At 65.9% G+C, this 52,167-nt stretch carries 63 protein-coding genes and 1 pseudogene (1 of these 64 only partly in view); 35 read left to right on the top strand and 29 right to left on the bottom strand.

Annotated features, from left to right (window positions below; genetic code table 11):
- Positions 1-572 carry the 3' portion of a metalloregulator ArsR/SmtB family transcription factor gene (locus K0S66_RS06205; RefSeq protein ID WP_301074395.1) on the top strand. 412 nt of this gene lie to the left of the window's left edge, so only the last 572 of its 984 coding nucleotides appear in the window; its start codon lies beyond the left edge, outside the window; its stop codon occupies positions 570-572.
- The gene (metF, locus tag K0S66_RS06200) at positions 569-1,510 is read left to right on the top strand and encodes a methylenetetrahydrofolate reductase [NAD(P)H] (RefSeq protein WP_301074394.1); all 942 of its coding nucleotides are present in this window, start codon (positions 569-571) and stop codon (positions 1,508-1,510) included. The genes K0S66_RS06205 and metF overlap by 4 nt, the downstream gene beginning before the upstream one ends.
- Before the next feature lie 53 nt (positions 1,511-1,563).
- On the opposite strand, the gene K0S66_RS06195 is transcribed toward metF, so the two are convergent.
- Entirely contained in the window at positions 1,564-2,559 is a 996-nt protein-coding gene (locus K0S66_RS06195) for an LLM class flavin-dependent oxidoreductase (protein ID WP_301074393.1), read from the bottom strand.
- Between the two features lie 117 nt (positions 2,560-2,676).
- On the opposite strand from K0S66_RS06195, the gene K0S66_RS06190 reads away from it, so the two are divergent.
- The 6 genes from K0S66_RS06190 (at position 2,677) to K0S66_RS06165 (ending at position 6,454) form a co-directional block, all read left to right on the top strand.
- Entirely contained in the window at positions 2,677-3,342 is a 666-nt protein-coding gene (locus K0S66_RS06190; RefSeq protein ID WP_301074392.1) for a pyrimidine 5'-nucleotidase, read from the top strand.
- Positions 3,339-4,157, top strand: a complete 819-nt coding sequence (gene dapD, locus K0S66_RS06185) for a 2,3,4,5-tetrahydropyridine-2,6-dicarboxylate N-succinyltransferase (RefSeq protein WP_301074390.1) — start codon at positions 3,339-3,341, stop codon at positions 4,155-4,157. Before K0S66_RS06190 ends, dapD begins: the two co-directional genes overlap by 4 nt.
- A 188-nt stretch (positions 4,158-4,345) precedes the next feature.
- On the top strand, positions 4,346-4,654 hold the full coding sequence (locus K0S66_RS06180; protein WP_301074388.1) for a glycine zipper 2TM domain-containing protein: 309 nt from the start codon (positions 4,346-4,348) through the stop codon (positions 4,652-4,654).
- A gap of 78 nt (positions 4,655-4,732) precedes the next feature.
- Positions 4,733-5,161 (top strand): OsmC family protein, encoded by a 429-nt coding sequence (locus K0S66_RS06175; protein ID WP_301074387.1) that lies wholly within the window; start codon positions 4,733-4,735, stop codon positions 5,159-5,161.
- A 92-nt stretch (positions 5,162-5,253) separates the two neighbouring features.
- Positions 5,254-5,820, top strand: coding sequence for a glycine zipper 2TM domain-containing protein (locus K0S66_RS06170; RefSeq protein WP_301074385.1), 567 nt, complete (start codon positions 5,254-5,256; stop codon positions 5,818-5,820).
- Positions 5,821-5,917: 97 nt separating this feature from the next.
- Positions 5,918-6,454, top strand: a complete 537-nt coding sequence (locus K0S66_RS06165; RefSeq protein WP_301074384.1) for a molybdenum cofactor guanylyltransferase — start codon at positions 5,918-5,920, stop codon at positions 6,452-6,454.
- 34 nt (positions 6,455-6,488) lie between these two features.
- On the opposite strand, the gene K0S66_RS06160 is transcribed toward K0S66_RS06165, so the two are convergent.
- Positions 6,489-7,169: an NnrU family protein gene (locus K0S66_RS06160; RefSeq protein ID WP_301074378.1), complete on the bottom strand. Its 681-nt coding sequence runs from the start codon at positions 7,167-7,169 to the stop codon at positions 6,489-6,491.
- Between the two features lie 73 nt (positions 7,170-7,242).
- On the bottom strand, positions 7,243-8,757 hold the full coding sequence (locus K0S66_RS06155) for a peptide MFS transporter (RefSeq protein WP_301074660.1): 1,515 nt from the start codon (positions 8,755-8,757) through the stop codon (positions 7,243-7,245).
- 238 nt (positions 8,758-8,995) lie between these two features.
- On the opposite strand from K0S66_RS06155, the gene K0S66_RS06150 reads away from it, so the two are divergent.
- Positions 8,996-9,574 carry a nitroreductase gene (locus K0S66_RS06150; RefSeq protein WP_301074375.1) on the top strand — a complete coding sequence of 193 codons (579 nt, stop codon included), beginning with the start codon at positions 8,996-8,998 and terminating at the stop codon, positions 9,572-9,574.
- Positions 9,575-9,578: 4 nt separating this feature from the next.
- Here the strand turns inward: K0S66_RS06150 and K0S66_RS06145 are convergent, their stop codons facing one another.
- The 4 genes from K0S66_RS06145 to K0S66_RS06130 form a co-directional block, all read right to left on the bottom strand.
- A complete protein-coding gene (locus K0S66_RS06145) occupies positions 9,579-9,917 on the bottom strand; it encodes a DMT family protein (RefSeq protein ID WP_301074374.1) in 339 nt (112 codons plus the stop codon).
- Between the two features lie 42 nt (positions 9,918-9,959).
- Positions 9,960-10,901, bottom strand: coding sequence for an MliC family protein (locus K0S66_RS06140; protein WP_301074373.1), 942 nt, complete (start codon positions 10,899-10,901; stop codon positions 9,960-9,962).
- Positions 10,882-11,229: a DNA primase gene (locus K0S66_RS06135; protein ID WP_301074371.1), complete on the bottom strand. Its 348-nt coding sequence runs from the start codon at positions 11,227-11,229 to the stop codon at positions 10,882-10,884. The genes K0S66_RS06140 and K0S66_RS06135 overlap by 20 nt, the downstream gene beginning before the upstream one ends.
- 68 nt (positions 11,230-11,297) lie before the next feature.
- Positions 11,298-12,530, bottom strand: coding sequence for a multidrug effflux MFS transporter (locus K0S66_RS06130; protein ID WP_301074370.1), 1,233 nt, complete (start codon positions 12,528-12,530; stop codon positions 11,298-11,300).
- Between the two features lie 121 nt (positions 12,531-12,651).
- Here K0S66_RS06130 and K0S66_RS06125 point away from each other — a divergent pair, with 121 nt between their 5' ends.
- Positions 12,652-13,137, top strand: coding sequence for a hypothetical protein (locus tag K0S66_RS06125; protein WP_301074369.1), 486 nt, complete (start codon positions 12,652-12,654; stop codon positions 13,135-13,137).
- Between the two features lie 130 nt (positions 13,138-13,267).
- A complete protein-coding gene (locus K0S66_RS06120; RefSeq protein ID WP_301074368.1) occupies positions 13,268-14,224 on the top strand; it encodes a 2-oxoglutarate and iron-dependent oxygenase domain-containing protein in 957 nt (318 codons plus the stop codon).
- 62 nt (positions 14,225-14,286) lie between these two features.
- Here K0S66_RS06120 and K0S66_RS06115 read toward each other — a convergent pair whose 3' ends face one another.
- Entirely contained in the window at positions 14,287-14,937 is a 651-nt protein-coding gene (locus K0S66_RS06115) for a L,D-transpeptidase family protein (RefSeq protein ID WP_301074366.1), read from the bottom strand.
- Between the two features lie 202 nt (positions 14,938-15,139).
- Between K0S66_RS06115 and K0S66_RS06110 the strand changes: the two genes are divergently transcribed.
- Positions 15,140-15,844 carry a murein L,D-transpeptidase catalytic domain family protein gene (locus K0S66_RS06110; protein WP_301074364.1) on the top strand — a complete coding sequence of 235 codons (705 nt, stop codon included), beginning with the start codon at positions 15,140-15,142 and terminating at the stop codon, positions 15,842-15,844.
- Here K0S66_RS06110 and K0S66_RS06105 read toward each other — a convergent pair.
- From K0S66_RS06105 to K0S66_RS06095, 3 genes are read right to left on the bottom strand one after another with little or no spacing between them, the layout of a single operon-like run.
- Positions 15,826-16,890, bottom strand: coding sequence for a glycosyltransferase family 2 protein (locus K0S66_RS06105; RefSeq protein ID WP_301074362.1), 1,065 nt, complete (start codon positions 16,888-16,890; stop codon positions 15,826-15,828). The genes K0S66_RS06110 and K0S66_RS06105 overlap by 19 nt on opposite strands.
- Positions 16,887-19,358, bottom strand: a complete 2,472-nt coding sequence (locus K0S66_RS06100) for a DegT/DnrJ/EryC1/StrS family aminotransferase (protein ID WP_301074361.1) — start codon at positions 19,356-19,358, stop codon at positions 16,887-16,889. Before K0S66_RS06100 ends, K0S66_RS06105 begins: the two co-directional genes overlap by 4 nt.
- Before the next feature lie 42 nt (positions 19,359-19,400).
- Positions 19,401-19,712 carry a chorismate mutase gene (locus tag K0S66_RS06095; protein ID WP_301074359.1) on the bottom strand — a complete coding sequence of 104 codons (312 nt, stop codon included), beginning with the start codon at positions 19,710-19,712 and terminating at the stop codon, positions 19,401-19,403.
- A 176-nt stretch (positions 19,713-19,888) separates the two neighbouring features.
- Here K0S66_RS06095 and rpsD point away from each other — a divergent pair, with 176 nt between their 5' ends.
- Complete coding sequence (gene rpsD, locus K0S66_RS06090) at positions 19,889-20,503, top strand: 30S ribosomal protein S4 (protein WP_294442210.1); 615 nt, start codon at positions 19,889-19,891, stop codon at positions 20,501-20,503.
- A 95-nt stretch (positions 20,504-20,598) separates the two neighbouring features.
- On the opposite strand, the gene K0S66_RS06085 is transcribed toward rpsD, so the two are convergent.
- Positions 20,599-22,590: a S9 family peptidase gene (locus tag K0S66_RS06085; RefSeq protein WP_301074355.1), complete on the bottom strand. Its 1,992-nt coding sequence runs from the start codon at positions 22,588-22,590 to the stop codon at positions 20,599-20,601.
- Between the two features lie 130 nt (positions 22,591-22,720).
- On the opposite strand from K0S66_RS06085, the gene K0S66_RS06080 reads away from it, so the two are divergent.
- Both K0S66_RS06080 and K0S66_RS06075 read left to right on the top strand, forming a co-directional pair.
- Complete coding sequence (locus K0S66_RS06080; RefSeq protein WP_301074354.1) at positions 22,721-24,385, top strand: M28 family metallopeptidase; 1,665 nt, start codon at positions 22,721-22,723, stop codon at positions 24,383-24,385.
- Positions 24,382-25,347 (top strand): agmatine deiminase family protein, encoded by a 966-nt coding sequence (locus tag K0S66_RS06075; RefSeq protein ID WP_301074352.1) that lies wholly within the window; start codon positions 24,382-24,384, stop codon positions 25,345-25,347. The genes K0S66_RS06080 and K0S66_RS06075 overlap by 4 nt, the downstream gene beginning before the upstream one ends.
- Before the next feature lie 45 nt (positions 25,348-25,392).
- On the opposite strand, the gene purB is transcribed toward K0S66_RS06075, so the two are convergent.
- Positions 25,393-26,706, bottom strand: a complete 1,314-nt coding sequence (gene purB, locus K0S66_RS06070) for an adenylosuccinate lyase (protein ID WP_301074659.1) — start codon at positions 26,704-26,706, stop codon at positions 25,393-25,395.
- Positions 26,707-26,923: 217 nt separating this feature from the next.
- Between purB and K0S66_RS06065 the strand changes: the two genes are divergently transcribed.
- The 5 genes from K0S66_RS06065 (at position 26,924) to K0S66_RS06045 (ending at position 30,361) form a co-directional block, all read left to right on the top strand.
- Positions 26,924-27,412, top strand: a complete 489-nt coding sequence (locus K0S66_RS06065; protein ID WP_301074351.1) for an EF-hand domain-containing protein — start codon at positions 26,924-26,926, stop codon at positions 27,410-27,412.
- 148 nt (positions 27,413-27,560) lie between these two features.
- Positions 27,561-28,511, top strand: coding sequence for a polysaccharide deacetylase (locus tag K0S66_RS06060; RefSeq protein ID WP_301074348.1), 951 nt, complete (start codon positions 27,561-27,563; stop codon positions 28,509-28,511).
- The gene (locus K0S66_RS06055) at positions 28,508-29,413 is read left to right on the top strand and encodes a GNAT family N-acetyltransferase (RefSeq protein ID WP_301074347.1); all 906 of its coding nucleotides are present in this window, start codon (positions 28,508-28,510) and stop codon (positions 29,411-29,413) included. Before K0S66_RS06060 ends, K0S66_RS06055 begins: the two co-directional genes overlap by 4 nt.
- A 45-nt stretch (positions 29,414-29,458) precedes the next feature.
- Complete coding sequence (locus K0S66_RS06050; protein WP_301074345.1) at positions 29,459-29,845, top strand: putative quinol monooxygenase; 387 nt, start codon at positions 29,459-29,461, stop codon at positions 29,843-29,845.
- A 123-nt stretch (positions 29,846-29,968) separates the two neighbouring features.
- The gene (locus tag K0S66_RS06045) at positions 29,969-30,361 is read left to right on the top strand and encodes an NADH:ubiquinone oxidoreductase subunit NDUFA12 (protein ID WP_301074658.1); all 393 of its coding nucleotides are present in this window, start codon (positions 29,969-29,971) and stop codon (positions 30,359-30,361) included.
- Here K0S66_RS06045 and K0S66_RS06040 read toward each other — a convergent pair.
- On the bottom strand, positions 30,334-30,708 hold the full coding sequence (locus K0S66_RS06040) for a hypothetical protein (RefSeq protein ID WP_301074657.1): 375 nt from the start codon (positions 30,706-30,708) through the stop codon (positions 30,334-30,336). The genes K0S66_RS06045 and K0S66_RS06040 overlap by 28 nt on opposite strands.
- Here K0S66_RS06040 and K0S66_RS06035 point away from each other — a divergent pair.
- Positions 30,628-30,795: pseudogene (locus K0S66_RS06035) on the top strand (DUF2155 domain-containing protein); the annotation flags it as partial. The gene K0S66_RS06040 and the pseudogene K0S66_RS06035 sit on opposite strands and share 81 nt — an antisense overlap.
- A 35-nt stretch (positions 30,796-30,830) precedes the next feature.
- Here the strand turns inward: K0S66_RS06035 and aat are convergent.
- From aat to K0S66_RS06020, 3 genes are all read right to left on the bottom strand, one after another.
- Entirely contained in the window at positions 30,831-31,610 is a 780-nt protein-coding gene (aat, locus tag K0S66_RS06030; RefSeq protein ID WP_301074343.1) for a leucyl/phenylalanyl-tRNA--protein transferase, read from the bottom strand.
- Between the two features lie 66 nt (positions 31,611-31,676).
- Complete coding sequence (locus tag K0S66_RS06025; RefSeq protein ID WP_301074342.1) at positions 31,677-32,060, bottom strand: hypothetical protein; 384 nt, start codon at positions 32,058-32,060, stop codon at positions 31,677-31,679.
- A 116-nt stretch (positions 32,061-32,176) separates the two neighbouring features.
- Complete coding sequence (locus K0S66_RS06020) at positions 32,177-33,514, bottom strand: type VI secretion protein ImpB (protein ID WP_301074341.1); 1,338 nt, start codon at positions 33,512-33,514, stop codon at positions 32,177-32,179.
- Between the two features lie 89 nt (positions 33,515-33,603).
- Here K0S66_RS06020 and radA point away from each other — a divergent pair, with 89 nt between their 5' ends.
- From radA to K0S66_RS05995, 5 genes are all read left to right on the top strand, one after another.
- On the top strand, positions 33,604-34,977 hold the full coding sequence (gene radA, locus K0S66_RS06015; RefSeq protein ID WP_301074339.1) for a DNA repair protein RadA: 1,374 nt from the start codon (positions 33,604-33,606) through the stop codon (positions 34,975-34,977).
- A gap of 66 nt (positions 34,978-35,043) precedes the next feature.
- A complete protein-coding gene (locus tag K0S66_RS06010; protein WP_301074338.1) occupies positions 35,044-35,619 on the top strand; it encodes a CvpA family protein in 576 nt (191 codons plus the stop codon).
- A complete protein-coding gene (locus K0S66_RS06005) occupies positions 35,616-36,071 on the top strand; it encodes an iron-sulfur cluster assembly scaffold protein (protein WP_301074337.1) in 456 nt (151 codons plus the stop codon). The genes K0S66_RS06010 and K0S66_RS06005 overlap by 4 nt, the downstream gene beginning before the upstream one ends.
- Positions 36,071-37,834: a cation:proton antiporter gene (locus K0S66_RS06000; protein ID WP_301074335.1), complete on the top strand. Its 1,764-nt coding sequence runs from the start codon at positions 36,071-36,073 to the stop codon at positions 37,832-37,834. The genes K0S66_RS06005 and K0S66_RS06000 overlap by 1 nt, the downstream gene beginning before the upstream one ends.
- Positions 37,831-38,163 carry a DUF423 domain-containing protein gene (locus tag K0S66_RS05995; RefSeq protein WP_136450682.1) on the top strand — a complete coding sequence of 111 codons (333 nt, stop codon included), beginning with the start codon at positions 37,831-37,833 and terminating at the stop codon, positions 38,161-38,163. The genes K0S66_RS06000 and K0S66_RS05995 overlap by 4 nt, the downstream gene beginning before the upstream one ends.
- A 54-nt stretch (positions 38,164-38,217) precedes the next feature.
- Here K0S66_RS05995 and K0S66_RS05990 read toward each other — a convergent pair whose 3' ends face one another.
- The 3 genes from K0S66_RS05990 to K0S66_RS05980 are packed head-to-tail and all read right to left on the bottom strand — an operon-like array spanning position 38,218 to position 40,018.
- Positions 38,218-38,358, bottom strand: coding sequence for a DUF2256 domain-containing protein (locus K0S66_RS05990; RefSeq protein WP_301074331.1), 141 nt, complete (start codon positions 38,356-38,358; stop codon positions 38,218-38,220).
- Positions 38,358-39,458, bottom strand: a complete 1,101-nt coding sequence (gene aroB / locus K0S66_RS05985) for a 3-dehydroquinate synthase (RefSeq protein WP_301074329.1) — start codon at positions 39,456-39,458, stop codon at positions 38,358-38,360. Before aroB ends, K0S66_RS05990 begins: the two co-directional genes overlap by 1 nt.
- Positions 39,455-40,018 carry a shikimate kinase gene (locus K0S66_RS05980; protein ID WP_301074327.1) on the bottom strand — a complete coding sequence of 188 codons (564 nt, stop codon included), beginning with the start codon at positions 40,016-40,018 and terminating at the stop codon, positions 39,455-39,457. The genes aroB and K0S66_RS05980 overlap by 4 nt, the downstream gene beginning before the upstream one ends.
- A 103-nt stretch (positions 40,019-40,121) precedes the next feature.
- Here K0S66_RS05980 and K0S66_RS05975 point away from each other — a divergent pair, with 103 nt between their 5' ends.
- The 4 genes from K0S66_RS05975 to K0S66_RS05960 are packed head-to-tail and all read left to right on the top strand — an operon-like array spanning position 40,122 to position 43,867.
- A complete protein-coding gene (locus K0S66_RS05975; RefSeq protein WP_301074326.1) occupies positions 40,122-40,259 on the top strand; it encodes a hypothetical protein in 138 nt (45 codons plus the stop codon).
- Entirely contained in the window at positions 40,240-42,003 is a 1,764-nt protein-coding gene (locus K0S66_RS05970; protein WP_301074325.1) for a hypothetical protein, read from the top strand. The genes K0S66_RS05975 and K0S66_RS05970 overlap by 20 nt, the downstream gene beginning before the upstream one ends.
- A gap of 4 nt (positions 42,004-42,007) precedes the next feature.
- Positions 42,008-42,904, top strand: a complete 897-nt coding sequence (locus tag K0S66_RS05965; protein WP_301074324.1) for a tyrosine-type recombinase/integrase — start codon at positions 42,008-42,010, stop codon at positions 42,902-42,904.
- 9 nt (positions 42,905-42,913) lie between these two features.
- On the top strand, positions 42,914-43,867 hold the full coding sequence (locus K0S66_RS05960) for an acetyl-CoA carboxylase carboxyltransferase subunit alpha (RefSeq protein WP_301074322.1): 954 nt from the start codon (positions 42,914-42,916) through the stop codon (positions 43,865-43,867).
- A 66-nt stretch (positions 43,868-43,933) separates the two neighbouring features.
- Here the strand turns inward: K0S66_RS05960 and K0S66_RS05955 are convergent, their stop codons facing one another.
- Complete coding sequence (locus tag K0S66_RS05955; protein ID WP_301074321.1) at positions 43,934-44,119, bottom strand: Flp family type IVb pilin; 186 nt, start codon at positions 44,117-44,119, stop codon at positions 43,934-43,936.
- A 133-nt stretch (positions 44,120-44,252) separates the two neighbouring features.
- Positions 44,253-44,456 (bottom strand): Flp family type IVb pilin, encoded by a 204-nt coding sequence (locus K0S66_RS05950; RefSeq protein WP_301074320.1) that lies wholly within the window; start codon positions 44,454-44,456, stop codon positions 44,253-44,255.
- Between the two features lie 40 nt (positions 44,457-44,496).
- Here K0S66_RS05950 and K0S66_RS05945 point away from each other — a divergent pair, with 40 nt between their 5' ends.
- From K0S66_RS05945 to K0S66_RS05930, 4 genes are all read left to right on the top strand, one after another.
- A complete protein-coding gene (locus tag K0S66_RS05945) occupies positions 44,497-44,946 on the top strand; it encodes a (deoxy)nucleoside triphosphate pyrophosphohydrolase (protein WP_301074318.1) in 450 nt (149 codons plus the stop codon).
- A 617-nt stretch (positions 44,947-45,563) separates the two neighbouring features.
- Entirely contained in the window at positions 45,564-46,763 is a 1,200-nt protein-coding gene (locus tag K0S66_RS05940) for a hypothetical protein (RefSeq protein ID WP_301074317.1), read from the top strand.
- A 240-nt stretch (positions 46,764-47,003) separates the two neighbouring features.
- Complete coding sequence (locus K0S66_RS05935; protein WP_301074315.1) at positions 47,004-47,771, top strand: HipA family kinase; 768 nt, start codon at positions 47,004-47,006, stop codon at positions 47,769-47,771.
- 10 nt (positions 47,772-47,781) lie between these two features.
- Positions 47,782-48,591 carry a DUF3037 domain-containing protein gene (locus K0S66_RS05930; RefSeq protein WP_301074314.1) on the top strand — a complete coding sequence of 270 codons (810 nt, stop codon included), beginning with the start codon at positions 47,782-47,784 and terminating at the stop codon, positions 48,589-48,591.
- Positions 48,592-48,608: 17 nt separating this feature from the next.
- Here K0S66_RS05930 and K0S66_RS05925 read toward each other — a convergent pair whose 3' ends face one another.
- The 7 genes from K0S66_RS05925 to K0S66_RS05895 form a co-directional block, all read right to left on the bottom strand.
- Positions 48,609-49,103, bottom strand: coding sequence for a hypothetical protein (locus tag K0S66_RS05925; RefSeq protein ID WP_301074312.1), 495 nt, complete (start codon positions 49,101-49,103; stop codon positions 48,609-48,611).
- Positions 49,104-49,188: 85 nt separating this feature from the next.
- Complete coding sequence (locus K0S66_RS05920; protein ID WP_301074311.1) at positions 49,189-49,431, bottom strand: hypothetical protein; 243 nt, start codon at positions 49,429-49,431, stop codon at positions 49,189-49,191.
- Positions 49,432-49,538: 107 nt separating this feature from the next.
- Positions 49,539-49,721, bottom strand: a complete 183-nt coding sequence (locus K0S66_RS05915) for a hypothetical protein (protein ID WP_301074310.1) — start codon at positions 49,719-49,721, stop codon at positions 49,539-49,541.
- Positions 49,722-49,779: 58 nt separating this feature from the next.
- Positions 49,780-50,223 (bottom strand): hypothetical protein, encoded by a 444-nt coding sequence (locus K0S66_RS05910; RefSeq protein ID WP_301074308.1) that lies wholly within the window; start codon positions 50,221-50,223, stop codon positions 49,780-49,782.
- A gap of 1 nt (position 50,224) precedes the next feature.
- A complete protein-coding gene (locus tag K0S66_RS05905) occupies positions 50,225-50,662 on the bottom strand; it encodes a hypothetical protein (protein WP_301074306.1) in 438 nt (145 codons plus the stop codon).
- Between the two features lie 2 nt (positions 50,663-50,664).
- Positions 50,665-51,048, bottom strand: a complete 384-nt coding sequence (locus tag K0S66_RS05900) for a hypothetical protein (RefSeq protein ID WP_301074305.1) — start codon at positions 51,046-51,048, stop codon at positions 50,665-50,667.
- Entirely contained in the window at positions 51,045-51,419 is a 375-nt protein-coding gene (locus tag K0S66_RS05895) for a hypothetical protein (protein WP_301074303.1), read from the bottom strand. Before K0S66_RS05895 ends, K0S66_RS05900 begins: the two co-directional genes overlap by 4 nt.
- A 148-nt stretch (positions 51,420-51,567) precedes the next feature.
- On the opposite strand from K0S66_RS05895, the gene K0S66_RS05890 reads away from it, so the two are divergent.
- Positions 51,568-51,843 carry a helix-turn-helix transcriptional regulator gene (locus tag K0S66_RS05890; protein ID WP_366520785.1) on the top strand — a complete coding sequence of 92 codons (276 nt, stop codon included), beginning with the start codon at positions 51,568-51,570 and terminating at the stop codon, positions 51,841-51,843.
- The last annotated feature ends 324 nt before the right edge of the window (positions 51,844-52,167 follow it).

Here is a 52,167-nt window from a genome sequence, read left to right as displayed (position 1 = left end):
AAAAGGCGATGCAGCGAATGCTGGGCGATGCGCCGATCGGCAGGCTGATCGATATTGGCACGGGCACGGGGCGGATGATCGAGCTGTTTGCACCGCGCGCGGACACCGCGCTGGGGATCGATCGCAGCTCCGAGATGCTGCGCATCGCACGGGCGAAAATCGGCGAGCGCGGGCTGGCCAATACCGAATTGCGCCAGGCGGACCTTTATTCGCTGCCGCTCGGCGATGCCGCGGCAGATGTGGCGATCGTCCATCACGTGCTTCATTATGCGCAACAGCCTGGCGCGGCGATCGTCGAGGCGGCGCGCGTGCTGGCGCCCGGCGGGCGGCTGCTGATCGCCGATTTCGCGCCGCACGATCGCGAGGAGTTGCGGACGCGCGACGCGCATACCCGGCTCGGCTTTTCCGATGCGCAGATCAGCGGCTGGTTCGACGCCGCGGGCCTCGCCTCGGAGCGGATCGAGACGCTGGAAGGCGGCGAACTGACGGTGAAGATCTGGCTAGGGCGAAAGCCCGCCGCGGCCCCCGGCAACAAGGCGGGCACGACATTCCACGAGGTGAAGGCGGCATGACCCTATCGATCAATCAGCTGGAGGAGGCCCGCCGCGCGCTGGAGGCGCCGTTGTTCGCCAATGTCGCGGGCGATGCGGATGTCAGCTTCGAATTCTTCCCGCCCAAGACGCCGACGATGGAAGCGACCTTGTGGAAGTCGATGGCGACGCTGGCGCCGCTCGCGCCGCGCTTCGTGTCGGTTACCTATGGCGCGGGCGGATCGACCCGGGAGCGCACGCACAACACGGTGGCACGGATCGCGCGGGAGACGAACATTCCCGCCGCCGCGCATCTCACCTGTGTCGAGGCGACGCGCGAGGAGATCGATGCGGTCGCAGAGCAATATTGGGCCGCCGGCGTCCGTCATATCGTCGCGTTGCGCGGCGATCCGCCGCGGGCGGGGGAGCGCTATGCCGCGCATCCCGGCGGCTATGAAAATGCTGCTGCCCTGGTCGCTGGGCTGCGCCGCCTGCGCCCATTCGAGGTTTCGGTCGCCTGCTATCCCGAATGCCATCCGGATTCGGGCGATGCTGCGATCGACCTCGACAACCTTAAGCGCAAGATGGACGCCGGGGCGACCCGCGCGATCAGCCAGTTCTTCTTCTCGCCCGACGTCTTCTTCCGTTATCGCGACGCCGTGGCGGCAGCGGGAATCGACGCGGAGATCGTGCCCGGCATCATGCCGGTGAGCAACTTTGCCGCGGTTCAGCGCATGTCGAAGATGTGCGGTACCGACGTGCCGGCATGGATGGAGCATCTGTTCGCCGGGCTGGATGACCTTCCCGATGCACGGCAGCTGGTGTCCGCGACGCTGGCGGCCGAGCTGTGCCGCAAGCTATATGCCGGCGGCGTGAAGCAATTCCACTTCTACACGCTGAACCGCGCCGAGCTGAGCTTCGCGATCTGCCACCTGCTGGGCCTTCGCGCCCGGCCCGAAGCGGCACGCGCCGCCGCCTGACCGAGCGACCCCGGCCTCCCGGCCGGGGCTTCGCTCGTAATCAGGGCTGGCAATCAGGCGAGTTCGGGCACCCGCATCGCCTCGGCGGCAATCGCGATGCTGCGCTTGCGCGCCTCATGGTCGTAGATGCTGCTGGTCAGCATGACCTCGTCGATCCCCGTGCGCTTGACGAAGGCGGCGATCCCCGCCGCCACATCGTCGCGGTCGCCAACGGCACTGCACGACAGCACCGAATCGAGAATACGCGCATGCGTCGGCGGCAGGCTTTCGCGATAGCCCCGCACCGGCGGCTTCATCTTGCCGGGGTTGCCGGTGCGCAGCGCGACGAACTGCTGCTGCTGCGACGTCGCCAGGAATTCCGCCTCATCGTGCGTATCCGCTGCAAAGACGTTGAACCCGGCCATCGCATAGGGCCGGTCCAGCTGCGCCGACGCGCGAAAGTCGCGGCGATAGATTTCCATCGCCTGGTCGAGCGCATCGGGCGCAAAATGCGAGGCGAAGGCATAGGGCAGACCCAGCATCGCGGCGAGCTGCGCCCCGAACAGCGAGGACCCCAGGATCCACAGCTGCGGCTTCGCGCCCGCGCCCGGCGTCGCGGTGATGCCGGTGCGGCCGTCGTCGGCGAGATAGCTTTGCAGCTCGACGACATCGTTGGGGAAGGCATTGGGATCGCTGTCCAGCGTGCGGCGGATCGCCCGCGCAACCCGCTGGTCGCTGCCCGGCGCGCGGCCCAGCCCAAGATCGATCCTCCCGGGGAACAGCGCGTCGAGCGTACCGAACTGCTCGGCGATCTGCAGCGGCGCATGGTTGGGCAGCATGATCCCGCCCGCGCCGACCCGGATCGTGCTGGTCGCCGCGCCGACATGGGCGATCACCACCGCAGTCGCGGCGGAGGCGATGCCCTCCATCCCGTGATGCTCCGCCACCCAATAGCGGTTGAAGCCGTGCGCCTCGGCATGGCGCGCGAGGTCGGCGGCGTTGGCAAGCGCGTCGGCGACAGTACCGCCTTCGACGACCGGGACGAGATCGAGCAGCGAATATTTGGTCATACAACCGATGTGGGCGGAAGGGTTACCGATCGCAACCATCCGCAGCTTCGCCATGCCCAAGCAAGGCTATGCCCGGATTGGCTTGCCCGCCGCGGCAGGCACCCGTAACGCATCGGCATGCCACCGGGCCTAGACCATATCCGCGCCTGGATCTTCGATCTGGACAACACCCTCTATCCGTCGAGCGCCGATCTCTTCGCGCAGATCGACGCCAAGATGACCGAGTATATCGCCCGGCTTCTCGGCACTGATCGTGGGGAGGCGCGGCGCATCCAGAAGGCCTATTTTCTGGGGCATGGCACCACGCTCGCCGGCCTGATGGCGGAGCATCACGTCGATCCGCACGACTTCCTCGATTTCGTCCACGATGTCGAAATGGACGTGCTGGAGGAAAACGTGCCACTCGCCGCCGCGGTGGCGAAGCTGCCGGGGCGCAAGGTGGTCTTCACCAATGGCGACGCGCCTTATGCCGCGCGCGTGCTCGACCGGCTGGGTCTCGGCGAAAGCTTCGAGGCGGTGCACGACATCCACGCCATGGATCTGGCGCCAAAGCCGGCGCCGTCGGCCTATGCCGGTCTGTGCGAACGTCTGTCGATCGATCCGACGACGGCGCTGTTCGCCGACGACATGGCGCGCAACCTTGCACCGGCCAAGGCGATCGGCATGACCACCGTCTGGGTCGATAACGGGTCCGAGCAGGCGCATGACAGCGACCGCAGCTTTATTGATTTTACCACGCCGGATCTGACCGCGTGGCTGACCAGCATATTGGAAGGCAAATGAACGACATCGAAGCCACGATCGACGCCGCGTGGGAAAACCGGGCGGACATCGGAGTGTCCACCGCGGGCGAGGTGCGCGTCGCCGTCGACCGCGCGCTCGCGCTGCTCGATTCGGGCAAGGCGCGCGTCGCCGAGCCGGACGGCAATGGCGGCTGGCGCGTCAACCAATGGCTGAAGAAGGCAGTGCTGCTATCCTTCCGCCTGAACGACAATGCGCTGATCGATAACGGCCCGGGCGCTGGCCACTGGTTCGACAAGGTGCCGTCGAAATTCTCCGGCTGGAGCGAGGCGGAGTTCCGTGAGGCAGGCTTCCGCGCGGTGCCGGGCAGCGTGGTCCGCCGCGGCGCCTTTGTCGGCAAGGGCGCGATCCTGATGCCCAGCTTCGTCAACATCGGCGCCTATGTCGGTGAGGGGACGATGGTCGATACCTGGGCGACCGTCGGATCGTGCGCGCAGATCGGCAAGAACGTTCACCTTTCGGGCGGTGCCGGGATCGGCGGCGTGCTGGAGCCGCTGCAGGCCGATCCGGTCATCATCGGTGACGGCGCCTTCATCGGCGCGCGCTCAGAGGTGGCCGAGGGCGTTCGCGTGGGCGAGGGCGCGGTGCTGTCGATGGGCGTCTATCTCGGCGCGTCGACCAAGATCATCGACCGGGCGACCGGTGAAACCTTCATCGGCGAAGTGCCGCCTTATGCTGTGGTCGTTCCCGGCTCCACCGGCGGCGGCAACCTTGGCCTGTATTGCGCGGTGATCGTGAAGCGCGTGGACGAGCGCACCCGGTCGAAGACCAGCATCAACGAATTGCTGCGCGACTGAGCCTTTCTCCGCTGCGGGATCGCTGATCCCGCAGCGCTGGAAAACCGCCGATGCTCGGGCACGGACGCTCCCTGTCTCGCGACATGAACGCGCGGTTGTTTCAGGTTCATGCAACCCGCGCCAGAAGCACACGTTACGATGGCATATCAATCATACCATCGTGCCGAACTTCGAGGGAGATAGTAATTATGCGTAAGATGATGCTGGCGCTCGGCGCCACCGCGTTGGTTGTGCCCAGCGTGATGGTCACCACCACCGATGCGGACGCCCAGCGCCGCGCCAAGTATCGCGAGTGGAAGGGCAATGACGGCCGCTGGCGCTGCCGCAAGCCTGATGGCACCACCGGCCTCGTCGTCGGCGGCGTTGCTGGCGCCCTGCTTGGCCGCACCATCGACACGCGCGGCGATCGTACGCTGGGCACGCTGGGCGGTGCCGCCGTCGGCGCGCTGGCCGGCCGCGAGATCGAGCGCAGCACGAGCAACCGTCGCTGCCGCTGATCCGTTAGTCGGATTGTCGAACACGAAAGGGGCGTGGTCCGGCGGACCGCGCCCCGTTTTGCTTGAGGAGATGCTGACATGCCGACACGCAATGGTTCTGCCCGCTACGAGGGCCTGGGCAAGGATGGCCAGGGTTCCGTCTCCACCCAATCGGGTGTCCTGAAGGATCAGCGTTATGGCTTCGGCACGCGCTTCGGCGATGAACCGGGGACCAATCCGGAAGAGTTGATCGCCGCAGCGCATGCCAGCTGCTTCACCATGGCGCTCAGCTTTGCACTTGCCGGCGCCGGCTATTCGGACGGCGTGCTGGAAACAACGGCAAAGGTAACCGTGGACAAGGACGGCGATGGGTTCACCATCACCAAGTCTGCGCTTGACCTGAAGGCGAAGGTATCGGGTATCGATGCTGAAGAGTTTGAGCGTATTGCCTTGGATGCGAAGGCAAACTGCCCGGTTTCCAAAGTGTTGAATGCAGAGATAACGCTGACTCACGCACTCGAAAGCTAAATGGCGGTAAGATGAACGGAACGTAGTTTCCCGTTCACGCAACTTAGCTGAAGCGCGGTAGTTCTTCCCCTATCATCAGTGAGGAACTACCGATGCGTTTCATCATCGCCGCCATGCTGGCCACAGCAACAACGGTCACCGCCATGCCCGCACAGGCGCAGTCGGGGCGCGAGTATCGCCAGGAAGTCCAGGAGGCGCGCCGCGACTATCAACGTGACCTGCGCCGCGCAGACTCGCGGGGCGACGTACGCCAGGCGCAGCGCGAATATCGCCGCGACGTACGCGATGCCCGTCAGGATTATCGCCGCGACGCTCGCAACGACTGGCGCAATGATCGCAACCAATGGGGTCGCTACGACTATAATCGCGCGCCGCCGGGCCAGCGCGGTTACTATGCTGACAACTTCTACCGCGACGGCCGTTACTATCAGACCCGTCGTCTCAGCCGGAACGACCGCGTCTATCGCGGCAGCAACGGGCGCTATTACTGCCGCCGCAATGACGGCACGACCGGCCTGATCATCGGCGGCTTGGGTGGCGGTGTGCTCGGCAGCCTGCTGGCCAACGGCAGCTCCAACACGCTGGGCGCCTTGATCGGTGCCGGTGCGGGTGCACTGCTCGGGTCGCAGGTCGATCGTGGCAATGTGAACTGCCGCTAACACCTTTCGCTGGAAGTATCGGCGCGTAACGGAGGGCCCGGCGATCAGATCGCCGGGCCTCTTTGTGTGTAATCGGGGCAGGGGGTAGAGTCATCGCATGACCCACCACCATCGCATCGTCGGCGCGATTCTGGCCGGTGGCGAGGCGCGTCGCTTCGGCTCCGACAAGGCGGTGGCGCTGTTCGAGGGGCGAAGGCTGATCGACCATGTCGCGCAAAACCTTGCGGGCCAGGTTGAGGAGTTGATCGTGGTCGGCCGCGCCCACGCCGGGCTGACCAGTGTCGCCGACCGCCCCGCGCCCGGCCTGGGGCCGCTTGGTGCACTCGCCGGGGCGCTGGGCTGGGCTCATTCCAATGGCTTCAAAGCAGTGCTGAGCGCACCATGTGACGTGCCGCTGCTGCCGCACGATCTGGTCCAGCGGCTCGCGGGGGAGGGGCCGGCCTTTGTCGATGGGTTGCCCGTGGTCGGCTGGTGGCCCAGCACCCTTGCTGATCATCTCAACCAATGGCTGGCGGCAGATCAGCCGCGCGCGGTATGGCGCTGGGCGGCGGCGGTCGACGCGCGGGCCGTACCGCTCGATCAGCTACCCGCCAATGTGAATACCCGCGCCGATCTCGACGCGCTTCGCCGCTGATCGCCCTGGCGAAACTTCCTCGCCGCCGGATACGTCAGCCGATCCAGCGCCAAATGCCCGCCGGCCAGCCAGACAGCGGAATATGCGCCCAGGTTGCGGCCAGCCACACGACTGTCCCGCCGCCCAGCGCGTGACCGCCGATCTTGCCGATCTTCGCCCGGCCGGAGGCGACCGCGGCGAACGGCCAGAAGCTCGTCCGCCGTTCCCATTCGCGCCAGAAATCTGGCTGAAGCGCTTCTTTCTTTCGGTCCTGCAGCCGCGCGCCCAGGAGCGCGAGGATGATGATCGACAGCGCGAGAACGATATTGGCCGGGTCGGGGAAGACCAGGATGTGCACCATTCCCCAGATCGCGAAGCTCCACATCATCGGGTGCCGCGTGATCGCGAACACGCCCCGTGCCTCGGGCACGGTATCGGTCTTCGCTTCCGGCAACGCCGGATTGCGCACCAGCGAGCCCATGAACAGGATCGCCGCCAGCAGCATCAGGATGGTGCCGATCGCCCACAGGATGTCGCCGACCGGCCAGAGCGGTGTACTTTCGGGGGCGGCGCGATACGCCAGCGCCAGCCAGATGAGCGTGATCAGCGCGACCAGGCTGTAAAGACCCAGGAACCCCTTGTCGCCAATCCGCCGCGCCAGTGGTGCGCGAAGGGGATGGGAGAGGAGAAAGTGCGTTCCCACGAACGCGATGGCGGCCGCAACGACATTGCCCATCATGATTCTCCCCCGTGTCGGTGTGGACCGCCTGTCGCCGCGCTGGTGGGCGCGATGACAGGCGGCCGTCGTCTCAGCGGCGCGTTTCCCCCGCCGTGTTCAACCCTGCTGCCTCGGGCTGCGCCAGTTCGGGCTCACCCGCCATGGCGTGGTCCGGGCTGTCGTGCAGCGTGTCGAGGTGCATCATTCGCTTGACCAGCGGGCTCAGCACCAGGACGACCATCGCGATGCCGATCGTCCACCAGCCGATGGTGGAATAGACCGACAGCGTCGCTTCCTTGGTCATCTCGCCGCCTTCGCCACCGGTCGCTTCACCGATCTTGCCGGCGACGAAATTGCCGACCGCGGTCATGTAGAACCATGCGCCCATGATCAGGCTGGCAAGATGCTTCGGGGCGAGCCGGTTCATCGCGCTGAGGCCCACTGGCGACAGGCAGAGTTCGCCGGTCGTCTGCAGGAAGTAGATGGCGAACACGAAGAACACCGGCGTCGCGACTTCGACGCCGACAGTGTTCGCCCCCCAGACGAAGACGAGGAACGACAGGCCGACCTGCGCCAGCGCGAGGCCGAACTTCGCCGGCGCCGACGGCTCCAGCCCGCGCTTGCCCAGGAAGACCCACAGGCCAGCGAAGATCGGGCCGAGCAGCACGATGTAGATCGGGTTGATCGACTGGAACAGCGATGCCGGTACCCCGCCACGATCGACGAAGCGATCGGTGTAGAGGTTAAGGCTGCCGCCCGCCTGTTCGAACAGGCCCCAGAACACCGGGTTCAGCGCGATCAGGAACAGCACCACGAACATCCGGTCGCGCGCATGCTTCTCCAGCTTCAGGCTTTCGAACAGCACATAGCCGAGCATGCCGATGCCCGAGATGATCAGCAGCGTCTGGATGACGTCTTGATACTGGACCAGCGCCCAGATCACGACGACCGAGGCGAGGCCGATCCCGTACAGCGACCATTCGGTCCGCGCCTTCAACGGACGCGGCGCTTCACCCTTGCCGAGCAGCAGCGGCTTGCCGAGGATGAAGACGATCAGGCCCAGCAGCATGCCGACCCCCGCCGCGCCGAAGCCATAGGCCCAGCCATAGGTCTCGCCCAGCCAGCCGGCCATGATCGTGCCGATCGCGGCGCCGGTGTTAATGCCGATGTAGAAGATGGTGTACGCGCCATCGCGGCGGGTGTCGGTCAGCGGATAGAGCTGCCCCACGATGACCGAGATATTGGCCTTCAGGAAGCCGGTGCCCACGATGATGAAGGCGAGGGCCAGCCAGAACACGTTGATCGCGGCCGATCCCTGGCCGCCGTCGCCTTCCACCGCCATCAGGAGGTGGCCCAGCGTCAGCATGACCGCGCCGAACGTCACCGCCTTGCGCTGGCCGAGATAGCGGTCAGCCAGGTAGCCGCCCAGCACCGGGGTGATGTACACTAGGCTGGTATAGGCGCCGTAGATCAGGTTCGATTTGCTGTCGTCGAACAGCCAGTGCTTGGTGAGATAGAAGATCAGCAGTGCGCGCATGCCATAGTAGGAGAACCGCTCCCACATCTCGGCGAAGAACAGCACGTACAGGCCTTTGGGATGCCCCATGAACTCGGGGCCCTTCTTGGCCGCGCCAGCGGCGCCGCCGGCGAGCAGGATCGCGAGGAATCCCAGCGCGATCGAGGGGATGATGGGCAAGTTACGCTCCCTGGAAGTCAGGCCGGGATCATCGAAATCCCGAATTGACCGAGCCTAGCGCGCAATTTCGCGATGCCCAAGCATTGTTGCGAACGAAACGTTTCGCCCCTGGCGCTCGACTTGCGAACGCTTCGCGATAAACAGGGTCATGTTCAACGACCTTTCCTCGCCGCTGTCGCTCCTTCGTACCCGCCGTTCGGGCAAGCCGCGCGATCTGGCTGAGCCGGGACCGAGCGACGCGCAGCTCGAGGAAATGTGTGCGATCGCCTGCCGCACCCCCGATCATGGCAAGCTCGCGCCATGGCGCTTCGTCATCGTCAGCGCCGATCAGCGCGCCGCCTTCGCCGAGCTGTTGCTGGACGCCTACCGCGCGCAGCGGCCGGACGCGAAGCGGCTCGAACTCGAATCGATCGAACAATTCGCGCATCAGGCCCCGGCACTGGTCGTCGCGCTGTCATCGCCGCGGCCGGCTAGCCAGATCCCCCTATGGGAGCAGGAGCTGTCGGCGGGAGCCGCGTGCATGAACCTGCTTCATGCGGCGCATGCGATGGGCTTTGCCGGCGGATGGCTGACGACGTGGGCGGCATTCGACGATCGCGTGCGCGACGCCTTTGGTACGGCGCCGGAGCGGATCGCCGGCTTCATCTTCATCGGCACGCCGTCGCGCCCGCTGGAGGAGCGCCCGCGGCCTGACCTCGCCACCACGGTCACGCACTGGCGCGCCTGACGCGTCAGCTTTTCCCGGCGAACATGAACGCGGCGGCGCCGACCAGGCAGGCGAAGGCGCCGGCGTGCCGCCAGCTCAGCTGTTCGCCCAGCACCACGACGGCAAAGACGCCGAACACCAGCAGCGTGATCACTTCCTGCGCGATCTTCAGCTGCCCGCCGCTCCAGCCGCTGGCGAAGCCGAGCCGATTGGCCGGCACGGCGAAGCAATATTCGACCAGCGCGATGCCCCAGCTCAGCAGGATGACGGTGGGAAGCGGCTTCGCCATCCCGCCCTTCAGATGCCAGTACCAGGCAATCGTCATGAAGACGTTGGAGATGAGCAGTAGCGCGATCGTCGGCATCTTGCCTACCTAGCACCGTCCCGCATCGGTGAAAGCGCGCGGTTATCCGTCGGCACGGCAGGTGCGTCGAGGGCCGGATGGCTGCGCAAGAGTCGCGTCGCGCCCCTTGCCGCGCAGCTCATAACCCTGGCCCGCGTACCAGATGCCAGAGGCCGGCCGTTGCGAGGGCAGGCGCACCTTCCCGCTCGGCAAAGTGAGCGTCGCCACATCAGCCGCATTGTCGAACAGCGCAGTGAAGGTGAAGCCGTCGGCGCAGCGGAAGCGCGCCGTCACCTGATTGCCAGCGGCGGATCCCGCTTGGCCCGGCTGCGGCTTCAGGCCCGAGGCGGAGATATGCCAGCGGCGCTGTTCCGCCGTGGCGCCGTCGATATTGCCCGACCGGTGAAGCGTGATCGGGCCAGCAAGGACGAACGGCGCCCCTGTGCGCAGCGTTCCCGTGACCCGCACCGGCACGGTAACATAGCGCTGCCCGGCACCCGCCTCGATCGGGCCGGGCTCGCCCACCTCAGCCTTGAAGGTCCGGTATTTGGTGAAACTGGCCCCGAATTCTTCGGCGCTCATGCCCGACGCCGCGCCGCCTTGATCCCATAATGATCTGGCGGCTGCGAAGTCGTGCGCGGCGATCAGCGCCAGATATCGCTCCACCACGGCAGCCGCGCGATCGGCACCCGGCTCGACAGCCTCGTCGGCCGCGGATGGCGCATTCGTCTCTGCCTCCGCGTCCGGCGTCGCTGCCGCGGTCGGGGAGGGCGTGATCGCCGCGGAGGTGGTCGGGTTAGTGGCAGGGCGCGCAGTGATGGCGGCGCCGCTGCCTTTCAGTGACTGGGACGCATAGGCCCCAACCGACTCATGAGCAGCCCGCGCTGCATTACCGATATCGACCTGCTCGCCGGGCTGCTTGGACGAGCAGGCGGTGACCAGCAGCAGGGCCGCCGTACCGAGGCACGCCGTCCTGCCGCACCGGTCAGGGATTGAGGGCGACATCGTCTGGGTCGTCGAGATCTTCGTCTTCGCTGATCGACCCATCGTCGAATTCGTCCTGGACGACATCTTCCTCGATATCTTCCTCGTCCTGATCGGCCTCGTCGTCCTGCTCGGCGACCTGATCGTCGCGCATCAGCAGTTCGTCTTCCTCAGGGCCGTCATCCTCGTCATCCACGTCGATGTCGGGGTCCAGATCGGTGATGATCGTGCCGTCACCCGGCCCGTCCCGCGTCGCTTCCAGGATTTCGGCGCGCTGGCTTTCGTCATAGCCGTCTTCGTCGAAACCGTCGTCGCCCGTGCCTTGGCTCGTCACCTGATGGCCGCCCATGATAATCCTCCTGATGAGGCTGGTGGAACGGCCGCGACGCGCGCCCGGTTCCGGTCGGGCGCTCGCTTTCAGGCGGGATGAAACAATCGGCCGCGCTCGGTGACACCCGCCGCCAGCAGCGCAGCGAGTCCGGCGAGCAGGAAGGCGATGGTGAGTGGCGCGGTGGTCCCGTCGAATGACTGACCCACCACCATGCCCAGCGCCGATCCGATCGTGATCGACAGGAATCCCTGGACGCTGGAGGCTGTGCCGGCGATGTGCCCCATCCGCTCCATTGCCAGCGACGAGAAGTTCGATGTCGACAGTGCGAAACATGCGAGCGTCAGCGCCTGCGCCACGCCGAACGTCCACACATTCTCCCAGCCCGCGAGCACCAGCCCGAGGTGCGCGAGGCTGATCAGCGACAGTGCGACCACCGCGCCATGCCCCAGCCGGCGCATGCCAAGGCGCATCACCAGCCGCGAATTGGCGAGGTTGGCCAGCGCCATCGTGGCCGCGGTCGTAGCGAACACCACGATCAGCAGCTGCGGGCTGCCGAACGTCTCCGCCATGATCGGCTCGATCGTGCCGAGATAGCCGTAGAGCGCACCCGTCAGCGCCGCGGCAGCAAGCGAATAGCCCAGCGACAGCCGGTCGGTCAGCGCGATCCGCCATCCCGCCATGATCGGGCCGGGCTGGATCGGGCGGCGGTCCTCGGGGTGCTGCGTTTCGGGCAGGCGGATGGCGATCCATCCGGCGAGCAGAAGCGCCGCGCCGGCGATGATCCAGAAGATCGTTCGCCAGTCGCCGAACAGCAAAATGCCCGCGCCCAGCGCCGGGGCGGCGACAGGCACCGCCATGAACACCATGAAGGCGAGCGACATGATCCGCGCCATCGACCGGCCCGAGAAGCAGTCGCGCACCATCGCTACCGTCGCGACGCGGCATCCCGCGACGCACGATCCGCCGAGGAAGCGCGCGACCAGCAGCAAGGGGAAGCTTTGCGCCAGCGCCGCCAGAATGTTGGTCGCCGCATAGAGCGCCAGCACGACCAGCAGCAGCCGGCGCCGCCCGAACCGGTCGGTCAGCGGGCCATGGAGCAATTGCGCCACGCCGAAGCCGACGCCGAAGATCGTGATGACATATTGGCGGTCGTTGATGTCGGTGACGCCCAGCGCGCTGCCGATGTCGGGCAGCGCGGGCAGCATCGTGTCGATGCCGAGCGCCGCCATCGCCATCAACGACGCGGTGATCGCGATAAACTCGCCGATATGGATCGGGGCGCCGCGATCGACGTTGGCGACGGGAAGGGGCGCTGACATGGCGCGGCCCTAGGCGCGAACAGATGCTCTGTCAGCCGGCAAGCTGGGCAGCGCTGCCCAGCTTGCCGGCCCTGCTCGGGCGGGTTAGTGTGTTATGTTCGCAGTACACGAAAGGTTTGTTATGCGCTCGCTCGTTGTCCCGGTCGCCCTGCTGGCTCTTTCCCTGACTGCCTGCGATCGCGGCAATGACCAGGGCACGACGGTGTCGATCGACGCTGGCAATGGCGCCGCATCGGTCAATGGCGCGACCGGCGAGGTGAAGCTGGATACGCCGCTGCTCAAGGGATCGATCAAGCTGCCGCGTATGCAGTTCACGGGCGACAATTTCGATATCAATGGTGTCCATCTGTACCCGGGCACCAAGATCGGATCGATGAACGTCAACGCCGGCGGCCAGGAAGGCGACGGCGTTGTCCGGATGAGCTTCGAAAGCCCCGCCGCCGTCGCCACGGTGCGCGACTGGTTGCGCGATGAATTTGCCAAGGCCGGCACGACCGTGAAGGTGTCCGGCAACACGCTCAGCGGCGACACGGACGGCGAGCCTTTCCGCATCGATCTCCAGCCCGCGGGCAACCGCGCGCAGGGCACCGTCACCATCGGCGGCTAGGGCGAACGCCGGGCGCGATCGCACGCGCCGGCTGGTCCGGCGGCGCCTGCCGGGTGGCCTCAAGACTGGCGGCGGAACCGGCAGATGACTATGTGGCGCCTTTCATCTCTTAGTGATTGAGGCGTGTGTGATGCTTGATACTCCGCTGGCGAAGGTGCCGACCTTGAGCCTTGCCGATCAGGCGCGCGACCCCGATCGATTCGCGGCCGATCTTGGCGGGTCGTTCCGTCGTTTCGGCTTTGCGATCGTGGCCGACCATGGCGTCCCGCAGGAGCTGATCGACCGTGCGTGGCAGGAGACTCAGGAGCTGTTCGCGCTGCCCGAGGCCGAAAAGCGCGGCTATTTCGTCGAAGGCGCCGGCGGTGCGCGCGGCTACACGCCGTTCAAGACCGAGATCGCGAAGGACGCCAAGCACGTCGACCTGAAGGAATTCTGGCACGTCGGGCGCGAGCTGCCTGCCGGTCACCACTATGCCGACGAAATGCCCGCCAATGTGTGGCCGGCCCGTCCCGAGGGGTTCCGCGACACGTTCATCGAGCTGTTCCGGGCGTTCGACACCGCTGGCGACAAGCTGCTTTCCGCGATCGCCCGCGACCTTGGCTTGGCGCCTGACTGGTTCGATCCGGCGGTGAAGGACGGCAATTCAGTGCTCCGCCTGCTCCACTATCCGCCGATCCCGGCGGACGCTGAGGGCGTCCGCGCCGGCGCACATGAGGATATCAACCTCATCACGCTTCTGCTCGGTGCCGAAGAAGCCGGGCTCGAACTGCTCGACCGCGACTCGGGCCGCTGGCTGGCGATCAAGCCGCCGCAGGGCGCTATGGTCGTCAACGTCGGCGACATGCTGCAGCGGCTGACCAACCACGTCCTGCCGTCGACCACGCACCGCGTTGTCAATCCGCCGCCCGAGCGTCGCGGCCATTCGCGTTATTCGATGCCGTTCTTTCTGCACCCCGCGCCCGACTTCATGATCGAGACGCTGCCGCAGACGATCACGCCCGAAAACCCGAACCGCTATCCGACGCCGATCACCGCCAACGGCTATCTGCGCCAACGGCTGGTCGAAATCGGCCTCATCAAGAAGTAAGCGGAAGCGCCGGCCCGCGGGTGCCGCCAGCGCGGCGGCACCTGCGGACGGGCCGATCGGACTTAGCGGCTGGCGATTTCCTTCGCGCCGCCGCCGATGGCGGCTTCATTGGCAGCGATCGTCATCTGCGCATCGCTACGCGGCGCCGGCATGTCACCCGAATAGGAAATGTCGGTCACCTCGACAGTGGCACCCATCTCGGTCGCGGCGAACAGCTTCTTGGCAAAGCTCGCCGGCACCCGGATGCAGCCATGCGACGCCGGGAAGCCCGGGTTCTTGCCGGCATGGATCGCGATCCCGTCCCACGTCAGCCGCTGCATGAACGGCATCGGCGCATTGTCGTAGAGGTTGGAGCGGTGCATCTCCTTCTTCTGAAGGATCGTGAACACCCCGACCGGGGTTTCCTTGCCTTCCTTGCCGGTCGACACGGTCGACACCGCGACCAGCGCATCGCCGCGATAGACATAGGCCTTCTGGTCGGGGATGCTGATCAGGATGCTCACCGGACCGGCATCGACATCATTTTCCCACAGATATTTGCCCGGCGCGAGCGTCGCCGCGGCTTCCACCAGCGCAACGGCGGAGGAGGTGACATTGGCGCCGCCGATCGTCGCGGACGACGCCGTTGACGTTGACGTATCCGCCATGGCGGGCATAGACGTGATGGCTGCCAGTCCGAAGGCAGCCGGCAGCAAGGCGCGAATCATGCGCATGGAGCGACCCCATTTTATTGTGGTGGCCCGATCATCGGGCCGTCGGATCATTAACGCGCGCTATTGACATTTGTGCCATACGATGAGCCGCGCGATTTGCGGGACGGATGCACGCGATTGCGGCCTATTGGTTCCCGTGCGGGCAGATTTTTCACCTTTTCCCTGCTATACAGTTGCTTAGCGGGAAGGGACTGCAAGATTGATGGCGAAGATGAGTGAAACGGCGTCCACGCGCCGCGGATTGTTGAAGACGGCGGGTGCGCTGGCGGGGGCGATGGTTATTCCGGACGCGGTGTCTGCCGCGATGCGGGCGGCCGAGCCGCGGCAGGTGCCGCTCACGTCGTCCGGCCTTGCGCCCGTCCGTCCCGCACCGCGCGCGGTGCCAAGCTCGCCGCGCGTTGTGCGTCCGGAATTGATGCGGGAGGCGCTGGCTGCGCTGGAGCGTCACGGCAACACGATCAAGCTGCGCGACCGGATCGTCATCGCTGACTTCTCGGCGCCCTCATCGCAGCCGCGCTTCCACTTCATCGATCTGGTCAGCGGCAAGAGCGTGTCGAAGCTGGTTGCCCATGGCAGCGGCTCGGATCCGGGGCACACCGGTTTCCTGCAGCGCTTCTCGAACAGGAACGGCTCGAACGCCTCGTGCGAGGGCGCCTTCCTGGCCGACAATTATTATGTCGGGAAGCATGGCCGGTCGCAGCGGCTGATCGGGCTCGATCCGACCAACAACAATGCGCTGGAACGGGCGATCGTGGTGCATGGCGCCTGGTATTCGAACCCGGACATGATCCGGACGCACGGCCGCCTCGGCCGCAGCCAGGGTTGCTTCGCCGTCGGTGAGCGCGAACTGGCGGAAACGTTCGATCGTCTCGGCCAGGGCCGGATGATCTACGCCGCGAAGGTCTGACGTCGCGTTGCGCTTCGGGCTCGGCCGATCAGCCGGGCCCATAGCAGTTCCTCCAGTCCCGCATGGCCCAGCCCCAGATGGGGCGGCCGCACGCTGAGCGCCCCGCTAAGGCTCAGCGTGCCCGACCGAAGCGAGGCGCGCGCCACATCGGCCCAGCGCCGCGCCGTTGCCCAGCGTATCAGCCGGATATCCGACGCCTCGCACGGTTGCTCGCTGAAGAACGCCTGCTGCAATCGCACCAATATATCGCCCAGCCGGGTCAGCGTTGCGCGGTCGGGTACCGGCTGGCGATGCATCAGATGCTCCACCACCAATGCTGCTGCGTCCTCGGCCTGGGCGCCCAGCACCGGCGAATAGGCCATCTCCAGCACCCGCCGGGCGCTCGCCAGCATAATATCCTCATACCGCTGCGACGCGCCGCCGGCATGGCGCCGATAGGCGAGCAGCGGCGTGTCGATCCGCGCGATCGGCCCCAGCGCGGAGAGGCGATGGTAAAGGTCGAAATCCTCTGCATACAGAATGTCGGGCCGGGTGAACGGCTCCAGCCGCCGCGCGGCATCGGCCCGCACCATCACCGACGACCAGACAAACGGATTCTCGATCCGGATCAGCCAGCGCAGCAGCGCCGGCGTGCTGTGCGCGACATGCGGCGAGGGCAGAAGGCGCGCGCCGTCCAGCACCTCGGTCGCACTGGCCACCATCACTGTGTCCGGATGCGCGTCGAGATAGGCGACTTGCTCTTCAAAGCGCGCCGGCAGGCACAGGTCATCCTGATCCAGCCCGGCGATGTAGCGGCCGCGCGCCTCGGCCACCGCGCGGTTGCGCGCCCGCACCGGTCCGCCGTTCTTCGGCAAGGCGATCATCCGCACGCGCGGGTCGGGCCAGTGACGCAGCAATTCGCGCGTCGTGTCGGTCGAGCAATCGTCGACCACGATCACCTCGAAATCGCCCATGGTCTGCTTTTGCAGCGTGGCGAGCGTCGCGGGCAGCAGCGCCGCGCCATTATACGCCGCCATGATGACGCTGACGACGGGCGCGCCGGTCACGCCGCGGCTCGCGTCCGTCCGGCCAGGAGCTGATCGACGATCATCATGCCGACGTCGTTCTGCCACAGCCATAGTCCGTTCGCCTGACCGACGAAGCTCGCCTCGCCGCCCAGCCGGCCATGCGGGACGAAGCCGGCGGCAAGGCCGATGCCATAAAGGCCGGGGATCGGCGCGCCCGTCGCATTACGGATGCGGCAGGCGTCGTCGACCATCGGCGCGCCGGTATGCGCCGCCAGCGGCACGGCCCGGCCGTCGCTCTCCTCCAGCGGCAGCGCGCGCGGGCGGTATCCAAGCGCGGCAATCACCAGATCGGCCTCCGCCAGAATGTCGCGCGCCACCTGATCCTCGTCACCCGCGACGCGGTGAAGCGCGACGCGCGGCTCGGGCGAGCGACCATCGATGCCCAGCATCCTCAGCACCAGCTCGCGCGCCTCCAGTCGGAAGCCCGCCAGGCGGTAGACGAAGCCCGATACCGGACAGATGTCGCCGGGGCCGAAATCGGTAAAACCGTCGGCATGGGCCGCCTCGACCGAATGGTAGAATGGGCGCAGCGGCCGGCGGTGGAGCAGCGTGATGCCACCCGCGCCAAACGGCAGCGCCGGCCGTTCGCGCAAGAGCAGGGCGACGGTGGTCAGCGCGCTGGTCGAGCCGCCGATCACCGCCACGCGCGGGCTGCGCTTTTGCGACAGAAGGTCGGCGACCATCTCGAACCCGCCGCGCGCCAGCACGGAATCGGACTGAAGCAGCCGGTTGCCCGCGATTTCCATCAATGGCACCCCCGCCACGGTCTGCGTCACGAGCCGATCGAGCGGCTGATGGCCACCCGTCGCGATCACCAGATTGCGCGCCACGCGTTCGCTGTCGTTGTGGGTGGCGCCATCGCGCAGGCGGACGTGCCACAGCCCGTCCTTGCGCCGCGCGGACAGCGCCTCGGTGTTGGTCAGCACGGTCCCGCCCTGCGCGGTGACGCTGGCGTGCAGCCGATCGCCGATCGCACGGAGCAGCGGGCCGACTTCGGCCAGCGGCACGCCCAGCGAGGCGCGGTGCCGCGCGACGGCCAGCGCCGCCGGATGGTCGGTCAGCGTGGCGATCGCGCGGTCGGGGTTGTTCTCGATCGCCGACAGGAACGTCTGCGCGGTCGAATCCGACGTGATGGCGTAGCGGCCAAGTTGCCCGCCGCCGATCGCCGAATCTCGCTCCACGATCACCAGCCCGCGTGACAGCTCGGGCAGCAGGCCGTGGCGGCTGGCGGCGGTCAGCATCGCCGTGCCGGCCGGGCCGCCGCCGATGATCATTGTTTCCGCCACCGGCGGCGTCGAAACCGCCATCGGCCGGCTGCGCCGCGCCACCACCCGGTCGAGCGTGGCGACGACATGCGCGACATCGTCGGTGGTCATCGCATCCGACAGCGGCAGCGACAGCAGACGCCCGCCGACCATGTCGGCGACCGGCGTCTGTTCGACATGCGCGATGCTGCGGATCCACGGCTGCTCGCCCAGGTGCGGGCTGAAATATTTGCCTGCGCCAATCCCTTCCTCGGCCAGCCGCGCGATGATCGCGTCGCGCTCGTGCGTGCGCTCGGACGGCAGCAGGAGCGGGAAGAAGCCCAGCGCCTGTTGTCCGGGCCGCCGCGCCTGCGTGACGTACCGGCCAGCAACCCTGGTACGGTACGCGCTGGCCAGTGTCTCGCGGTGGCGCGACACCGCCGCAAAATCCTGCAGCCGCGCCTGCGCGACCAACGCCATCGCCTCGGGCAGCTTGGCGTTCAGGCCGGGCAGGGTGGCGGTGCGCGGAGCGGTGAAGCCGAAATTGGCCATCGCGCGCAGCCGCTCGATCCGGTCGGAATCGGCGCAATGGATCAGGCCGCCCTCCTGCGTCGCGAACGGCTTGGTCGCGTGCATCGAGAATACGACCGGGAAGGGCGCCCCTGCGCCAAAGCCGGTGCCCGCGGCATCGGTGGTGCCCAGCGATGCCGCCGCGTCGACAACCACCGCGACGCCAAAGCGGTTGGACAACCAGCGATAGCGGTCCAGGTCGATGCCATAGCCAAAGGTCGCGTAGGGAACGATGGCCGCGATCTGCGCGCCATATCGTTCCAGCAGTTCCTCTTCCTCCTCGGCCGCGGCTGCCCAATTATCGGCGTCGATATCGCACACCAGCGGGGTCAGCCCGGCCCACCACGCCGCCTGCGCGGTCGCGGCAAAGGTCAGCGCCGGCATCAGCGCAAATCGTCCCGCCGGCCCGTCGCTCACCGCGTCGCGCAGCGAGATCATCAGGCCCAGCGTCGCATTCGCCACCGCCAGGCACGCGCCCTGGCCGCCGAACAGCCGCTCGGTCGCCTCCGCCTCGAACGCGCGGAGCACCGGGCCGTTGTTGCTGTAGATCCCCGATTCCTCGATCCGCGCGAGGCCCTCGGCAAGGGCGCTCAGCCGCGGCGGGTGCGGCGTAATCAACGGCAAGCGTTTCATTGGACGGTTTTTCCTCCCGTCCGCCGTCTTGCCTGATGCGGCCTAAGACTTGGTTACCCGGCGGTCATATTCGGCAAGTTCATACGCGATCGATGCCTCGACCAGCGCATCCCACAATTGCGCAATTGCTTGTTCCGGCAGGCCAAGTTCCGCCGCATGAGCGCTGGCATTGGCAATGACTTCGGCCTTGCGCCGCTCGTCGCGCACGTGCGAGCGTTCGGGCTTGATGCGGGCGGCGGCATCCATGTAGTCGAACCGGCGGCGCAGCATCGCGATAAGCTCGCGGTCCAGCTGGTCCACGCCGGCGCGTACCTCGGCCATGGTCGTGCATTCTTGTCCGGGAAGGGTCGTCATGGCGGCGCCTTGGCCGCGCGACGCGGGCCTGTCCAGCTTGACTTGCAGGGGCCCTGCGGCTAGGCGCGCCGCTTCGCGACCGCCCCTGCATCCCGGTGAAGCAGGTGGCCTGCCCGTTTTCGTGACGGTCGGTGCGATACCGGGGCCAACGTTGTTAGCAAATCGAAGGAAAGACGATGTCGAAGCGCCATAGCGCCAAGCACAAGCTCGATCGCCGTTTGGGCGAAAACATCTGGGGTCGTCCCAAGAGCCCGGTCAACAAGCGTGAATATGGCCCCGGCCAGCACGGTCAGCGCCGCAAGGGCAAGGTGTCGGACTACGGCATCCAGCTGCGCGCGAAGCAGAAGCTGAAGGGCTATTACGGCGATGTGACCGAGAAGCAGTTCCGTCACTGCTACGACGAGGCTGCCCGGATGAAGGGCGATACCTCGCAGAACCTGATCGGCCTGCTTGAGCGCCGCCTCGACATGATCGTGTACCGTGCGAAGTTCGCGCCGACGATCTTCGCTGCGCGCCAGCTCGTCAGCCACGGCCACGTCTATGTGAACGGCGTGAAGTGCAACATCGCGTCGCGTCGTTGCGCGGTGAACGACGAGATCACCATCGGCAAGAAGGCGCAGGAAATGGCGCTGGTGCTCGAGGCACAGAGCCTCGCCGAGCGCGATGTGCCTGACTATGTCGTTCAGGACGGCACCACCAAGGTCACCTTCATCCGCGTACCGACGCTGGACGAAGTGCCGTACCCGGTGAAGATGGAACCGAACCTCGTGGTCGAGTTCTACAGCCGCTGATCTGTCGCTCCGGCACTTGCCGGAGCCACGATGGCCAAGAAAAAGGGCGGTCCCGGTCGGGGCCGCCCTTTTTCGTTCTGCTCACATCTTCATGCTCACATCTTCATGGACGTGCGCAGGAAGGCATCGGCCTTCTCCAGCATGTCGGCGCGGACCGATCCGTCACTAAGCGAACGGGCGACCCCCGGATATTCGATCAACTGCACCGGCTTGCCCGCGTTGCGCAGCCGCGACTGCATCAGGCGCGATGCCTCGATCCCGACGTTGAGGTCGAGGTCGCCGTGGAACAGCAGCACTGGCGCCTTGATCGCGGCGGCATTCTGCGCCGGCGATCCCTCGCGCAGGTGCGGGCCCGATCCGATCATCGCCGCGATTTGCGGATAATATCGATTGTCGAGCCATTGGTCCTTCAATGACACCATATCGGTGACCGGCGCGATCGCCACCACCGCGCGGTACAGGTCCGGATCGAGCACTTGCGATTGCAGCGCCGCATAGCCGCCGTAGGACCAGCCGACGATTCCCAGGCGTGATGCGTCGGCAATGCCCTGCTTCACCAACCACCGCCCGGCGTCGTTGACGTCCCCGATCGCGGTGCGCCACGATTGGAAGCCATTGTTTCGGAACCACTCGCTGCCATAGCCGGCCGATCCGCGGAAATTGGGCTGGAGTACCGCATAGCCCCGAGCCGCGAAGAACTGGACGAACCAGTCGAACCCCCATTCGTCGCGCGCGCTCGGCCCGCCATGCGGCATCACGATCGCGGGCAGGTTCTTGCCATCACGGCCGACCGGCAGCGTGAGATAGCCCGGGATCATCGTGCCGTCGGCCGCCGGGAAGGACACCGCCTTCATCGGCGCCAGCTTCATCGTCGCCAGTTCGGGCCGTGCGGGCGCGATCTCGGTCAGTCGTTTGCTTGCCTTCTGGAACACATAGTATCGACCCGGATCGATATCGCTGTGGGTATAGAGCAGCAGCGTGTTCTCGTCCGTGCTCGCGTCGATGAACGATACCGCCGGCTGGTTCGGCAGCGCCTTGCTCAGCGCCTCGGACAGCGCGTGCAGCTCCTTGTCGAAGAAGACGGCGGTGCGCTTGTCGGTGGCGAAGCTGCCGCCGACGACGCGCTGCTGCCGACCGATGCGCATCAGGCCGTCGACATCGACCTGGGGGTGCGACAGCACCAGTTCGCGCTTCATCGACCCGTCCAGCGCGATCCGCCACAGGCCCCTCCGGCCCCCGGCATCCTCAAATCCGTAGGCGACGTTCAGCTTGGGATCGACCGCATAGGGATTGAACCCCTTCCACGTCGCGCCCACCAACTCCCGCTTGCTGAGCGGTTCCCATTCGGTCGCCTCCGCCCGCCGGTAGAAATAGTTGATGACGTTGCTGGAGTAACCCGTGCCGGCGATCGGGCGCACCCCCATGATGCGGATCGTGCCGACGCCGTCGGTGATATATTCCACCGCATCGCGGCGTGGCCGCACGGTCGGTCGCCGCTCCAGCGTTGACAGGTTCACGCGTTCGACGCCCAGGCCGTACGCATCCTTCTGCACCAGCCGCCCGATTGACGTTTCCGGCACATAGGTACGCAGCAGCAGGATGTTGCCCTTGCTGTCGCCCGTCAGATCGACGACGTCGCCGCCGTAGCGGCTGCCGAACAGCGACCGGTCGTTTGCGCGCGCGGTCACGATCTTGAAGTTCTTGCCGTCGACGTCGACGGAAACCAGCCGCGAAAAGGCCTCGACCGCGCCGGCGTGGCGCAACTCGACCTCTACCCGGCAGATCAGCCGCGTGTCCGTCGCCCAGTTGCACGTTCTCAAGTGGTCGCCTTCGCCGCTCGATCGCATGATCGACGCCGGGTCGCCGCCCTTCAGCGGCTCGGCGATCAGCAACGCCGTTTCGCGGTTCTTGCCCGGCACCACCATGGCGACCCTGGTGCCATCGGGCGACAGGCTGATATCCTCCATCGAGTATCGCGCGCCAAAGGCGCGGGCCATCGCGGCGGCATCCTGTGCCTGCGCCGACAATGGCAGCATCGTCGTCAGCAGCGCCGTCGCGAACACGCGGCGCGTCCATCCTCTCGTCATGTTTTTGTTTCCCCCTTTCAGCTTCCTGCCGCCCGATCGTTACGCTGGCAAGCCACCACGGCGGCGCGTTGCGGGGCGGCGGTGAAGTTGTAAGGGAGGAGGGATAAATGTTGCTGATGAGGTCGCCTTGATGCGTTCGTTGCTTGTCTCCTTCCTGGCGCTGACCGTTGCCACCCCCGCGCTGGCGCAGACTGCGCCGGCCGCCGCGCCGCCGGCCCCGGCCTTCTCGCTCGATACGCTGAAGACGGTCACTCAGGTCCTGTCGTCGGACGAGTTCGAGGGTCGCGCGCCGACCACCGCGGGCGAGGAGAAGACGATCGACTATCTGGTGAAGCGGTTCTCGGCCGCCGGGCTGAAGCCGGGCAACAAGGGCCAGTGGACGCAGGACGTGCCGATGGTGGAGCTCACCGCTCAGGACGTGACGCCCTTCACCGCGACCGGCGGCAAGGCGCCCGTCACCTTCAACTACCGCACCGACATGGTCGTCGGCACCTACCGCGTCGTGCCGCAGGTCAGCCTGAAGGACAGCGAACTGGTCTTTGTCGGCTATGGCATCAACGCCCCCGAAAAGGGCTGGAACGATTATGCCGGGCTCGACGTGAAGGGGAAGACGGTCGTCATCCTCGTCAACGATCCCGATTGGCAGGTGAAGGAAGCAGGCGCCAATGCCGGGCCGTTCGAAGGCCGCGCGATGACCTATTACGGCCGCTGGACGTACAAGTTCGAGGAGGCGGCGCGGCAGGGCGCGGCCGGCGCGATCATCGTCCATGACACCGCCCCTGCTGCTTATGGCTGGTCGGTCGTCCAATCGTCCTGGACCGGCCCGCAATACGGGCTGGACGAACCCGGCAACCACATGGACCAGAGCCAGGTGATCGGCTGGATCCAGCTGCCCAAGGCGAAGGAGCTGTTCGCCGCCGCGGGCAAGGATTTCGACCAGTTGTCCGCCGCCGCCAAGCAGAAGGGCTTTCGCGCGGTGCCGCTCGGGCTGAAGCTGTCGGGCAGCTTCTCCAACCAGATCAAGCGCAGCATGTCGAAGAACGTCGTCGCCGTGCTGCCCGGCACCCAGGCCCCGGACGAGGTCGTGCTTTATTCGGCGCATTGGGATCATTTGGGCCGCTGTGATGCGGTCGATGGCGACGATATCTGCAACGGCGCGGCCGACAACGCGACCGGCACCGCCGGCCTCGTCGCCATGGCGGAGGCGTTCGCCAAGGCGGGCCCGGCGCGCCGCTCGGTCGCCTTCGTGGCGGTCACGGCGGAGGAAAGCGGGCTGCTGGGCTCCAAATATTATGCCGAAAACCCGATCTTCCCGCTCGGCAAGACGGTCGGCGGCGTCAACATGGACGTGCTGAACGTGCTCGGCGCCACCAAGGATTTCGAGATCACCGGCGCCGGCAAGTCGGAGCTGGAGGATATGGTGAAGCCGCTGCTCGCCGCGCAGGGTCGCCGCGTCTCGCCCGAATCCGCCCCCCAGGCGGGTGGCTATTACCGCTCGGACCATTTCAGCTTCGCCAAGCTCGGCGTGCCGATGCTGTCGGCCGGCAGCGGCGAGGATCTGGTGAGCGGCGGCGTGCTGGCCGGCAAGGCCGCGGCCAAGGACTATAATGTGAAACGCTATCACGGTCCGAAGGACGAATATGATCCCAACTGGAACTGGGACGGCGCGCTTCAGGACATGACCATTTATTATCAGCTCGGCCGGCAGCTCGCCGATGGCACGGCATGGCCGAACTGGTATCCCACCGCCGAGTTCAAGGCGATCCGCGATGCGTCGCGGCAGGAGGCGAAATGACCCGCGCACCCCGTCCCGAATGGGCACCTCACAAGGCGGTATGGATCGGTTTTCCGAGCCATCCCGAATTGTGGCAGGAGGATCTCGATCAGGCGCGCGACGAAGTGGTCGCCTTTGCCGCGGCGGTCCACGCCGATGGCAAGGGTGAGCAGGTGCTGCTTGTCGCCGCTGATGAGGAATCGGCCGAGGCGGCGCGTGCAATGGCGCCCTTCGCCACGGTGATCGTCGAGCTGTTCGGCGATATCTGGCTGCGCGACACGGGGCCGATTCTGGGCACCGACGGCGTCGCGCACAGCTTCCGCTTCAACGGCTGGGGCGGCAAGTACGACCTGCCGGGCGACGACAACGTGGGCCTTCGCCTCGCCGCCGAGCGCGGCCAGACGGCGGCGCGGCATGACTGGGTGCTTGAGGGCGGGGCGATCGACGGCGATGGCACCGGTCTCGTCGTCAGCACCGAACAATGCCTGCTGAACCCCAACCGCAACCCCGACCTCAGCCGCGCGCAGATCGAACAGCGGCTCCGCGACGACCTTGGCTATGATCGTGTGCTGTGGCTCGGCGACGGGCTGCTCAACGACCATACCGACGGCCATGTCGACAATCTTGCGCGCTTCGTAGGCGAGGGGCGGCTCGCACTGCCGGTTGCGGTCGAGAACGATCCCAATTGGCAGGTGTACCAGCAGGCCGCCGATCGCGCCCGCGCCTTCGGTGTGGAGGTCGTTCCCATCCCGTCGCCCGGCCGCGTGCTGCGCGATGATGAGGTCGTGCCGGCGAGCTACATGAACTTCTACATCGGCAACGCCGCCGTCGTGGTCCCGCTCTATGGTGCTGCCAATGACGATGCGGCGGTGGCTGCGATCCAGGCGATCTTCCCCGATCGCCGTGTCGTCGGCCTGCGCGCCGACGCGATCCTTACCGGGGGCGGCAGCTTCCACTGCATCTCGCAGCAGATCCCGGCCTGAACCTCTGGCGGCCCCCTCCCCGCCAGTCGGGGAGGGGGCCGTCGATCAGTTGCCGAACACGCGCGAGAAGATCGTGTCGACGTGCTTGTGGTGGTATCCCAAGTCGAATTCGGCATCGATCGCCTCGGGTGACAGCACCGCGGTCACTTCCGGATCGGCCTTCAGCAGCTCGTTCAGCGACAGCGCGCCGTCCGATTCCCACACCTTCATCGCGTTGCGCTGGACCAGCCGGTACGCATCCTCGCGGCTGACCCCCGCCTGCGTCAGCGCCAGCAGCACGCGCTGCGAATGGATCAGACCGCCCATCCGGTCCATGTTGCGCTGCATCCGCTCGGGATAGACCAGCAGCTTGTCGATCACGCCGGTCAGGCGGGCGAGCGCGAAGTCGAGCGTGATCGTCGCATCGGGGCCGATGTAGCGCTCCACCGACGAATGGCTGATGTCGCGCTCATGCCACAGCGCGACATTCTCCAGCGCCGGGGTGACATAGCCGCGCACCATCCGGGCAAGGCCGGTCAGGTTTTCGGTCAGCACAGGGTTGCGCTTGTGCGGCATCGCCGACGAGCCCTTCTGCCCGGGCGAGAAATATTCCTCCGCTTCCAACACTTCGGTGCGCTGCAAATGGCGAACCTCGGTCGCCAGCCGCTCGATTGAGCTCGCGACGACCCCCAGCGTGGCGAAGAACATCGCGTGGCGATCACGCGGGATGACCTGCGTCGACACCGGCTCCACCGTCAGCCCCAGCTTGGCGGCGACATGTTCCTCGACGCGCGGGTCGATGTTGGCAAAGGTGCCGACCGCGCCGGAAATGGCGCAGGTTGCGATCTCGGCCTTGGCGGCGACCAGCCGCGCGCGGCAGCGATCGAATTCGGCATAGGCCTGCGCCAGCTTCAGGCCGAACGTCACCGGCTCGGCATGGATGCCGTGGCTGCGCCCGATCGTCGGCGTGAACTTGTGCTCCTCGGCGCGGCGCCGGATCACCGCCAGCAGCGCGTCGAGATCGGCGATCAGGATGTCGCTCGCCCGCGCCAGCTGTACCGCAAGGCAGGTGTCGAGCACGTCGGAGCTGGTCATCCCCTGGTGCATGAAGCGCGCCTGATCGCCGACCTGCTCCGCCACCCAGGTGAGGAACGCGATGACGTCGTGCTTGGTCACCGCTTCGATCGCATCGATCGCCTCGACGTCGATCGCCGGGTTGGTCTGCCACCACGCCCACAGCGCGTCTGCCGCTTCGCGGGGCACGACGCCCAGATCGGCAAGCGCCTCGGTCGCATGCGCTTCGATCTCGAACCAGATGCGAAAACGGGCTTCGGGCGTCCAGATCGCCGTCATCTCAGGCCGGGAGTAGCGCGGAACCATGTGAATTTCCTCGGTCGTGCTGGGGCAACGGCTCATGGTTGAGTCGTTGCAAAAACAGGGCTGCGTGCCGGTAGCAGGCTCGCGCAGCCGCTTCAAATGGAGGATGGGGAACCGTATGTCCAAGTTATCGATTAATTGCGCCAAGTTGTCGTTCCGCAGTCAAGGTTGAAAGACAGGGCGTGCGTCACGACATTGAATATTACAAAGGAGAGAGATGATGCTTAAGAGCTTCATTCTGGCAAGTTCAATGCTCGTTGCTGCCCCCGTGCTTGCGCAGGGCGCGGCCGGGACTAAAGCTACGGCCTCAACCGCTTCGCCGGGCCCGGCCACAACGCCGCAGGCAGGCGCCCCCGCCCAGACGAGCGCCGCCGCACAGCCGAGCGCCGCTGCACAACCGAGCGCGCCCGCCCAGGCCGGTGGCGCCACCACGCAGGGCGCTGCGGCAGGCGGTGATCAGGTCGCCTCGATCGTGAATGCCGAGTTCGCCAGCTATGACAAAGATAGCAACGGCACGCTCGACAAGACCGAGTTTGCGGCCTGGATGGACGCGCTGAAGGCCAAGGCGCCGAACGCCAGCGCGAAACCGGCCGATCCGAAGTGGAATGACGCCGCCTTCGCCCAGGCCGACAAGGACAAGTCTGCCTCGGTCACCAAGGATGAACTGAGCGGCTTCCTCGGTAGCCCCGCCACCGCCGGCAGCCAGTAAGCCGGCGCACACGTCCGGGCGCCATCACCGCCCGGACGTCATCACGAAATCCCGCATACGGGCGGCCGCCAGACGATCGGTGGTCGTCCGTTTGCCGTTCGGCGGGAACATTGGCGGAATCTTTACGGCGTGATGGTACAGCCGCCGCATGACCCCGGTTTTCCTGACCATCGATACCGAGATCGCGTGGCGCCACCATGCTGCGGGGCTAGCGCCTGATGTTGTCGAAGCGCTCTCGATCGAGCCGGGCGGCGTGGGGCTCGGCTGGCAGCTGGCCATTCTGAAGCGCCACGGCCTGAAAGCGACCTTCTTCGTCGATCCGATGCCGGCGCTGGTATACGGGATCGAACCCTTCCGGCGCATCGTCGGCGCGGTGCGTGACGCAGGGCAGGAGGTTCAGCTTCACCTCCATCCCAATTGGATCGGCGCCAGTCTGGCTGACCGCGGCGCGCACGGCCCGTTCGAACTGATCGATTGTACGGCCGCCGATCAGCAGCGGCTGCTGGCCGACGCCGCGGCGCTGCTGGTCGAGGCCGGGGCACCGCCGCCGGTGGCGTTTCGCAGCGGCAGCTATTCGGCCAATGACGATACGCTTGCCGCGCTGGCGGCGATCGGCATCCTCTACGACAGCAGCCACAATGGCGCGCACCATCCCTGGCCCAGCGCGATCGGCCTGCCGCGCGCGCACATCGCGCCGGTCAGCCGGCAGGGTGTGGTCGAGGTACCCGTAACGGTGATCGAGGATCGCCCCGGCATCTTCCGCAACGTCCAGATCTGCGCGCTGTCGGCGGCCGAGACCCGCGCCGCACTCGATCACGCCATCGCTGCCGATCATGCCGCGATGACCATTGTCGGGCATAGCTTCGAACTCGCCAATCGCGCGGGCTTGTCGCCCAATCGTGTTCACGTTCGCCGGTTCGAGGCATTGTGCCGGCTGCTCGCCGCGCGGCGCGGCAAGGCGCCGACGGCGCATTTCGCCGATCACCCACGGCTGCGGCTTGACCGTGACGATCGCCCGTTGCCCGCCAACCGCTGGCGGCGCGGCCGCCGCCAGGTCGAGCAATTGTGGTCCAACATGGTTGCCGAGCGCGCGGCGTGACCAGCGCCGCGCTGCGCCTTCAGATCGGCGCCCGCACCATCGCCACCATTCCCCGCCGGCTGACCCGCGTCGCCCTTTCGCTCGATCAGGCGCTGGCCGGCGTCATGCCGCCCTTGCCGCCGCTCGATCCGGCGCAGGACGGCTATCTCGTCACCTCGCTGCCCGCCGGGATCGATCCTGACTGGCGCGGCGTGCTGTTCGAACGCCAGCGCTATACCCGTTATTATGTCGATCTGGCCGCGGGGGAGGCGGCATGGCGCGAAGCGCTGTCGCGGCAGACCCGATCCACGCTGAAGCGCAAGGCGAAGAAACTGGCCGCGGAATCGGGCGGCACGCTCGACGTGCGCTGCTTTCGCAGCGCCGATGATCTCGCCGTTTTTCACCCGATCGCTCGCCGCCTGGCGGAAAAGACCTATCAGGAACGGCTGATGGGTGCCGGCATTCCGAACGATCCCGCCTGGGTCGCTCACATGCTGGCATCGGCCGGTGAGGATCAGGTGCGCGCCTGGCTCCTCTATCTCGGCGATTGCCCCGCGGCGTACCTTTGGTGCGGGGCGGACGGAACCAAGGACGGGGCGACGCTGCGCTATGATTATGTCGGCCACGATCCGGCCTGGGCGTCGCTGTCGCCCGGCAGCGTCCTGATGGAGGCGGCGCTCGTCGACTTGTTTGCCGATCGATTCCAGCGCTTCGACTTCACCGAGGGGGAGGGGCAGCACAAACGCAGCATGGCAACCGGCGGGATCGAATGCCGCGACATGTTCATGCTCCGCCCGTCGCTGGCCAATCGCGGCGCGGTCGCGCTGGTCGGCGGGTTCGATGCGACGATGCGCGTGGCAAAGCGGCTGTCCGCCAGTCCTGCGCTTCGTGGGCTCGCCCACCGTATTCGCCGCGCCGGCTGATCCGTAGCGCGCGCGGGCGCCGTTGCGCCATGCTATGGTGCCGCAATGACGTGGGAACGACGCAGCTTTCTGGCCGGCACGGCTGCACTGGCGGCGATCGGGCCCGGCATGGCAATCGCAAAGGGAACGGGGATGTACGGACTGATCGGCAAGATGATGGCGCAACCGGGCAAGCGTGCGGCGCTGACCGCGATCCTGCTTGATGGCCTCGCCGACATGCCGGGCTGCCTCAGCTATGTCGTCGCCGACGATCCTGCCGACGCGGACGTCATCTGGATTACCGAGGTGTGGCGCGACAAGGAATCGCATGCCGCCTCGCTCCAGCTGCCCTCGGTGCGGGACGCGATCACGCGCGGGCGCCCGCTGATCGCCGGGATGGAACGGATCGCCGAAACGCAGCCGCTCGGCGGCACTGGTCTCGCCACCTCGTAGCGGATTTGCGGGATGGGCAGGGGCGCCGGCGCTCCTTGCGCCCCCGCGTGCGGGGGCGGGCGGCGTTCTTGATGACTCACGCCATTGAAGCCCCGCGCGCCAGCGGCTAAGCGCTGGGGCGACATGGGCATCAACCTCAATCCTTTCACTTGGTGGAATGGCGCCACCATCGGCACCTGGTTCGGCCTTCGCGGGATGACGCGCGTCGGCGAGGACTCGCTTGGCAACGTCTATTACCAAGGCGGTAAGGACACGGCCGGCAATCCGCGTCGCTGGGTGATCTACAACGGATCGAACGATGCCAGCCGCGTGCCGCCGGAATGGTTCAGCTGGCTGCACCGCCATGTCGAGGATGCGCCGGCCCAGGCGCTCCCGCCGCCTCGCCCCTGGCAGAAGCCGGCCAAGCCGAACATGACCGGCACGGCGGAGGCGTATCGTCCGTCGGGCGCGCTGGAAATGGGCGGGCGCCGCCAGGCCGCCACCGGTGATTATGAGGCGTGGAGCCCCGACGCGTGAAGCCTGCGATCGCGGCTGCCGCGATCGGCGGCGCCGCCCTGCTCGGGGTCGGCGTCTGGTATGTGGCGCAGGGCGATGACGCCGGGACCACCCGTGCGCCGGTCGCCAGCCAGCAGGTTCCTGATGCGGCCGAAAACACCCCGTCCGATGTCGTGACGGTGGAGGGGGATGTCGCCCCTGTCGACGCGGGCAGCACGCCGATGGCTCAGCGCGTCGCCGTGATCGGCCTCCTCAACAAACGTAATGGCGTCAGCCGCGATTTGACGATGAAGCCGGGGCAGGCGCTTCGCGTCGGCGATACGGTGATCCGCCTGCGCGCGTGCGAACGCACTGCGCCATGGGAGCAGGAGCAGCTTACCGGCGCCTTTATCCAGCTCGCCGTGCGCGGCAGCGATGAAAAATGGCGGCGTGCCTTCTCGGGCTGGCTGTACAAGGAACGGCCGGCGCTGAACGTCGTCCAGCATCCGATCTATGACGTCTGGCCCAAGAGCTGCACGATGTCCTTCCCTGACAAGGGGCCGGATACCGATGTCCTCGCGGCGCCATCGACCGCGCGGAAGTCCGCCGGCGCGTCGACTGAGGGCAGTTCGCCGGCGGCGACACCTGCCGCCCCCGCCGCCACGCCCGCACCATCTGCGCCCGCCGCGCCCAGCACATCGGCCAGCGCGACCCCCAGCAACCCGATATAATCGTCGCGATCGATCTCCACCGCGCCCAGCGAGGCGAGGTGGTCGGTCATGAACTGGCAGTCGAGCAGGGTGAACCCGCCATAGCGTAGCCGCGCCACCAGCGCAGCTAGCGCCGCCTTCGATGCGTCGGTTGCCCGGCTCACCATGCTTTCGCCGAAGAATGCACGCCCCAGCGCCAAGCCGTACAGCCCGCCGACCAGCTCGTCGCCCTCCCAGCATTCGATCGAGTGCGCGAAACCGGCCTCGTGCAGCTCCAGAAAGACCCGCTCGATCGACGGGTTGATCCAGGTTTCCGGGCGATCGGTCGCCGCTTCCGCGCACAGCGCGATGATGCGGGCAAAGGCGGTGTCGCTGGTCAGCCGGAAGCGTTCGGATCGGAGCGTCCGGCGCAGCGATCGTGACAGGTGGAATTGCTCCAGCGGCAGGATCGCGCGGTGCCGCGGCTCCACCCAATAGACGCCCGGGGCGTCGCGCGCGTCGGCCATCGGGAATACGCCGACCGCATAAGCGCCGAGTACGGTCGCGGGGTCGAGGATTTCGAAGGGGCGGTGGCGCGTCATGGTCGACGCGGTAGATAGAAAGTCGCCGCCGCTCCTGCAAAGGGGCGGCGGCCGATCATGCGGTTGTTATTCGTGGCAGCTCAGCGGCTTCTTGCCCGGCTGCTCGATCGTCACGTTCTTCGTGTCGCCGGTCAGCTTCCAGCCGCCCTCTGCGGTCAGCGGCTCGCCGCCATTGGCGGCGGTCAGCGTCGTCGCCGGGCCATCCTTTGCGGTCCGCAGCAGGACCTGCTTGTCGCCTTCGAAGAAGGTCACATAGGCCAGGCTGTTGTCGTCGCAGCGCATCGACTTTTCGGCCTTGATCGACGGCGGCAGCTCGATCGCGCCGGCGTTGGCGAGTTCACGCGCCATGGGATCGGGGTTGGAATCGAGCACTTCCGGCGCGGACGGTTCGGAATTGCAGGCAGCGAGCGCGAGGAGCGCCGCGGTGGCGAAAAGGAAGGGGCTCTTCATAGCGGCCAGCGACTTCGCGCATGCAGCACATAGCGTCAAGGCAAAGGCGATAAGCCGTGATACTTTATTTCGAGAAAAGCGGCCGCAACGGAAGGATCATCGCCTCGGGCGCGCTTTCACTCATGGAATTCGTCCAGTTCGGGGATTCGGCCAAAGGCGATCTTGCTGCCCACGCGGTCTGCCCGACCGCCGCCGAGCGGCCCCAGCGATACCGCATGGCGGCCGAACCGCTGGTTGATCCGGTCCATCGCGCGGCTCAGCGCCAGCCCGCGCGTCTCGCGCGCCAGCGGGTCGGTGGGGTCGAGGTGCGCGAACAGGCTTGCCTGCTCGCCCGCCACCGGCGCGATTTCGGCCAGCGTCACGCCGATCATGCGCAGCCGGAACCCGCCCGGCCGCTCCCGGCCCGCCTCGCGCAACCGTGGGAACAGCGCATCGAGCCGGTCGAGCACGACGAAGCTGTCCTGCGTCTCGGGCAGTCGGATCGACGTGCGCCACGCGCTCTTGTCATCCTCGAACCGGACGTGAAGCACCAGCAGCCGCGCGCGATAGCCCTTGCGCCGCAGCCGGCTCGCCGCCTTCAGCGCCAGCCTGCGCGCGGTCAGCCGTGCCGGTTCATAGCCACGCTTGCCCGGCGACAGCACATGGCTGTGCCCGATTGTCCGGCTCTGCGTCGGCTTTTCCGGCAAGTCGACGCCATGCAGCAGGTACCAAAGCCGGTCGCCGTCGGTGCCGCCCCAGGCGTGGCCGGCATCGCGCGGCCGCCGCGCGCATAACTGGGCGATATCGTTCACCCCGTCGCGCGCCAGCCGCCGCTCCATCTTCGCGCCGATCCCCGCAATATCGGTCAGCTTCAGCCGGTACAGCGCGTGCGGCAGATCCCTGTCCTCGAACACCACCAGCCCGTCCGGTTTCTGCAGGTCGGAGGCGAGCTTCGCCAGCAGCCGGTTGGGCGCGATCCCCACCGATGAGGTCAGGCAATCGCCCACCCGCGCCCGGATCCCCGCCTTGATCCGCCGCGCCAGCGCCATCGCCGCGTCGCGACTATTCTCATTGTCGAGCAATCGGCACGCCACCTCGTCGATCGAGCACACCCGAGTCACCGGAATGTGCCGCCAGATCTCGGCCACGATCGCGTCGTGAAACTCGACATAGCGGCGGTGCCGCGCCGGGGTGACGACTACGTCAGGGCACCGCTGCTTTGCCTCCCACACCGGCGTGCCCGTGGTGATGCCGAACCGCTTCGCCTCGATCGATGCGGCGATCGCCACCGTCGTGTCGCTCCCCACCGGCGCGACGATCACCGGTCGCCCCCGCAGCGAAGGCTGCAATTGCTGCTCGACGCTGGCGAAATAGGAATTGAGGTCGAGGAACAGCCACCGCAGCGGCCGCGGCGGCAGCGCCAGCAGGTCGCCCGGCGGTTCGATCGGGGGAAGGGGCGACTCAGCCGGCATCATGGCACCCCCATGATACCGAAGTGCGGGATTGTTCTCTAGTTGTTCTCGCGATAGGACGTGCGCGATGCTCCCGCGATCCCGGAAAACAGATGGCTAAGATCCAGAAGCGCTTTGTCTGTCAGGCCTGCGGGTCGGTCGCCTCCCGCTGGCAGGGGCAATGCGTCGACTGTTCCGAATGGAACACGCTGGTCGAGGAGACGCCGGCAATCGTCACGCCGTTTCAGGCGAAGCACAATCTGCAGGGCGGCGGCCGTGCCGTCACGATGGTCGCGCTCGATGCCGAAGTGCCGCTGCCGGCACGCCGCGCCAGCGGCATTGCGGAGCTCGACCGCGCATTGGGCGGCGGCTTTGTGGAGGGCAGCGCGACGCTGATCGGTGGTGATCCCGGCATCGGCAAATCCACCCTGCTGCTGCAGGCCGCCGCGCTAATGGCGCTCGCCGGCGCTGATGTCGCCTATGTCTCGGGGGAGGAGGCGGCCGATCAGGTCCGGCTCCGCGCGCGTCGCCTGGGCCTGGGGGATGCGCCGGTGCGGCTCGCCTCGGCCACCTCGGTCCGTGACATTCTCACCACGCTCGGCAGCGGCCGCCCGCCCGAATTGCTGGTGATCGACTCGATCCAGACGATGCATTCCGATCTGATCGAGGGCGCGCCCGGCACCGTCAGCCAGGTGCGCGCCTCCGCGCAGGAACTGATCCGTTTCGCCAAGGAACGCGGCACCGCGCTGGTGCTGGTCGGCCATGTGACGAAGGACGGCACCATCGCCGGCCCGCGCGTGCTCGAACATATGGTCGATACCGTGCTCAGCTTTGAGGGCGAGCGAAGCCATCAATATCGCATCCTGCGCGCGATCAAGAACCGCTTCGGTGGCACCGATGAAATCGGCGTCTTTGCGATGCAGGCGGAGGGGCTGACCGAGGTGTCGAACCCGTCCTCGCTGTTCCTGACGCAGCGTGACGAGGGCGTGACCGGCACGGTCGTCTTCCCCGCGCTGGAGGGGACCCGCCCGGTGCTGGTCGAAATCCAGGCGCTCGTCGTCCGGCTTGCCAGCGGCGCCACGCCCCGCCGTGCGGTTGTGGGCTGGGACAGCGGCCGGCTGGCGATGATCCTCGCCGTGCTGGAGGCGCGCTGCGGGCTCAGTTTCTCCTCGGCTGAGGTCTATCTGAATGTCGCCGGCGGCTACCGCGTGCAGGATCCCGCCGCCGACATGGCGGTCGCCGCCGCGCTCGTGTCCGCCTTGTCGGAACGGCCGGTGCCGACCGACGCGATCGCCTTTGGCGAAGTGGCGCTGTCGGGCGAGGTGCGCAGCGTCGCCCACGCCGCGCTGCGGCTGAAGGAAGGGGCGAAGCTCGGCTTCGGCCAGGCGCTCGTGCCCGCGGCGCTGGCCAAGGAAAAGGCGCCGATGCGGCTGTCCGGGTTTCCGACGCTCGCGCGGCTGGTGGATCATCTTCTCGGCCGGGGCTAAGGGGCGCCATCGCCCCGCCGACTTGGCTGGGTGACGTTGCAACCGGCGGACCCTAGATAAGCGGCAATGAACCTGAACGGACTCGATATCGCGGTGCTGACCGCTGTTGGCGGCAGCGCGCTGCTGGGGCTGAAGCGCGGGTTCGTGACCGAGGTGCTGGCGCTGTTCGCCTGGGTAGCGGTCGTCTTCGCGATCAAGATCTTCCATCTGCCGGTGGCAAAGGCGCTGACCGGCCCGATCGGCACCCCGTCGGGCGCCGCGGCGCTGGCCTTCGTCATTCTGGGCGGCATCACCTATTTTCTCGGGCGCGTCGTCGCGCGCGCGTTGGGCGATCGGGTGCGCAAATCGGTGATCGGCCCGGTCGATCGCGCGATCGGCTTCGGCTTTGGCGCGCTCAAGGGGCTGATCCTCGCCAGCCTCGCCTTTCTTCTCGCCCTGCTTGTGCTCGACACGATCGGCGGCGGGCCGCGCAGCCGCCCGTTGTGGATGAAGGAAGCGCGCACCTATCCGCTGCTCAACGCCACCAGCGCCGCGATCGCCGATTTCGTTGATCGCCGTCGCCGGGGAGAGCCGGTTTTCGGCCCCGATGGCCCCTTCGGCGGTGGGACCCCCGCCCCCTCCAGCAGCAGGACGCCGGCATGAGCGATACGCTCTACAATGATGCCATCCTTCGCCTCGCGACTGACAATCCGATTGACGAGCGGTTGTCCGATCCGATGGGCAGCAGCGAGAAACGCTCGCCGATTTGCGGCAGCCGGGTCACTGTCGACGTCAATCTCGGTCCTGACGGGCGAGTGAGTGAGGCCGGGATGCTGGTGCGCGCCTGCGCGCTCGGCCAGGCATCGTCCTCGTTGCTCGCAGCGCAGATCGTCGGCCGTTCGCCGGAGGAACTGGCGGCCGCGCGCGATTCGCTCACCGGCTGGCTCGGCGGCTCGGGAAACGTGCCCGAATGGCCGGGGCTGGACGTGCTGACACCCGCACTCGATTATCACGCCCGCCACGCCTCGATCCGCCTAGCGTTCGAAGCGGCGGCTGAGGCGGCGGCTGAGGCGCAAGCCAAGATCAAGTCACAAGACGCAGCCGCGAGGAACTGATGGAACACGGCGCCACCGGATCACTGCTTCGCGACGGGGTGATCCTGCTGGGGGCCGGGCTTGGTTTCGTTCTGCTGTTCCGGCGGCTCGGCCTGGGTGCCACGCTGGGTTATCTCGTTGCGGGCGCCGTTGTCGGCCCGCACGTCCTGGGGCTGGTCGGCGGCGCTGACGAGAAGCTGGGCGTCGCCGAACTCGGCATCACATTGCTCCTGTTCGTCGTCGGGCTTGAACTCAAACCGTCGCGCCTGTGGAAGCTGAAGCAGGATATCTTCGGCCTCGGCCTGTTGCAGGTGGTGATCTGCGGCATCGCGATCAGCGCCATCATCGCGGTATTCGCCCATTTCTCGCTTCCCGCCGCGCTGGCGCTCGGCCTGCCGCTGGCGCTGTCGTCGACGGCGCAGGTGCTGCCGCTGCTGCAATCCTCCGGCCGGCTGCGCACTCCTTTTGGCGAGCGTGCCTTTTCGATCCTGCTGTTCCAGGATCTCTCGATCATCCCGCTGATCACGATCATCGCTGCCTTGAGCCGCAATCCCGCCGATGCGGGTGGGCCGCCGGGCTGGCTGCTGATCGTATATACCTTTGCCGCCGTCGCCGGGCTGATCGCCGCCGGGCGCTTCCTCCTGCGTCCATTGTTCCGCGGGATTGGCAACATGGGCGAACGCGAGATGTTCGTCTTTGCCGCACTGTTCACCGTCATCGCCAGCGCCGCCTTGATGGAGGCGCTTGGCCTTTCGACCGCGCTCGGTGCGTTCGTCGCTGGCGTGATGCTGGCGGACAGCCCCTATCGGCACGAACTGGAGGCGGACGTCGATCCCTTCCGCTCGATCCTGCTCGGCCTGTTCTTCCTCACCATCGGCATGATGCTGAACCTGACCGCGATCGCGGAACGGCCGTTCTTCGTCGTGTTCATGGCGCTTGCGCTGATCGCCACCAAGACGCTGGTGATCTTCGGCATCGGCATGCTGTTCAAGATGAACTGGCGGTCCGCGCTGGGGCTCGGCGTGCTGCTCAGCCAGGGCGGCGAATTCGGTTTCGTGCTGTTCGCGCAGGCGACCAAGGCGTATCTGATCGCGCCCGAGGCGGCATCGCTCTTCGGCGCGATCGTGACGCTCTCGATGGCCACCACCCCGTTCCTGATGGGCGCGACGCGGCGGCTGCGCGAAACGCCGATCGTCGCGCAGGAACGCGAAGGGCCAAAGGCGGAGGGGGCCAATGCGGTGATCGTCGGCTATGGCCGCTTCGGCCAGACGGTCGGCCAGATGCTGCTGACGCAGGACATACCGGTCACGTTGATCGACACCGATATCGAGATGATCGACATCGCCGGGCAATTTGGTGCGAAGGTCTATTACGGCGATGGCACGCGCCTCGATCTCTTGCGTCAGGCAGGCGCGGCGGAGGCGGAGCTGATCCTGTTCTGCATCGACGACGAACAGGTCACGCCCGAAGTGGTGGAATCCGTGCATGAGGCATTTCCGAATGCGGCGATCTACGTGCGTGCCTATGATCGCCGCATGCTGATCAAGCTGAAGGGCAGCCCGGCCAAGCTGGTGGTGCGCGAAGTGCTCGAATCCGCGGTGAAGATGGCGCGCGGCGCGATGGCGGATCTGGGCATCGATCGCAGCGAGATCGATCGGTCGGAGGCGATGTACCGCGCCAGCGATCGCGAGCGGCTCAGGATCCAGCTGGAGGCGGGCGACATCTACGCCGCGCGCGCGATGGTCGCCGCGCAGCAGCCATGGGGCAGGGGGAACGACACATGAACTGGCTGATGGTTCTGGCGGGTCTGTCGGGCGCGCTCGCGGTGGGTGCGGGGGCCTTTGGCGCGCATGGCGCCAGCGGTCAGGCAGCCGAATGGCTGCGCACCGGCGGCCAGTATCAGCTGATCCACGCGGTCGCCGCCTTGGTGGCGCTTCGGCTCGACCTGCGCGGTCCCGGCTGGCTGTTCGTCGTCGGCGCCGCGATCTTCGCCGGCACGCTCTACCTGATGGCGATGGGCGCGCCGCGTTGGCTCGGGGCGATCACGCCGATTGGCGGCACCTTGCTGATTGCTGGCTGGCTGTGGCTCGCCTGGGCTGGCCTTCGCGGCTGATGGCCAGCGGCCGCGCGGGCGTGGCCAAATGTCTCCGAAGACAGGCCGGCGGCATCACTTCTTCTGCCGGCACGCGGCCGAACAATAGACCACGCTTTCCCAGTCACGCGCCCATTTCTTGCGCCAGCTGAACGGCCGCTGGCACACCGGACAGGTCTTGGTCGGCAGGTCGCGCTTGTCGACGCCGTTGGGCATCAGCGCGGCTGGATCGCCAGGAATTCGCGCACATCGTCCAGCGACACCTGCTTGTCGAGGTAGGTCTGGCCGATCCCGCGGGCCAAAAGAAACGGGATATTTCCGCCACTTGCCTTCTTGTCGTGGCGCATATGCTCGATCAGCCGCTCGGCCGGCGCATCGATCCCCGCCGCCGCCAGCCCGCTCGGCAGCCCCGCCGCCTGCCAATGCGCCACCACCCGCACCGCGTCCTCGATCGGGCACAGGCCGTGCGCCGCAGAATAGCCGAATGCCAGCGCACACCCCGCCGCCACCGCCTCACCATGCAGCAACCGATCGGAAAACCGCGCCTCCGCCTCCAAGGCATGACCAAAGGTGTGGCCCAGGTTCAGCAGCGCCCGGCGACCCAGCGTCTCGAGCTCGTCCTCGCCCACGATCCGCGCCTTGGCTGCCACCGAGTGCGCGATGGCATATTCGCGTGCAGCAGCATCGCCGGCGAGAAGCTTCTCGCCATTGGCCTCGCACCAGGCGAAGAAGTCGGCATCGTCAATCAGCCCGTATTTGACGACTTCGGCATAGCCAGCGCGCAATTCCCGAGGGGGAAGCGTGTCGAGCACTGACGGGTCGATCAGCACGACCTTCGGCTGGTGAAACGCGCCGACCAGATTCTTGCCCGCCCGCGTGTTGATCCCCGTCTTGCCGCCAACCGACGAATCGACCTGCGCCAGCAGCGTCGTCGGAATCTGCACGAAGCCGCACCCACGTTTCAGGATTGCGGTGGCGAAGCCGACCAGGTCACCGATCACACCGCCGCCCAGCGCCACGACATGATCGCCGCGCTCGACGCCCATCGCCAGCAACTGGTCGGTCAGCGATTCCAGCGTGGCCCAGCTCTTGGACTTCTCGCCTGCCGGGATGATGATCGCCTCGCTTTCGATTCCCGCTGCGTTCAGCGAGGATCGCAGCGTGGCGAGATGCGGCGCGACGTTCGCGTCCGCGACGATCGGCACGCGGCGGCCACCAACCAGTGGCGCGAGGTGGTCGCCCGCCCGCGCCAGCAATCCTGCCTCGATCACTACGTCGTAGCTGCGCGTCCCCAGCGCCACCTGCACAATCGTCATGCCGTCCCGTGTCCAATCGCTTTCAGGATCGCGCGCACCGTTGCCTCGTGCGGCGCATTGTTGCTCGTCACATGGATGTTTGCCTGCGCATAGAGCGGGTTGCGCACCGCAGCGAGCTCCCTCAGCACCTTGGCGGGATCCTTGCCGCGCAACAGCGGCCGGGTGTCACGCCGGCGCACGCGGTCGACCAGCACATCGATGTCGGCATCCAGCCATACGGACAAGGCGTCGGACAGGATCAAGGCGCGTGTCGCCTCATTGATGAAGGCGCCGCCGCCCGTCGCGATCACCTTCGGCCGTCCATCGATCAGACGCTGGATCACGCGCCGCTCTCCGTCCCTAAAATACGGCTCACCGAACTGCGCGAAAATTTCGGCGACCGACATGCCCGCCGCTTCCTCGATCGCGTTGTCGGCATCGACGAACGGCAGGCCAAGCCGCTGCGCCAGCCGCTTGCCAACGGTCGACTTGCCCACGCCCATCAGCCCGACCAGCACGATCGGTTCACGTTGCCAGCGGCTCTTGCGATCGCGGTTCGGTGGGGCGGGGCTTTGCAACATGGGTCTGCGGGCTATACAGCGCGTCGGCGCCCCGGGCACAAGGCTCGCGGAAGGTTAGGCTCGACGCTGGCGAGTTTTGCTGGCGTCGTACAGGGTGTGGAACATGTCGCGGTTGATCGTCTCGCTGGTAGTACTTCTGGTCGTCGTGGTCGGCGGGTTGTTCTTCCTCGCGGGCAGCGCGACGGAGCAGCCCACCACGCGTGTCGAGAAGGCGGTCGAGCTTGGCAACCTCGCGGGTTAGACTGCTTGCGGCGTTGGCCGCAGCAGGATCATTGGCAGCAGCGGCGGTAGCGCAGAACGCTCAGGCGCCCGAATCACTCTTGCCGCCCGGCTTTGGCGAGCCGGTTGCGCCGCCTCCTGCGCAGGCCCCCAGTAACCAGACGGTTCAGCCCCTGCCTCAGGCGCCGCTTGACCTGCCCGTGCCGGAGGTCAGCCCCTCTCCAACACCTACGCCCACCCCGCCGAGCGAGGCAGAACTCGCCCGTTACGAAATGCCGCTCTTCGCCCGCCGCTCCCTCTCGGTCGTTGGCCCGATCGGCCGTGCCGAGGGCGGTGTCGCGCCGGATGCGTTCGGGTCGGCGGACGGCGGCTTTCTTCAGGGATTGATGCGGCGGCTGTCCGCGCCGTTGCCGTCGCGCTGGCTCTCGATCGCGCTGCGCCGTGCGCTCGTGTCGAAAGTGGATACCCCGGCAGGCCTGAACGGTGCCGATTTTGCCGCCGAGCGCGCCTGGCTGCTGCTGCGGATGGGCGACTCGGTCGCGGCCCGCAGCGTGATCGAAAGCGTCGACGCGATGAACGCGACGCCAAAATACGAACAGGTCGCGATGCAGGCGATGCTTGCCAATGGTGATCCGGGCGGGCTGTGCACGCTCGCGGCGGATCCGAGCGATCGGGCGCGCGGCTGGATCCTGGCCCGCGCGATGTGCGCGTCGCTCGCGAACGAGGAGGGCGGTGGACGTTCATTGATCGATGCTGCCCGGCGTCAGCGCGTGGCCAGCGGGATCGATCTGGCGCTTGCCCGGAAAGTGGTCGGTGCGGGCCTCGGTAGCCGGCAGGCGGTGACCATCGAGTGGGATCCGGTTGTGCAGCTCACGGCGTGGCGCTTCGGCCTCGCCACGGCAACCGGTGTCGCCGTGCCGAACCAGCTGTATGAAACGGTAGGGCCGCAGGTGACTGGCTGGCGCGCGCTGTCGCCGGCGATTCCGATCGCTGATCGTGCGGCAGCGGCTGAGACCGCAGCGGCGATGGGTGTTTTGTCCAACGCAGCACTGGTTGATCTCTACGCCGCGCTCGACGCTGGCGAGGACACCCCGGCTCCACTGGGAGCAATCGCCTCCGATTTGCGATCGGCCTATGTCGGCGCTGACGTCGCCACGCGCCTCGGCGCGCTGCGGCAGCTATGGGACGGCGCGGAAACCCCGCGGGGCCGCTATGCGCGGCTGATCCTGACGGCGCGCGCCGCCGCGCGGATCCGACCGGTTGATGGTCGCGAGGAAGCAAACCGGATCGTGGCCTCGATGCTATCGGCAGGTCTCGACCGGACGGCGCAGCGCTGGCGCGGGCAGGTGGACGACGGTGGTGATGCCTGGGCGTTGCTGGAACTGTCCGATCCAGATGCCCGCAGCCGCTTGGGCTATGGCGCGGTCACCAATTACACCGGAAGCGGCAATGCAACGCTGAAGCGGCAGTTGTTCTTCGCTGGCCTCGCCGGCCTCGGTCGCCTCTCTGCGCAGGAGATCGAAGGCGGCGCAGAATCGCTAAGCGTGCCGATCGGCCTGGAAAACAGCTGGACTCGCGCGCTCGATCGCGCGGTTCGCGATCGCCAGCCTGCTACCGTGCTGCTGCTGGCGGGTATCGGCATGCAGGCGGGTTCCTGGCAGGCCGTGCCACCGGCGGCATTGTATCGCATCGTCGCCGCGCTGCGCGCGGTAGGGCTGGACGGCGAGGCTCGGATGATCGCCGTAGAGGCGCTCACGCGGGTCTGATCAGATGGGCGACGCTGCCCTGATCGATCGCTTTCTGGAGATGATGGCGGCGCAATCGGGTGCCGCGCGCAACACCATCTCTGCCTATCGCAGCGATTTGTCGCTCGCGTCGGAGGCGCTTGGTGGCCGCTTGGCCGAGGCAGATGCCGAAGCGATCGCTCAGCTTGGCGCAGGCTGGTCGGGCCTCGCGCGTGCGACCGTGTCTCGCAAGGCGTCGGCGCTTCGACGCTTCTTCGCCTTTCTCGCCGAGGAAGGGCTGCGCGCAGATGATCCAGGCGCCGCGCTTCCGCAGCCCGGAAGCCGCCGGTCGCTTCCGCGTACGCTAAGCCACGATGATGTAGATCGCCTGTTCGGGGCGGTCGCCGCCCGACTCGCGCGCGATCCACCGCTGCCGGCTGACCTGCGCAACGCCGCCTTGCTTGAACTGCTATACGGTTCTGGACTGCGCGCGACCGAGCTCGTTTCATTGCCGCGCAACGCCATCCATCCCGATCGGCCATTCATCATCTTGAAGGGGAAGGGCGGGAAGGAACGTCTGGTGCCTATCTCCGATCGCGCCCGCGCGGCGGTGGCGGCGTGGCGCGATCATGTCGCGCCTGACGACAAGTTCCTGTTTCCCTCGGGCGTCGCGCACATTTCGCGCGTGCGGCTGTTCCAGATCATTCGCGCGCTCGGTGCTGAGGCGGGTATTCCGCCCGATCGGATCAGTCCCCACGTCCTTCGCCATGCGTTCGCCACCCATTTGCTGGAGGGTGGGGCAGACCTTCGCGCATTACAGGCAATGCTCGGGCATGCCGACATTGCCACCACCGAGATTTACACCCATGTCGATCGGGCTCGACTCGTCGCATTGGTCAACGAACGTCACCCGCTCGTTGACGTGGCGAAACCGCGCGCCTAGCTCGGCGCGATGCCGACTTTCCTCGACTTCGAAAAACCCATTGCTGAACTGCAGGCCCGGATCGACGAATTGCGCGATACCGGTGCTGAGGGCGGCGTCGACATCGCCGCCGAGGTGGCGAAGCTGCAGGCGAAATCAGATCGGCTGCTGAAGGAAACATTTTCCAAGCTGACGCCGTGGCAGAAGACTCAGGTTGCTCGTCATCCCGAGCGTCCGCATTTCAAACATTATGTCGCCGGCCTGTTCGACGAATTCATCCCGCTCGCTGGCGATCGCGCCTTTGGTGATGATCAGGCGATCCTCGGCGGTTTCGCCAACTTTCGTGGTCGACGCGTGCTGGTGATGGGGCATGAGAAGGGCGACGACACCACGTCCCGCCTTCGCCACAATTTCGGCATGGGTAAGCCTGAGGGGTACCGCAAGGCAGTGCGCCTGATCTCGCTGGCCGATCGCTTCAATCTGCCGATCGTTACCCTCGTCGATACGTCGGGTGCGTTCCCCGGACTTCAGGCCGAGGAACGTGGTCAGGCGGAGGCGATCGCCCGGTCAACCGAGGCGTGCCTTGCCGCCGGTGTGCCCTTCGTCTCCGCAGTGGTGGGGGAGGGTGGCTCAGGTGGCGCGGTCGCCTTGGCCAGCGGCAACCGGGTGTTGATGTTCGAACACGCGGTCTATTCGGTGATCTCGCCCGAAGGCTGCGCGTCAATCCTGTGGCGGACGGCAGACAAGGCGCCCGATGCCGCAGAGGCGATGAAGGTCACGGCGCAGGACTTGAAGGAGCTGGGTGTGATCGACACGATCGTGCCGGAGCCGCTGGGCGGCGCGCACCGCGGCCCCTCGGCCGCAATCGGCGCGTTGGGCGATGCCATCGAGGCTTCGCTGGGCGAGTTGCAAGGGCTCGACGCAGACGCCCTGCGGCGAGACCGGCGCGAGAAGTTCCTCGCCATGGGCCGCATCCTCAGCTGACGTGAGACACAGAGAGGGCGGCGAGCCGAAGCTCGCCGCCCTCTCTCTTCAACGGCAAAGGCTCGTTTACGATGCCTTCGGATTATCCGTAGTCGTCATCTTCGTTTCGACATTCTTGAAGGTCGACTTCAGCTGATTGCCCAGCGTGCCCATCGCGGCGATGGCGGCAACGGCGATCAGCGCGGCGATCAGGCCGTACTCGATCGCGGTGGCGCCCTTGGAATTCTTCAGGAAGGTGCGCATCTTCTGCATGTTCGATCTCCAGTGGTTGTCTAAAGCTTCAGTCACCCGACCGGATGAAGGTGCCCCCCGTTCCGGTGTCCCCAGCAAATAGGGACACCAGGTTGAAAAACATTTAAGGGCCGTGCTGCCGGATCGGTTCGGATCAACGGGCGGTGCTGACGCGATCGCTGACGTCGTTCCACATGCCGGTCGTCACATCCGCCACGCCGACGAAGGTCACGATCATAACGATCACGATCAACGCGACGATCAGTCCGTATTCGACCGCCGTGGCGCCGCGCTGATCGCTCGCCAGCCGCAAGAATGCGGCGACTGCGCGTTTGATCGCTTGGAACCCTCGGTGCATGGCGATGCTGATCGCACAGCAGCGTTAACGAAAGGTCGACATGCCAAGTTCGCGCAGCGTGCACAGCTGGCCCATGTTGGTGGTGGCGGCGGCGCTGATGACGCCAAATGGCCGTATTCTGGTGCAGCAGCGCCCCGCGGCAAAGCATCATGGTGGGTTGTGGGAGTTTCCGGGCGGCAAGGTTGAAGTTGGTGAAACACCGGAGGTAGCTCTCGCGCGCGAACTGGCGGAAGAGCTGGGGATCGCTGTCGATCCGGCTGATTGCCTTCCCATCACCTTTTCGCGCGGCATCGCCGGCGACCGGCCGATGATCCTGCTGCTTTACCGTGCGGACCGTTGGCAGGGCACACCGGAGGCCCTCGAAGCACCTGCCATTCGTTGGGTGACCGTCGATGAGCTGGCTGAATTGCCCATGCCACCCGCCGATGAACCGCTTGTCGCCGCGCTGATGGCTCTGCGGCGACTGTCTCGCACTGATCGTTCGTTTTAACCGTTTTGGTATCGCACGGTCTTAGGGGGTCAGAGCATCATCAGCGTGCCAGTGGTGCGACCGCACCAGCCAGTCAGAATCGCCTTCGATGATGCGCATGAGGCCTCCGGATCATGGGATGGTGCAGCGGACCGGTTGCCAAGCCCGTCGCTTCCGCATTTATCGCATTTCGCGGCAGCCAGCGACGCTCAGAGTGCGCCAAACTGGAGCGACCAGGATCATGTAATCTGGGATTTCCACGCTGGAGGCCCGACCGGGAATCGAACCCGGGTGCAAGGATTTGCAGTCCCTAAGCGTAACGTCCCGGACGGTTCCGAAAGCACCGTAAGATGCTGAGAACGCAACGTGTTCCTCGGTCGTTCTAGGCTGAGAACATACCGGAACGTTCCGTGTAATTCCAGGCATGGTTACACACGAATGCCACACTGCGCCGGGCAGAAGGCACGTGCCGTTCGCCCAGCGCGGGAAATTTGGCTGGCCGCGATACCAGGCCACTAGATCCTTCGAGTTGGGAGCAGGAGAGCTACATGCTACCCCTCTCTCATTCCTGGATGAAATCCCGCGGGAAGTGCGAGCGAGCATCAAGGGACATTTTCAACAGCTTGAGGAGCAAGCCCGTGGCGCGAAAGGTGTTCTGGTCTTGGCAAAGCGACCAGCCTGCACGCGAAACTCGAGACGTGATCAAGGCGGCGCTCCAACGAGCGTTGAGCAACCTTCAGGCTGAGTTTGAAGAGGCTGAGCGCCCGGACATTGACCACGACACGAAGGATGTTCCCGGGTCTCCGGACATTGTTGCTGCGATCCTTGAGAAAATTGATGCAGCCGCCGTGTTCGTGGCGGACGTGACGCCAATCGCCGTCAGTGGCTCGGGCAAGCATGTTGCCAACCCCAACGTACTGATCGAGCTTGGCTACGCCAAACGGGCGCTTAGGCTTAGCCGCGTCATTCAAGTTTGGAATACCGCTCTTACAGGCGCGACGGTCGAGGATCTACCGTTTGATATGCGTCAGCGTCGGAAACCTATCGAGTTCGCGCTTGCGGTCGGTGCAGACCGAGAAGAGTTGCGCGCTGTGCGTGACGGGCTGCAGAAGGATCTGGAGCATGCGCTTCGGCTTGCGCTCGCAAGTCTGCCCGCTGAGCCGCCAACGCCTTTGCCTTGGCAGACACCTGATCCAACATTTCCCGCGATATGGCGCGGCGGCGTGGTCCAAGTTAATATGGACGAGGAAACCATCCACCTTGCCTTCGAGAGTAATCCTGCCGGCTACGCACGCTTGCTCCCGACAAAGTGGTCCAGTTCGCCAAGCGCGCTCGCCCGCTTCGACCGTGATAACAGCCGTCCGATACCGCTCGGTCGCGTAGGCGGCATGAGTTGGGGAGCTGCCGCCGGCGGCTTTCTGGTCACCCGCTGGAGCGAAAAGATTGAACGAGAGCACGTGAGCAGTACCGGCACCCGCTGGTTCAGAGACACAGGCGAGTTCTGGGGTATCGACGGTCGGTTCGTGGGATCGAGCTCTGAAGGCGATATTTTTGCGACCGAGTATGCGGTTGAGCGCTGGATCACTTGGATAGCCCACCACTATCAACTGTGTCGCTCGCTAGGCGGATCGGGTTCCATCCATGTCAGGCTCGGTCTTGTCGGTCTCGAAGGCAGTCGATGGCCACGCGGCGTCGGCGGATACGGTCGAGGGCCCGGGGCGCTCGAAGATCGCGCGGAGCATGACTTCGTCCTCAGCAGACCTGACGACATCGACGAGCAAATAAAAGTAGGGGTAAGCCAGATGATGCGGAACGCCGCTACCGCATACGGCTTGTAGAAACGGTATGGCGGACGTTCAGTTCGGCCCGCTTTGGCGCCATGCGTAGAGGTTCGCATTGGGCTGCTGCCGGACGTCCCAAGTAAGCGCCCGGCCCGAGCACCTGGCGAATATCTTTGTCTTGGTCACGCCTCACGCGCGCTGCTGGACAAAAGCTGACTTCTGCCCAACATGCGGTCCATTGAGGGGGCGCTGATGCTAAGTTGCGGAGGGGAGTGGCAGCCGACCGTTATTACGCGTGTGATCGAACCGATTCTGAGTAGTACCTGTGTCGTTCGAGTTGTTACCGACGCCGGCGCCGCCTTCATAAAGGGGATGGGCAATCCACAAGGTAACGAAAGCCTTGCACTGGAGCTCGTTGGAACCGAGTTGGCAGCGCTGATCGGACTTACAATCCCGCCTTTTGCTATCGTCCAGGTTCTCGATCTTTCGATCGATATGATCAACGGGCACCCTATGCATCGCGGTCCGGCGTTCGCGTCTAAGGCGTTGGTCGGCGCTCCCAGCGATCCAGGTGGCACATTCCTGCAACGTCTCGCGAATCCCCAAGACGTTGCCTTGCTCGTCGCGTTCGACACTTGGGTGAGGAACGTCGATCGATGCCCGCCGCCCGACTACCTCGACCCCACCCCTAAATGGGATAACCTATTCTTCACCCCATCTAAGCGACGGTTCGAGATGGTAGTGTTCGATCACACGCACTGTTTCGTCGAGGAGGATCTTGAGGCTGGGTTGGCCGGGCCGGGATTCGTGGAGGATGAGCGAATATATGGGGCATTTCCCGAATTCATTCCTATGTTGAATGAGCGAGCCCTTCGGCGTGCCTGCCTCCAGATCACCCGCGTTGACGCGGGGGCAATCATGGCGATAATCGGGTCCGTCCCGTTGGCATGGGGTCCCGGCACAGGGACGCGTGCACGATGGGCAGAGTTGTTGATTGAGCGCGGCAAACGGGTTGAAGAGTATCTTTTTGCCCGGCTGGTGCCGCAGTTGCAGATGAGCGTTTAGGAACATGGGAATGGAGCATCATCAAGGGAAATATGCCCTTGTTCAGTTCTGCCCAGTGCCCGAGCGCCTGGAATTTCTGAACATCGGGCTTGTCCTGATCGTCCCGGGCCTTCACTTTGTGGGGGTGCGGTTTGCTCGCGGACATTCGCGCATTGATCGAGTGTTCGGACGACAGCCGAAGTCATATCTGAACGCCATTAAGCACTCATTTGAGAGTCGGCTGCGGAGTGAGTTGTGGCGTTCACCGACGGGCGCTGGCTTTGAAGAGTTTGTTCAGAAGCGCGCGAACGACATCCGTGTCTCTAGGCTGTTGCCCGTCCAAGTGAGCGATGCTGAAGCCGACTTTGATCGGCTTTTTGATGAACTCGTAGGTGAGGAGGACCCCGTCGTTCGCGAGCCTCGGGTTCGCCGGAAGTTACGGGACGCATTCAGGAAGCATAAGGTCGAACAGTTCCTTGAGAGCCCTGAAGAGGTTGATCTCCCGGAATACGGCTTGAAGGTGAGCGTGCCGTACGGGTATCAAAACGGCTGCTACAACCTGATCGATGGGATGCGAGTGCCATCCAATGTCAGTGACGGACTTCGTGAGGCGGGCAAGCGCTCCATGGAAGGTGGTTTGATCTGGCGACATTTCGAGCAAGGTCAATGCAAGCGCCTCGTCGTAGTTGGCGATTTCTCGCAGCAGCCGAACGCATTCTATCACGCGGTCAAGGAGCAGTTCGATGCCTCCCATGTCCGCCTTCATCGCCTCGACGACATGCGTCCGTTACTTAATGACATCCTTGATAATGCAGAAGAGCATCGGAAATTGCGTCGCTAGTTCTGCGACGTTTGTGGCTAGCTAACAAACATCGCCTCAACGATAGCCTGCATCAGCACGCCGCGTGGTACGGGGACGCTAACTGACGTGTACCCTGCGTTCTTTGCACGACGCTGACCATACAGCCCGATCCACTGCCGCCCATGCTGGCGCCAAGCTCGCTGAAGCGCTGGCACGGGTAGCAGGACGCAAGTGGCCGCCGGCGCATGTGCATAGGCGATGAAGTCGCAGGCTAGCGGCTTCTGCACCCAACCAGGCGACTTGCGCCGCTCGTCCGACCAGCGCTCGAGCAGCACGTCGGGCCAGTCCTCGGTGCGGATCTTCTCGTCGACCGTGAACGTGCGACCGCACGCTAGGGTTAGCAGACGATCAATGCCCGCTCGCTGTGCCCAGCCGTCGTGCTCGATGGCAACCGCAGACATGAGCGTGGGGAAGAGCTGGCGGTAAATCGGGATCCACCAGTCGGCGCCGTATTGTGCGGACACCGCATGGCTGTCAGCGAAGCGATGCACACGCGTGAACGCCCCCACCCGATCACGTCGAGCAGGGGCAGTGTGGGCCAAGGCCGGCGGCGACGACGGCTCCCATGGTGCTGGACTAATCGTAAGCGTCCTCCATCTCCTGATCGTGACCGTCCTCTGCGTCATCCAGGCCGCCCGGGTAGCCAAGCCAATTGGCGCTCTGGCGGCAAAACTCGTCCTCGGCCATCGAGCCGTCCAGCTCGTCGCCATCCGCCTCTAAGTCTGCCTCGCCGTCGATCTCGTCCATGCGATCGATCATCCGCTCGGTTAGCCGGGACAGCTCGGCGCGGGGGAGGGAAGGGATCTTGGCGAACAGCATGCCAGCATGCCCAACTTGGTTGGTCCGAACCCAACACCTGGTGCGGCGGCGCACCCACGGTCCGGTCGGGCGACGGTGCTTAGGCGACCAATGAGGGAGGTGGCCCATCACGCAGCCTCCCCGAACTGGCGCTGCTCGATCGCCCACTTGATCGCTTCTTGCCGCTCGGGCTGGCCGATCACCTGCGACATGACAAAGGCAAGCTCGTCGTCGTCGCAGCCGTCCACCAGCAACGCGAGCCGCCGGTCTGCGATAAGCGCATAGCCTCCGCCGATTGAAGTGAGAGCCATCAGCCAAACGGTCGGGTCGAAGGCATCTGCTTGCTGTGCGAGGCAACGCGTCGCCATGTCAGCGGTCTCCCTTCATGAAGGGGCCACCGGGATTATGGAGCGCGTGGATGAGCTGGTCGAGCTCAAGCGGCCAATGATCGGCCATAGCGTGCCCGGCAGCCCGGCAATATGCATCATATGCGGGGCCAGTGTCGTCCTCGTCCTGCGCGACGAAGCCGGTCCATTGATCAATCGCACCACACAGCCCCTGCGCTAACGCATGAGGGATGATGGTGCTGATCTTGCCACCATTGCGCGCGGTCGCCACCGGCCGACTGTCGCGGTCGAAGTTGTGGGCGTGCTGCACCATCCTTTTCGCGGCGTTGGCATCAAGGAAGGCCGCAGACAGCTCCTCGACATCGACCCACGGAAAGTCAGGCGCGGTGGGCGGCGGGGAGAAAAACGAGACCGGCTGGCCGTTGATGTCGGCTCGCGTGAGGAAGCGGGGACTTGCCGGTGACATGTCAGCGGCCCTCCTGCTTGGGAAGCCATTGCTCCACCTGCTTGGACACGCAGGAGAGGGAGCTATGTTGCGCCTCGGTTGGCTCCTCGTCCGGACGGAACAGGCCGGCCAAGCGCTGGGTGCAGTTGGCAACAGCGACCCCGGTCATCTCGTGAAGGTCGCGGAGCTCGCGATCAGTGGCGTCCTCACCTTGCCCCATGATCAGGTCATGCCAGCCGGCGAGTTCGGTCAGCACGGCAAGCACGTCGTCAAAGGTCTGCGGGGGTTCGGCGATGATCGCACACGACAGCGCCTGCTGCTGCCGGCTCCACACACGCGACGCGGGCGCCCATTCGACGTGCGAAAGATCGTTGCGCTTTTCCGCGGCGTCGAGCGCTTCCTGCCGCTCGCGTACTGTGTCCAGCATCAGGGCCAAGTTGCGAATTGGGGTCGTGGCCATGTTCATGCCTCCCCTGAACGAATGGCGTCAGCGGCGATCATGCGCAGCGTCGCGATGTCGATGGTGCAGCCTTCCAGGAAGTCGAGCAGCGCGTTGAGCTTGATACCGACGCCGGCCCGGTCGGGAGCCGGCAGTGCGGCGAGCCGATAGGCGGCATCGCCCTCCCTGCTGGTCGCCTGATCCATCAGGTCATCGTCCACACCGCCGGGCACTGCGTTGTATTGCATCACGGTAGCGTGGGCAGCGTGCCAATCGGCGACGGCCTGTGTCCATTCGGCGCTGACGGCGCCGGTGTTTGCGGCTGCTGCTGGCGCGATCAGTGCTACGCTCGCCAATCCCGCGCGGGCGAGAAGGGCTCGGCGGCTGGTCTCGGTCATGTGCGTCATGCCCGGCCCTCCGCATACAGACGGCGAACATCTGCAATCAGAATCGTGGTCAGGTCGAGGACGATCGTAGGGATGGGGCGGGGCTCCGGCGCGATGCGCTCGATCCGGATGGTGCCGGGGTCACGCGCTGCGTGGCGAGCGCGGGCATCGATCGCAACCAGGCGCTCCAGCTCCTCGCCGGGGGTCGCGGTGAATTCGACCACGATCTCGCCGCATGCCGCGGGGATGAAGGCGCGAAAGGATGCTACCTTCGGATACCCGGCAGCCATGTAAGCGGGGTTGGAGTTGTGCTCTGCGGCGGCCTTCAGCAGGGCCGCGGTATGTGCGGGGGCGGACTTGGCCGGACGTGCGTCGGCCGCTACGGTATGCATAGCCAATCACCTCTCAATCAGGTGGTTAAGGTCAGACCGGGCGGGAGGGTCCTACGCCTCTCGTTCGGTCGCTTCGGCTTCGAAGTGATAGAGTCTCTATCATCTCTCTTCGCTTGTTGCAATAGCCTCGCTGAGATAAAGTCTATCAATGACAGCAGAGCAATGCCGCATGGCTCGCGCCGCCCTAAAGTGGTCGGCAGCAGACCTCGCCCGAGAAGCCGGCATTGGGTACGCAACTGTTGCTCGATTTGAGGCTGGCTCTGTGGTCCAGTCGGACAGTATCGAGACCATGCGCAGTGCACTGGAGCGTGGCGGAGTTGAGTTCATCGCGCCAGGATCCACGATCAAAGCTGGTCGAGGTTTGGCAGGTGCGGGAGTTCGGCTCGCTCGGAATGATCCGTCGCAGGATGACGCGAACAGTTGAAGATTGTGAGGCGCCTCGCGTGGTGGCGAGCTGACGTTTCTACATTATGACGCCGCCAGCTCGCCGCCTTCCAAGCGAAACCGCTACTAAGCATAGCGATTTCGCATAGCGATTTCGCATAGTGAATTCGCTATGTCGGGCTCTTGGCTCTTCGATCCCGAAAAACTTTAGCAAGTTGTTCGAGGGGGTTATTGCCTCTTCGCGCCACTAGCCGGACAATATTCCCTGACGTGCTCCCCTGAAACTCTGCCAGTTTGAGCTAGAGTCCGCCTTCGTGAGGAGACGGACGTGAAGAAGACCAGGTTCAGCGAGGAGCAGATCATC

This window comes from Sphingomonas sp. (assembly GCF_029239295.1).
Lineage (GTDB): Bacteria > Pseudomonadota > Alphaproteobacteria > Sphingomonadales > Sphingomonadaceae > Sphingomonas.
Note: the sequence above shows the minus strand (reverse complement) of the source record. Positions and strands in the feature narration are given on the sequence as shown.

Excerpts from the sequence above, each read along its gene's own strand:
- metF (WP_301074394.1), top strand. The coding sequence starts at position 569 with ATGACCCTATCGATCAATCAGCTGGAGGAGGCCCGCCGCGCGCTGGAG.
- K0S66_RS06195 (WP_301074393.1), bottom strand. The coding sequence starts at position 2,559 with ATGACCAAATATTCGCTGCTCGATCTCGTCCCGGTCGTCGAAGGCGGT.
- K0S66_RS06190 (WP_301074392.1), top strand. The coding sequence starts at position 2,677 with ATGCCACCGGGCCTAGACCATATCCGCGCCTGGATCTTCGATCTGGAC.
- dapD (WP_301074390.1), top strand. The coding sequence starts at position 3,339 with ATGAACGACATCGAAGCCACGATCGACGCCGCGTGGGAAAACCGGGCG.
- K0S66_RS06180 (WP_301074388.1), top strand. The coding sequence starts at position 4,346 with ATGCGTAAGATGATGCTGGCGCTCGGCGCCACCGCGTTGGTTGTGCCC.
- K0S66_RS06175 (WP_301074387.1), top strand. The coding sequence starts at position 4,733 with ATGCCGACACGCAATGGTTCTGCCCGCTACGAGGGCCTGGGCAAGGAT.
- K0S66_RS06170 (WP_301074385.1), top strand. The coding sequence starts at position 5,254 with ATGCGTTTCATCATCGCCGCCATGCTGGCCACAGCAACAACGGTCACC.
- K0S66_RS06165 (WP_301074384.1), top strand. The coding sequence starts at position 5,918 with ATGACCCACCACCATCGCATCGTCGGCGCGATTCTGGCCGGTGGCGAG.
- K0S66_RS06160 (WP_301074378.1), bottom strand. The coding sequence starts at position 7,169 with ATGGGCAATGTCGTTGCGGCCGCCATCGCGTTCGTGGGAACGCACTTT.
- K0S66_RS06155 (WP_301074660.1), bottom strand. The coding sequence starts at position 8,757 with ATGGGGCATCCCAAAGGCCTGTACGTGCTGTTCTTCGCCGAGATGTGG.
- K0S66_RS06150 (WP_301074375.1), top strand. The coding sequence starts at position 8,996 with ATGTTCAACGACCTTTCCTCGCCGCTGTCGCTCCTTCGTACCCGCCGT.
- K0S66_RS06145 (WP_301074374.1), bottom strand. The coding sequence starts at position 9,917 with ATGCCGACGATCGCGCTACTGCTCATCTCCAACGTCTTCATGACGATT.
- K0S66_RS06140 (WP_301074373.1), bottom strand. The coding sequence starts at position 10,901 with ATGTCGCCCTCAATCCCTGACCGGTGCGGCAGGACGGCGTGCCTCGGT.
- K0S66_RS06135 (WP_301074371.1), bottom strand. The coding sequence starts at position 11,229 with ATGGGCGGCCATCAGGTGACGAGCCAAGGCACGGGCGACGACGGTTTC.
- K0S66_RS06130 (WP_301074370.1), bottom strand. The coding sequence starts at position 12,530 with ATGTCAGCGCCCCTTCCCGTCGCCAACGTCGATCGCGGCGCCCCGATC.
- K0S66_RS06125 (WP_301074369.1), top strand. The coding sequence starts at position 12,652 with ATGCGCTCGCTCGTTGTCCCGGTCGCCCTGCTGGCTCTTTCCCTGACT.
- K0S66_RS06120 (WP_301074368.1), top strand. The coding sequence starts at position 13,268 with ATGCTTGATACTCCGCTGGCGAAGGTGCCGACCTTGAGCCTTGCCGAT.
- K0S66_RS06115 (WP_301074366.1), bottom strand. The coding sequence starts at position 14,937 with ATGCGCATGATTCGCGCCTTGCTGCCGGCTGCCTTCGGACTGGCAGCC.
- K0S66_RS06110 (WP_301074364.1), top strand. The coding sequence starts at position 15,140 with ATGGCGAAGATGAGTGAAACGGCGTCCACGCGCCGCGGATTGTTGAAG.
- K0S66_RS06100 (WP_301074361.1), bottom strand. The coding sequence starts at position 19,358 with ATGAAACGCTTGCCGTTGATTACGCCGCACCCGCCGCGGCTGAGCGCC.
- K0S66_RS06095 (WP_301074359.1), bottom strand. The coding sequence starts at position 19,712 with ATGACGACCCTTCCCGGACAAGAATGCACGACCATGGCCGAGGTACGC.
- rpsD (WP_294442210.1), top strand. The coding sequence starts at position 19,889 with ATGTCGAAGCGCCATAGCGCCAAGCACAAGCTCGATCGCCGTTTGGGC.
- K0S66_RS06085 (WP_301074355.1), bottom strand. The coding sequence starts at position 22,590 with ATGACGAGAGGATGGACGCGCCGCGTGTTCGCGACGGCGCTGCTGACG.
- K0S66_RS06080 (WP_301074354.1), top strand. The coding sequence starts at position 22,721 with ATGCGTTCGTTGCTTGTCTCCTTCCTGGCGCTGACCGTTGCCACCCCC.
- K0S66_RS06075 (WP_301074352.1), top strand. The coding sequence starts at position 24,382 with ATGACCCGCGCACCCCGTCCCGAATGGGCACCTCACAAGGCGGTATGG.
- purB (WP_301074659.1), bottom strand. The coding sequence starts at position 26,706 with ATGGTTCCGCGCTACTCCCGGCCTGAGATGACGGCGATCTGGACGCCC.
- K0S66_RS06065 (WP_301074351.1), top strand. The coding sequence starts at position 26,924 with ATGCTTAAGAGCTTCATTCTGGCAAGTTCAATGCTCGTTGCTGCCCCC.
- K0S66_RS06060 (WP_301074348.1), top strand. The coding sequence starts at position 27,561 with ATGACCCCGGTTTTCCTGACCATCGATACCGAGATCGCGTGGCGCCAC.
- K0S66_RS06050 (WP_301074345.1), top strand. The coding sequence starts at position 29,459 with ATGACGTGGGAACGACGCAGCTTTCTGGCCGGCACGGCTGCACTGGCG.
- K0S66_RS06045 (WP_301074658.1), top strand. The coding sequence starts at position 29,969 with ATGGGCATCAACCTCAATCCTTTCACTTGGTGGAATGGCGCCACCATC.
- aat (WP_301074343.1), bottom strand. The coding sequence starts at position 31,610 with ATGACGCGCCACCGCCCCTTCGAAATCCTCGACCCCGCGACCGTACTC.
- K0S66_RS06025 (WP_301074342.1), bottom strand. The coding sequence starts at position 32,060 with ATGAAGAGCCCCTTCCTTTTCGCCACCGCGGCGCTCCTCGCGCTCGCT.
- K0S66_RS06020 (WP_301074341.1), bottom strand. The coding sequence starts at position 33,514 with ATGATGCCGGCTGAGTCGCCCCTTCCCCCGATCGAACCGCCGGGCGAC.
- radA (WP_301074339.1), top strand. The coding sequence starts at position 33,604 with ATGGCTAAGATCCAGAAGCGCTTTGTCTGTCAGGCCTGCGGGTCGGTC.
- K0S66_RS06010 (WP_301074338.1), top strand. The coding sequence starts at position 35,044 with ATGAACCTGAACGGACTCGATATCGCGGTGCTGACCGCTGTTGGCGGC.
- K0S66_RS06005 (WP_301074337.1), top strand. The coding sequence starts at position 35,616 with ATGAGCGATACGCTCTACAATGATGCCATCCTTCGCCTCGCGACTGAC.
- K0S66_RS06000 (WP_301074335.1), top strand. The coding sequence starts at position 36,071 with ATGGAACACGGCGCCACCGGATCACTGCTTCGCGACGGGGTGATCCTG.
- K0S66_RS05995 (WP_136450682.1), top strand. The coding sequence starts at position 37,831 with ATGAACTGGCTGATGGTTCTGGCGGGTCTGTCGGGCGCGCTCGCGGTG.
- K0S66_RS05990 (WP_301074331.1), bottom strand. The coding sequence starts at position 38,358 with ATGCCCAACGGCGTCGACAAGCGCGACCTGCCGACCAAGACCTGTCCG.
- aroB (WP_301074329.1), bottom strand. The coding sequence starts at position 39,458 with ATGACGATTGTGCAGGTGGCGCTGGGGACGCGCAGCTACGACGTAGTG.
- K0S66_RS05980 (WP_301074327.1), bottom strand. The coding sequence starts at position 40,018 with ATGTTGCAAAGCCCCGCCCCACCGAACCGCGATCGCAAGAGCCGCTGG.
- K0S66_RS05975 (WP_301074326.1), top strand. The coding sequence starts at position 40,122 with ATGTCGCGGTTGATCGTCTCGCTGGTAGTACTTCTGGTCGTCGTGGTC.
- K0S66_RS05965 (WP_301074324.1), top strand. The coding sequence starts at position 42,008 with ATGGGCGACGCTGCCCTGATCGATCGCTTTCTGGAGATGATGGCGGCG.
- K0S66_RS05960 (WP_301074322.1), top strand. The coding sequence starts at position 42,914 with ATGCCGACTTTCCTCGACTTCGAAAAACCCATTGCTGAACTGCAGGCC.
- K0S66_RS05955 (WP_301074321.1), bottom strand. The coding sequence starts at position 44,119 with ATGCAGAAGATGCGCACCTTCCTGAAGAATTCCAAGGGCGCCACCGCG.
- K0S66_RS05950 (WP_301074320.1), bottom strand. The coding sequence starts at position 44,456 with ATGCACCGAGGGTTCCAAGCGATCAAACGCGCAGTCGCCGCATTCTTG.
- K0S66_RS05945 (WP_301074318.1), top strand. The coding sequence starts at position 44,497 with ATGCCAAGTTCGCGCAGCGTGCACAGCTGGCCCATGTTGGTGGTGGCG.
- K0S66_RS05930 (WP_301074314.1), top strand. The coding sequence starts at position 47,782 with ATGGAGCATCATCAAGGGAAATATGCCCTTGTTCAGTTCTGCCCAGTG.
- K0S66_RS05920 (WP_301074311.1), bottom strand. The coding sequence starts at position 49,431 with ATGCTGTTCGCCAAGATCCCTTCCCTCCCCCGCGCCGAGCTGTCCCGG.
- K0S66_RS05915 (WP_301074310.1), bottom strand. The coding sequence starts at position 49,721 with ATGGCTCTCACTTCAATCGGCGGAGGCTATGCGCTTATCGCAGACCGG.
- K0S66_RS05910 (WP_301074308.1), bottom strand. The coding sequence starts at position 50,223 with ATGTCACCGGCAAGTCCCCGCTTCCTCACGCGAGCCGACATCAACGGC.
- K0S66_RS05905 (WP_301074306.1), bottom strand. The coding sequence starts at position 50,662 with ATGGCCACGACCCCAATTCGCAACTTGGCCCTGATGCTGGACACAGTA.
- K0S66_RS05900 (WP_301074305.1), bottom strand. The coding sequence starts at position 51,048 with ATGACGCACATGACCGAGACCAGCCGCCGAGCCCTTCTCGCCCGCGCG.
- K0S66_RS05895 (WP_301074303.1), bottom strand. The coding sequence starts at position 51,419 with ATGCATACCGTAGCGGCCGACGCACGTCCGGCCAAGTCCGCCCCCGCA.
- K0S66_RS05890 (WP_366520785.1), top strand. The coding sequence starts at position 51,568 with ATGACAGCAGAGCAATGCCGCATGGCTCGCGCCGCCCTAAAGTGGTCG.